This window comes from Novosphingobium gossypii (genome assembly GCF_050433305.1).
GTDB lineage: Bacteria > Pseudomonadota > Alphaproteobacteria > Sphingomonadales > Sphingomonadaceae > Novosphingobium > Novosphingobium gossypii.
Genome location: NZ_JBNPXM010000003.1, coordinates 112,814 through 170,484 on the forward strand (window position 1 = coordinate 112,814; position 57,671 = coordinate 170,484).

Annotated in this window: 43 protein-coding genes (2 of these 43 running past the window's edge); 23 read left to right on the top strand and 20 right to left on the bottom strand. The window is 65.9% G+C overall.

Annotation, left to right across the window (positions count from 1 at the left end):
• From rfbA (GGR40_RS08085) to GGR40_RS08105, 5 genes are all read right to left on the bottom strand, one after another.
• Positions 1-923, bottom strand: partial view of a glucose-1-phosphate thymidylyltransferase RfbA gene (gene rfbA, locus GGR40_RS08085; protein ID WP_429275713.1) — the 5' portion only. The gene continues 4 nt to the left of window position 1, outside the view; the window shows 923 of its 927 coding nt (coding positions 1-923); its start codon is at positions 921-923; its stop codon lies beyond the left edge, outside the window.
• A 14-nt stretch (positions 924-937) separates the two neighbouring features.
• A complete protein-coding gene (rfbC, locus tag GGR40_RS08090; RefSeq protein ID WP_429275714.1) occupies positions 938-1,528 on the bottom strand; it encodes a dTDP-4-dehydrorhamnose 3,5-epimerase in 591 nt (196 codons plus the stop codon).
• Positions 1,529-1,631: 103 nt separating this feature from the next.
• Entirely contained in the window at positions 1,632-2,702 is a 1,071-nt protein-coding gene (locus GGR40_RS08095; protein WP_429275715.1) for a LacI family DNA-binding transcriptional regulator, read from the bottom strand.
• Between the two features lie 60 nt (positions 2,703-2,762).
• Positions 2,763-3,761, bottom strand: a complete 999-nt coding sequence (locus GGR40_RS08100) for an alpha/beta hydrolase (RefSeq protein ID WP_429275716.1) — start codon at positions 3,759-3,761, stop codon at positions 2,763-2,765.
• A gap of 78 nt (positions 3,762-3,839) precedes the next feature.
• Complete coding sequence (locus GGR40_RS08105) at positions 3,840-6,740, bottom strand: TonB-dependent receptor (protein ID WP_429275717.1); 2,901 nt, start codon at positions 6,738-6,740, stop codon at positions 3,840-3,842.
• Between the two features lie 350 nt (positions 6,741-7,090).
• Between GGR40_RS08105 and GGR40_RS08110 the strand changes: the two genes are divergently transcribed.
• Positions 7,091-7,444, top strand: a complete 354-nt coding sequence (locus GGR40_RS08110; RefSeq protein ID WP_429275975.1) for a cupin domain-containing protein — start codon at positions 7,091-7,093, stop codon at positions 7,442-7,444.
• Between the two features lie 35 nt (positions 7,445-7,479).
• On the opposite strand, the gene GGR40_RS08115 is transcribed toward GGR40_RS08110, so the two are convergent.
• The 5 genes from GGR40_RS08115 to GGR40_RS08135 form a co-directional block, all read right to left on the bottom strand.
• Positions 7,480-9,033, bottom strand: coding sequence for a carboxylesterase/lipase family protein (locus GGR40_RS08115; RefSeq protein ID WP_429275718.1), 1,554 nt, complete (start codon positions 9,031-9,033; stop codon positions 7,480-7,482).
• A gap of 118 nt (positions 9,034-9,151) precedes the next feature.
• On the bottom strand, positions 9,152-10,162 hold the full coding sequence (locus tag GGR40_RS08120; RefSeq protein WP_429275719.1) for a sugar kinase: 1,011 nt from the start codon (positions 10,160-10,162) through the stop codon (positions 9,152-9,154).
• A 37-nt stretch (positions 10,163-10,199) separates the two neighbouring features.
• The gene (gene kduD / locus GGR40_RS08125) at positions 10,200-10,970 is read right to left on the bottom strand and encodes a 2-dehydro-3-deoxy-D-gluconate 5-dehydrogenase KduD (protein ID WP_429275720.1); all 771 of its coding nucleotides are present in this window, start codon (positions 10,968-10,970) and stop codon (positions 10,200-10,202) included.
• A gap of 79 nt (positions 10,971-11,049) precedes the next feature.
• Entirely contained in the window at positions 11,050-11,886 is an 837-nt protein-coding gene (gene kduI / locus GGR40_RS08130; protein WP_429275721.1) for a 5-dehydro-4-deoxy-D-glucuronate isomerase, read from the bottom strand.
• Between the two features lie 95 nt (positions 11,887-11,981).
• On the bottom strand, positions 11,982-13,001 hold the full coding sequence (locus GGR40_RS08135; protein ID WP_429275722.1) for a LacI family DNA-binding transcriptional regulator: 1,020 nt from the start codon (positions 12,999-13,001) through the stop codon (positions 11,982-11,984).
• 274 nt (positions 13,002-13,275) lie between these two features.
• Between GGR40_RS08135 and GGR40_RS08140 the strand changes: the two genes are divergently transcribed.
• Positions 13,276-14,073, top strand: a complete 798-nt coding sequence (locus GGR40_RS08140) for a 2-keto-4-pentenoate hydratase (RefSeq protein WP_429275723.1) — start codon at positions 13,276-13,278, stop codon at positions 14,071-14,073.
• Positions 14,074-14,123: 50 nt separating this feature from the next.
• On the top strand, positions 14,124-15,461 hold the full coding sequence (locus GGR40_RS08145) for an MFS transporter (protein WP_429275724.1): 1,338 nt from the start codon (positions 14,124-14,126) through the stop codon (positions 15,459-15,461).
• Between the two features lie 245 nt (positions 15,462-15,706).
• Here GGR40_RS08145 and GGR40_RS08150 read toward each other — a convergent pair whose 3' ends face one another.
• A complete protein-coding gene (locus GGR40_RS08150; protein ID WP_429275725.1) occupies positions 15,707-15,895 on the bottom strand; it encodes a hypothetical protein in 189 nt (62 codons plus the stop codon).
• On the opposite strand from GGR40_RS08150, the gene GGR40_RS08155 reads away from it, so the two are divergent.
• Both GGR40_RS08155 and GGR40_RS08160 read left to right on the top strand, forming a co-directional pair.
• The gene (locus GGR40_RS08155) at positions 15,890-16,582 is read left to right on the top strand and encodes a LuxR C-terminal-related transcriptional regulator (RefSeq protein ID WP_429275726.1); all 693 of its coding nucleotides are present in this window, start codon (positions 15,890-15,892) and stop codon (positions 16,580-16,582) included. The two genes, GGR40_RS08150 and GGR40_RS08155, sit on opposite strands and share 6 nt — an antisense overlap.
• A gap of 153 nt (positions 16,583-16,735) precedes the next feature.
• Positions 16,736-16,969 carry a response regulator transcription factor gene (locus tag GGR40_RS08160; RefSeq protein WP_429275727.1) on the top strand — a complete coding sequence of 78 codons (234 nt, stop codon included), beginning with the start codon at positions 16,736-16,738 and terminating at the stop codon, positions 16,967-16,969.
• 35 nt (positions 16,970-17,004) lie between these two features.
• Here GGR40_RS08160 and GGR40_RS08165 read toward each other — a convergent pair whose 3' ends face one another.
• The 6 genes from GGR40_RS08165 to GGR40_RS08190 form a co-directional block, all read right to left on the bottom strand.
• Positions 17,005-17,673: a 4'-phosphopantetheinyl transferase family protein gene (locus tag GGR40_RS08165; protein ID WP_429275728.1), complete on the bottom strand. Its 669-nt coding sequence runs from the start codon at positions 17,671-17,673 to the stop codon at positions 17,005-17,007.
• 26 nt (positions 17,674-17,699) lie between these two features.
• Positions 17,700-18,707 (bottom strand): glycosyltransferase family 2 protein, encoded by a 1,008-nt coding sequence (locus tag GGR40_RS08170; RefSeq protein ID WP_429275729.1) that lies wholly within the window; start codon positions 18,705-18,707, stop codon positions 17,700-17,702.
• A complete protein-coding gene (locus GGR40_RS08175; protein WP_429275730.1) occupies positions 18,704-25,153 on the bottom strand; it encodes a type I polyketide synthase in 6,450 nt (2,149 codons plus the stop codon). Before GGR40_RS08175 ends, GGR40_RS08170 begins: the two co-directional genes overlap by 4 nt.
• A 3-nt stretch (positions 25,154-25,156) precedes the next feature.
• Positions 25,157-29,818 carry a MupA/Atu3671 family FMN-dependent luciferase-like monooxygenase gene (locus GGR40_RS08180; RefSeq protein WP_429275731.1) on the bottom strand — a complete coding sequence of 1,554 codons (4,662 nt, stop codon included), beginning with the start codon at positions 29,816-29,818 and terminating at the stop codon, positions 25,157-25,159.
• A 112-nt stretch (positions 29,819-29,930) separates the two neighbouring features.
• Positions 29,931-30,854 (bottom strand): glycosyltransferase family 2 protein, encoded by a 924-nt coding sequence (locus GGR40_RS08185; RefSeq protein WP_429275976.1) that lies wholly within the window; start codon positions 30,852-30,854, stop codon positions 29,931-29,933.
• A complete protein-coding gene (locus tag GGR40_RS08190) occupies positions 30,854-31,885 on the bottom strand; it encodes a glycosyltransferase family 2 protein (RefSeq protein WP_429275732.1) in 1,032 nt (343 codons plus the stop codon). The genes GGR40_RS08185 and GGR40_RS08190 overlap by 1 nt, the downstream gene beginning before the upstream one ends.
• A gap of 384 nt (positions 31,886-32,269) precedes the next feature.
• On the opposite strand from GGR40_RS08190, the gene GGR40_RS08195 reads away from it, so the two are divergent.
• Together GGR40_RS08195 and GGR40_RS08200 are read left to right on the top strand one after the other, a co-directional pair.
• Positions 32,270-33,646, top strand: coding sequence for an oligosaccharide flippase family protein (locus GGR40_RS08195; RefSeq protein WP_429275733.1), 1,377 nt, complete (start codon positions 32,270-32,272; stop codon positions 33,644-33,646).
• Between the two features lie 40 nt (positions 33,647-33,686).
• Positions 33,687-34,928: a glycosyltransferase gene (locus tag GGR40_RS08200; protein ID WP_429275734.1), complete on the top strand. Its 1,242-nt coding sequence runs from the start codon at positions 33,687-33,689 to the stop codon at positions 34,926-34,928.
• Here the strand turns inward: GGR40_RS08200 and GGR40_RS08205 are convergent.
• From GGR40_RS08205 to GGR40_RS08215, 3 genes are read right to left on the bottom strand one after another with little or no spacing between them, the layout of a single operon-like run.
• Positions 34,925-36,493 carry an O-antigen ligase family protein gene (locus GGR40_RS08205; RefSeq protein WP_429275735.1) on the bottom strand — a complete coding sequence of 523 codons (1,569 nt, stop codon included), beginning with the start codon at positions 36,491-36,493 and terminating at the stop codon, positions 34,925-34,927. The genes GGR40_RS08200 and GGR40_RS08205 overlap by 4 nt on opposite strands.
• Positions 36,490-38,016: a hypothetical protein gene (locus GGR40_RS08210; RefSeq protein ID WP_429275736.1), complete on the bottom strand. Its 1,527-nt coding sequence runs from the start codon at positions 38,014-38,016 to the stop codon at positions 36,490-36,492. Before GGR40_RS08210 ends, GGR40_RS08205 begins: the two co-directional genes overlap by 4 nt.
• Before the next feature lie 23 nt (positions 38,017-38,039).
• The gene (locus GGR40_RS08215; RefSeq protein WP_429275737.1) at positions 38,040-38,900 is read right to left on the bottom strand and encodes a WecB/TagA/CpsF family glycosyltransferase; all 861 of its coding nucleotides are present in this window, start codon (positions 38,898-38,900) and stop codon (positions 38,040-38,042) included.
• A 231-nt stretch (positions 38,901-39,131) separates the two neighbouring features.
• Here GGR40_RS08215 and GGR40_RS08220 point away from each other — a divergent pair, with 231 nt between their 5' ends.
• The 16 genes from GGR40_RS08220 to GGR40_RS08295 all read left to right on the top strand — a co-directional run.
• Entirely contained in the window at positions 39,132-39,800 is a 669-nt protein-coding gene (locus tag GGR40_RS08220; protein ID WP_429275738.1) for a polysaccharide biosynthesis/export family protein, read from the top strand.
• A complete protein-coding gene (locus tag GGR40_RS08225; protein WP_429275739.1) occupies positions 39,797-40,945 on the top strand; it encodes a hypothetical protein in 1,149 nt (382 codons plus the stop codon). The genes GGR40_RS08220 and GGR40_RS08225 overlap by 4 nt, the downstream gene beginning before the upstream one ends.
• The gene (locus tag GGR40_RS08230) at positions 40,942-42,432 is read left to right on the top strand and encodes a GumC family protein (protein WP_429275740.1); all 1,491 of its coding nucleotides are present in this window, start codon (positions 40,942-40,944) and stop codon (positions 42,430-42,432) included. Before GGR40_RS08225 ends, GGR40_RS08230 begins: the two co-directional genes overlap by 4 nt.
• 11 nt (positions 42,433-42,443) lie before the next feature.
• The gene (locus GGR40_RS08235; RefSeq protein ID WP_429275741.1) at positions 42,444-43,202 is read left to right on the top strand and encodes a CpsD/CapB family tyrosine-protein kinase; all 759 of its coding nucleotides are present in this window, start codon (positions 42,444-42,446) and stop codon (positions 43,200-43,202) included.
• 22 nt (positions 43,203-43,224) lie between these two features.
• Positions 43,225-44,190: a phytanoyl-CoA dioxygenase family protein gene (locus GGR40_RS08240; protein ID WP_429275742.1), complete on the top strand. Its 966-nt coding sequence runs from the start codon at positions 43,225-43,227 to the stop codon at positions 44,188-44,190.
• 177 nt (positions 44,191-44,367) lie between these two features.
• A complete protein-coding gene (gene rfbC, locus GGR40_RS08245; protein WP_429275743.1) occupies positions 44,368-44,931 on the top strand; it encodes a dTDP-4-dehydrorhamnose 3,5-epimerase in 564 nt (187 codons plus the stop codon).
• 4 nt (positions 44,932-44,935) lie between these two features.
• The gene (rfbB, locus tag GGR40_RS08250) at positions 44,936-45,997 is read left to right on the top strand and encodes a dTDP-glucose 4,6-dehydratase (RefSeq protein WP_429275744.1); all 1,062 of its coding nucleotides are present in this window, start codon (positions 44,936-44,938) and stop codon (positions 45,995-45,997) included.
• A complete protein-coding gene (rfbD, locus tag GGR40_RS08255; RefSeq protein ID WP_429275745.1) occupies positions 45,994-46,884 on the top strand; it encodes a dTDP-4-dehydrorhamnose reductase in 891 nt (296 codons plus the stop codon). The genes rfbB and rfbD overlap by 4 nt, the downstream gene beginning before the upstream one ends.
• Before the next feature lie 16 nt (positions 46,885-46,900).
• Entirely contained in the window at positions 46,901-47,782 is an 882-nt protein-coding gene (gene rfbA, locus GGR40_RS08260; protein ID WP_429275746.1) for a glucose-1-phosphate thymidylyltransferase RfbA, read from the top strand.
• Between the two features lie 389 nt (positions 47,783-48,171).
• On the top strand, positions 48,172-49,482 hold the full coding sequence (locus tag GGR40_RS08265; RefSeq protein ID WP_429275747.1) for a glycosyltransferase family 4 protein: 1,311 nt from the start codon (positions 48,172-48,174) through the stop codon (positions 49,480-49,482).
• A 91-nt stretch (positions 49,483-49,573) separates the two neighbouring features.
• Positions 49,574-50,701, top strand: a complete 1,128-nt coding sequence (locus GGR40_RS08270) for a polysaccharide biosynthesis/export family protein (RefSeq protein ID WP_429275748.1) — start codon at positions 49,574-49,576, stop codon at positions 50,699-50,701.
• Positions 50,702-50,708: 7 nt separating this feature from the next.
• A complete protein-coding gene (locus GGR40_RS08275) occupies positions 50,709-51,638 on the top strand; it encodes an FkbM family methyltransferase (RefSeq protein ID WP_429275749.1) in 930 nt (309 codons plus the stop codon).
• Positions 51,635-52,792 carry a hypothetical protein gene (locus tag GGR40_RS08280; RefSeq protein ID WP_429275750.1) on the top strand — a complete coding sequence of 386 codons (1,158 nt, stop codon included), beginning with the start codon at positions 51,635-51,637 and terminating at the stop codon, positions 52,790-52,792. The genes GGR40_RS08275 and GGR40_RS08280 overlap by 4 nt, the downstream gene beginning before the upstream one ends.
• Positions 52,793-52,833: 41 nt before the next feature.
• Positions 52,834-56,499 carry a glycosyltransferase gene (locus GGR40_RS08285; RefSeq protein ID WP_429275751.1) on the top strand — a complete coding sequence of 1,222 codons (3,666 nt, stop codon included), beginning with the start codon at positions 52,834-52,836 and terminating at the stop codon, positions 56,497-56,499.
• Positions 56,500-56,501: 2 nt separating this feature from the next.
• A complete protein-coding gene (locus GGR40_RS08290; protein ID WP_429275752.1) occupies positions 56,502-57,299 on the top strand; it encodes an ABC transporter permease in 798 nt (265 codons plus the stop codon).
• Positions 57,300-57,336: 37 nt separating this feature from the next.
• Positions 57,337-57,671: the start of a lipopolysaccharide biosynthesis protein gene (locus GGR40_RS08295; RefSeq protein WP_429275753.1), read on the top strand. The gene runs 847 nt beyond the window's last position; only the first 335 of its 1,182 coding nucleotides appear in the window; it begins with the start codon at positions 57,337-57,339; the stop codon falls past the right edge of the window.

A 57,671-nucleotide genomic window follows, 5' to 3' on the forward strand; every position in this document is an offset into this window, starting at 1 on the left:
GCCACTACGCGCAGCGGCGGCACCGGCACCTCGTCCTGCGTTACCCCGTCGGCCAGCAGCCGGCGCAGGTAGCGGGCGTAGTCCGACTTGCCGAGGCGGTCGATGGCGCGCTCCAGCTCGACTAGGCCGATGAAGCCCTGCCGCAGTGCGATCTCCTCGGGGCTGGCGATCTTGAAGCCCTGCCGCTTCTCCAGCACGCGCACGAACTCCGCCGCATCGAGCAGGCTGTCCGGTGTTCCGGTATCCAGCCAGGCATAGCCCCGCCCCATGATCTCCACCGACAGCTGTCCACGCTCAAGATAGGCGCGGTTGACGTCGGTGATCTCCAGTTCGCCGCGGGGGGAAGGCTTCAGGTCGGCCGCGATGTCCACCACCTGCCCGTCGTAGAAATAGAGACCCGTGACCGCCCAGTTGGACAAGGGCTGCTCGGGTTTCTCCTCGATCGAGACTGCCTTCATCTTCTCGTTGAAGGCGACCACGCCGTACCGTTCGGGATCGGTGACGTGATAGGCAAAGACGCTGGCTCCCTGCCCGCCCCCGGCCCGCCGTGCCGAGGCGCTGGCCAGCAGCCCCGGCAGGCCCTGCCCGTGATAGATGTTGTCGCCCAGGATCAGCGCCGACGGCTCCAGCCCCACGAAGTCCGCGCCGATGACGTAGGCCTGCGCCAGCCCGTCCGGGCTGGGCTGCTCAGCATATTCAAGCGCCATCCCCCACTGCGACCCGTCGCCCAGCAATGCCCGGAAGGCAGGCAGATCGCGCGGGGTGGAGATGATCAGCACTTCGCGAATGCCCGCCAGCATCAGCGTGCTGAGCGGATAGTAGATCATCGGCTTGTCGTAGACGGGCATGAGCTGCTTGGAGGCAGGCAGCGTCATCGGGTAGAGCCGCGTGCCGCTGCCGCCGGCCAGAATGATGCCTTTCATCCTCGTATCCTTTCTCAGGCGGGGACGGTATGCAGCCGCGCCACGTCTTCCGCGGCGAAGTAAGGCGGCAGATCGGCCAGGGCGGGCTGGCGGCGGTCGCGGCCGGATAGTGTGCTGGAATCGGCCACGGCGGGCCAGGCGACGGCAATGTCAGGGTCATCCCATGCCAGCCCCTTGTCGCAGGCGGGGTCGTAAGGCGCGGTGACCTTGTAGGCGATGACGGTATCCGGTTCGAGCGAGCAGAACCCATGTGCGAAGCCGGGGGGCAGCCACAACTGGTGCCCGTTGCCGGGCGTCAGCGTGGCGGCGGTCCACTGGCCATACGTGGGCGATCCCCGGCGAATGTCGACGGCAATGTCGAACAGCGCGCCAGCGGTGCAGCGCACCAGCTTGCCTTGCGCGCGGGGCGCGCTCTGGAAATGGAGCCCTCGCACGGTGCCGGCGCGGCTGCTGCGCGATTCGTTGTCCTGCACGAACGTCCATTCCCCGCAGGCCTGCGCGAACAGGTCGGCGCGGAACGTTTCTGCAAAGTAGCCCCGCGCATCCCCGATGCGGCGTGGGACGACCAGCATGACGCCGGGGATATCCGTTTGCGTGATGTCCATCCCATGCCCCCGTCAGCCTGCCTCTTGGCCCGGAGGTATCATGGCGCCGCGACCCGCGACATTGCGTCGAACCCCCACTGACTGGAGGGGATGCTGGCGCGTTTCAGGGTACCATGGGCGATGCCGGTCCCGTGGATTCGGCGGCCACCACTCGCAGCCTGCCGTCGAAGGACAGGGTATCCGGGCGTCCCTCTATCCCCGCGATCAGCCGTTCCGCCGCCGCTGCCGCCATGTCGCCGAACGGGCGCAGGACCGATGTCAGCGCGGGGGTGAGCATGCGGGTCAGGATGCTGCCGTCGAAACCAATCACCGACAGCGCACCCGGCACGGCAATGCCCCGCGCCGCCGCCACCTTGAGGACGCCCGCCGCCATGACGTCGTTCGCGGCGAAGATCGCGGTCGGGCGGTCCGGCAGCGACAGCAGGTGCTCCGCCCCGGCCACGCCCGAGGCGAAATCGTAGTCGCCGGGTGCCTCTGCAACGTGGGCGCCCGCTTCATGCGCCGCCGCGAGGAAGCCTGCCCGTCGTTCGGTGGCGGAGGCGGTGTCAGCGGGGCCGTTGACGAGGCCCAGACGCCGGTGGCCCAGATCGAGCAGGTGGCGGGCCACTTCGGCCCCGGCGGCGCGCTCCTCGCTGATGATGACTTGCGCAAAACCCGCGATCGGCACCGAGGACAGCGCCACCGCGCGCACCTGCGCCTGTTCCAGCGCAGCGGCCAGGCCGGGAACGCCGGATACCGGCGGCAGGATCACCAACCCATCGACGCGAGACCGTTCTACGAAGGCCAGGACGTCGCCGATGGCATCTTCGGGATCCAGCGGCGTCGGGTGAACGATCAGTTCGTAGCCACGTTGGGCCGTCATCTCGACGACGCCGCGCTGGATCGCGTCCAGCACCAGCGCGTTGCGATCGTTGTGGATCAGCCCGATCAGGAAAGAGCGGCGCATGGCCAGCGCGCGGGCGCGGGCGCTGGGGCGAAAGTGCAACGCCTCTATCGCCGCCTCGATCCGCACGCGGGTTTCGGCATTCACCTTGGGAGACTTGTTGAGCACGCGCGAGACGGTGCGGATCGATACCCCCGCCACGGCGGCGACGTCTTCGATGGTGGGATCGCCCCCAGGGGATTTCCCGGCGGGGGATTTCACGGCGCGCGGGGCTGAGGAAGGCTCGTCCATCGACTGACTTCTATGCCTTGCGCCGCTGCGATCAAGCGATGAGGCGCAGGCGAGGCGAATTCAGCCCAAGCCCACGGTCCGTGCCCAAGCGCGCCAGAGGTCGGGCCACGCCTCCACCGGCTTGCCGATGGCGCGACGCAGGCCGAAGCCATGTCCGCCGTCGGCAAACAGATGTGTCTCCACCGGGATGCCCCGAGCCTTGAGAGCAGCACGCAGGCGGACGGTGTTCTCTGCAGGGACGACATCGTCATCTTCTGCATGAACCAGAAAATGCGGCGGCGCATCTGCCGGTACGGTGCGGTCGGGCGAGTGCGCGGCCTCAAGTTGCGGCGTGGGCGCGGGGCCAAGGAGCAGGCTGCGCGATCCGCCGTGCGCGATGGCGGGGTCCATGCTCACGACCGGATAGATGGGGGCGGCGCAGTGCGGGCGGGCGGACAGCCTGTCCGCCGCGTCCACCGGATCGTAGACCTTGGCCACAAAGCGCGTGGAAAGGTCGGCGCACAAGTGCCCTCCGGCGGAAAAGCCCATCGCAGCCACGCGTTCGGGATCGATGGCGAAGTCGCGGGCACGGTGGCGAATCAGCCGCACGGCGCGCTGGGCGTCGGCCAGTGCGGTGTCCGGCCCGCTCGACCAGCCCTCTCCCGGCAGGCGATAGAACAGCACGAAGGCGGTAAAGCCGCGTGCGGTCAGCCAGCGGGCGATCTCGTACCCTTCCTTGTCGACGACGATGCGGGTGTAGCCGCCCCCCGGCGTGATCATCACGGCCGCGCCGTTCGGGCGGTCCGGGCGGAAAACGACAAGGCGCGGTTGGGTGACAGCGTGCACGGCCCGGTCGGTGACGAGCGCATCGGTGGAGCGTTCCACCACCGTCTCGGTCAAAGGAGCCTTCAGCGTCGCGGGCGGGCCCTTTGGCCACAGATCGATGGTTTCGGTGGGCTGCGGAAGGCCCGGCGGTGGCGCGCCTGCAGCCTGCGGCGGCGGGGTCTGCGCCGTGGCCCGCGCGGCAAGGCCAGCCGCAGCGATGGAGCCGGCGATCAGGGTTCTGCGATCGAAATCCATGGCCGAACTCCTGAAGAAATGAGGCAAAAAAGAGCGTGGCCCACCGCTGGAGCAGCGGGCCACGCATCAGGGAGGAGATCAGATCTTCGCGCGCGCGCCGAACAGGATCGTGCGGCCGAAGTGATTGTTCTCGTAATTGCGGTTCGCGTAGACGTCGTTGAAGCGGTAGCGGTAGGTGTCAGTCAGGTTGTTGCCGTCGATCGACAGCTCCAGCCATTCGAACGCCTTGTAGCGGATCGCGGCATCGACGCTGGTGTAGGAGCCATAGCCTTCGAAGATGTTGCCGGTAGCGCTGGTCGCATCCACGAACGGCCCGCGATAGCTGACCGAGCCGCGGATGCTGAACTTGCCGTCATCGTAGTAGAGCGTCGCGTTCCAGGCCTTCTTGGACACGCCCAGCAGGGTCTGGTTATAGACCGCAGAGACACCGGTGAGCGCGCAGGCGCCGGTCGTCGCGTTGCGGGTACATGCCGAGGTTGCCGGCCCGGTGATGGTATAGTCGGCATCGCTGTCGATGAAGGTGGCGTTACCCTGGAAGCCGGTCTTGCTGAGGAAACCCGGCAGGAAGCTGAAGGGCAGCTGCAGCGCCACTTCCACGCCCTTGAGCGTCGCACCGGTGCCGTTGACCTGCGACGACACCACGTATTCTTGGTTGGGATCATAGTTGATGTAGGCAGGCGTGCTCTGCCCCAGCACGTCGCGGCCAAGGCCCAGCTGCGGCAGCGTGGCGACATAAGTGCCGGCGACCGGGAAGCTCTCGATCTTCTTGACGAAGCCGGCCACCGAGAACAGCGCCTGCGGGGCGAAGTACCACTCCACCGAAGCATCGAAGTTGGTGGCGCGATAGGGATCGAGGAACGGGTTGCCGAAGTTCACGCGGTAGTTGAACCCGTCCACCGAGCCGCCGGGGTTGAGGTTGCCCAGCGACGGGCGCGTGATGACCTTGGCGATGGCCCCGCGCACGATCACGTCGTGGCGCGGGTAGAACGCCAGGTTCATCGCCGGCAGCCAGTCATCATACGTGCGCGAAACGGTGGCCGCGACGCCTGCGGTGTACCCGGTCGACTTCTGGTCGGTGTGGGCGTAGCGCACCCCGAAGTTGCCAGCGTATTCCAGCCCAAACAGATCGCCCTTAACGTCGAACTGCAGGTATCCGCCCGAGGTCGTTTCCCGCACGCGGCGGTTGTTGCCCAGATCCTCCAGCGCAGTGCGACCATATAGGTTGGTGTAGGCCGCCGCCTTGGAGATGTCGGCCACCAGCCACTGGTTGGTGGTACCAGACGGCTGGCCCGCATCGCCCAGGTTCACCACTTGCGAGATGTCGGACGTCACCGGCAGACCATAGACGCTGGACGAACAGGTCACCGTGCCCAGAATCAGGTCGCGCGTGCCGTTGGCCCCGCACGCGGCGGTATCGCGCATAAACAGCTGGGTACGGAAATCGTAGCGCCGCCACACCGCGCCGGCCTTGACCGTGAAGCCTTCGGTCAGATCCCACTCGGTACGCAGCTGCGCGGTCTTGAAGCGGTTCTTGACGTAGGACGGACGGTCGCGGATTTCGGCGAGCTGGAAGTTAGCCGGGTTGGTGACGTCGGTGGCATAGCTGAGCACCGGCGACTTCATGTCCGAATAGTCGTAGCTGAAGCCGTTGGCGTTGCGGTTGTCATAGGCGAACGTCGTTTCCACCGGAATATCGGCGTTCGACTGCGACATGCCGCCCAGAGCGGTGAAGCGGAAGGTGTCACTGATCTCCTGATCCCACGTCGCGCCGACCTGCCAGAACTCGGTTTCCGACTTGCGCAAGTAGCTTTCGGTGCGGACATAGGCATTGTCGAACGTGGCGCTGACCATGTTGCCATTGTCGTCATACGTGGGGTTCACCACGTTGAAGCGGCGCTCGTTGGAGCGGGCCAGCACTTCGAGCCACTGCTCGGCGCGGTCTTCCTTGAACGAGGAGTAGAGGCCGTCGATGGAGAACTTGGTCTTGTCGTTCGGCTCGAACTGGATCGAGCCGGTCAAGCCCAGGCGGCGGCGGTCATGCTCCACCACGCCATAGCGCGGGATGCGCGGGTGGAAGGACAGGGAGGCCTGGTCGCACGCGGCGGAGGGGCGATAGCTGCCTCCGCTGCTGACCGGGCTGCCGCCGGTGGCGCCGGGCACCGAGTAGAAGCACGGCGTTCCGCCCACCGAATTAAAGTACGCCTGCGCCCAGCGGACAGAGTTGTTCCCGCTTTCGATCGTGTCGGTGTGCGAGTAGGCCGCCGAGATGTTGGCGCCCAGCGTTCCCGCCTCGTTGCGCCATGACAGCAGCCCGGCCACGCGCGGGCCGACGTTCTTCGACAGGTCGTTGTACGATCCCTGCACGTTGAGCACGGCGGTCAGCCCGGCCTTGCCCGCCAGCGGGTTGCCGGTGTTAAGATCGACCACGGCGCCCAGCGACCCTTCGTCGAGGCTGGCTTCAGCGGTCTTGTGGACCACCAGGCTGCTGAACAGCTCCGATGCGAAGACGTTGAAATCGAATGCGCGGTCGCGGTTGGCGGAGGCGCCGTCGGAGCTGGTGGCGATCGTCTCAAGCCCGTTGACGCGCACGCGGGTGAACTGGGCACCCAGACCGCGCACGGTGATCGCGCGGCCTTCGCCGCCATCGCGCTGGATCGAGATGCCGGGAATGCGCTGGAGCGATTCGGCCAGGTTCTGGTCGGGGAACTTGGCCATGTCTTCGGCCACGACGGCATCGACCGCCGAGATCGATTCGCGCTTCACGTTAAGCGCGGCCTCAAGCGATTTACGAAAGCCGGTGACGACGATCTCGTCCGCGACGGCCTGATCCACTGACTGGTCTGCCGTGGCGGCGTCCGCCGCCGCCTCGCCGGTTTCCTGAGCCAGTGCGGCTTGCGGCAGTACGCCTGACGCGGCAAGCGCGCTGCCAGCGAACAGGGCAGCCTTCAAAAGCGAAATTCCGGTAACATGCCTGCGCATGACATTTTCCCCTCACAGCCCCGCCAAGGGCTAAAATGATACCGGTGTCAGAAGAGAGCGCGTAGCTTTGCGACGCTTGCTTCCGGCACCTCTACTCCCGCTTCTTGCGAAGCCTTGCGGGCCATCCATGAAGAATTGCCCCACCTGTTCCGAGATCATCCTTGCGATCATTGGTAACCGGTGTCATCAGTATGTGACGCAGGGAGGCCGCCCTGTCAATACCTCGGTCGAAACGCTTTTTTGGGAGACGAATCCATGGAAAAGAGCCGTTCTACGCGCATTGTCCTGATCCTGCTGGAGCGCTTCCTGTGATCGCCGCCGCCCTTGCCCTGCTTGCAGCAGCACCGCCGATGGCCGTGATCGACGAGCGCGACACCGTGCGAGAGGAGGCCACGCCTCACGGCAAGATCGGCATGAGCACCGCCTATCGCATCTCCGACGCCGCGCCTGCCCCGCGCACGATGGAGTTTCGCCGCCGCATCCTGCACAAGGGCGCGGCCATCGGTGAACATCCCATCGCCCATGACGAGGTTTACTACGTGCTTTCGGGACAGGGCGAAGTGGTGTCCGACGGCCAGCGCGCGACGCTGCGCCCTGGCATGACAGCCTATCTCTACGACGGCGCCGTGGTGGGCATATGGCAGCGCGGCGAGGAACCGCTGTCGCTGGTCATCGCCTATCCCAACCCGCCGAAAACGAAGTGATCCGCAGGCCGCCCCGGATCAGGTTCGGGACGGCGTCAGACCCCCGGCTGCACGTAAGGCGCAGTGGCCCACAGTTCACGCTGCCAGCGGCGGGGGTCGTTCTCCAGCCGTGATGCAGCGTCGAACACCATCGTGGCGCGATCGGGCAGGCGGTAGGGCGCCCATTCGGCCAGCCCCGGCCTGCCGGTCTTCGCAAGGCCGGTGAAAGCGCGCATCATCGCTGCGCTTAACCGCCGGGCCTCGGCATCGACGCCCGAATAGCTGCCCGGCGCGTCGAGCGTACCGAAGACATAGGGAATGTCATCCGTATGCGCCGCCCCGCGCAGGGGATCGATAGGTGAGCGCCGGTCCAGCTGATAGACCCAGGTCGCCTGCGCGCCCGCAGCGGCGCGTTCGTCCGCCTCGATTACCTGTCCCGGCCAGGAGCGGCCCGCGGTCGTCGCGGCGTAGTAGACCTGCTCCGCAGTCCAGTCCGGCGCGCGCGCGCGGTACTGTTCCACCACCCAGACGGGATCGAGGTCGATCTTGATCTCGGGCTGGATGCGCGCGGCGAGGTTATCCCATGACAGACCCTGCACCTTGGCCCCGCGCGGATCGAGGAAGGCGCGGGTTTCTTCGCGCACGTTGCCCAGGATCATCGGCACGCCCAGCGACTGCGGCGCGGCATCGGGCCAGAACGGATGGCGCGGCAGGTTCGTCATGTCGAGCACCGGGCCGAAATAAACCCCGCCGCCCATCACCGGATCGACCGCCTGCAGCCCGTCCACCAGCCGCTCGACCGGCATCGTGCGCAGGCCTTCGACATCGGTAGGCGCCAGTTTCAGCGCTTTCATGAAGGCTTGCGTGCGGGCCCAGGCGTGCCCGGGGCCGCTGGCCTGCACCTGCTGGCCGCTCATCGTCGCGGCGCTGTGGAACAGGCCCTTGGCGGCGGGCATCGCCATCAGCGTCGCGATCTTGGCGCCGCCGCCGGACTGGCCGAAGACCATCACCCGCGCTGGATCGCCGCCGAAGGCGGCGATGTGCGCGCGCACCCATTGCAGCGCCAGGATCAGGTCCAACTGACCCAGATTGCCACTGTCGGCATAGCGTGCGCCGAACGGCTTGAGCCAGGCATAGCCCAGCGCGTTGAGCCGGTGGTTCACGGTTACCACCACCACATCGCCGTCCGCCGCGAGCCTGCCGCCATGCGTCAGCGGATCGGTGACGGAGCCCGTAGTGTAGGCGCCGCCGTGGAAATAGACCATCACCGCCCGCCGGGCGCGCGGGTCGGCTTCGGGCGTCCAGACATTGAGGTAGAGGCAGTCTTCCCGTTGCGCTTCGTCCGCCATGGCCCGTTGCGGGCAGAGTGGCCCGAACTTCGTCGCTGACAGGACAGGACCGTCCCACGGTTCCGCTACGGGCCGGGCAAAGCGTTCGGCACGACCATAGCGGATGCCCTTGAAGGCATGCACGCCATTCTCGACCGCCCCGGTGTAGCGGCCCGCGCGCGGCGCCCTGACCGGTCGGGCCAGCGACGGAAGCGGCGCGGCGGCCGCCAGCATCGCCGCCGATCCGGTGAAGGCACGGCGGGTGATCGTCGGTTGTGGCATCCTGTTCTCTCCCCGATCCGCCTCGTCGTCCCCGATTTGATTCGGGCGCGCTGGCTGTCCTTACACCCGCGTCATCGGCAAGGCGTCATACCGGTAGTTTGCCCGGAATAGCGGGCCCTTACCGTCGCACGTCGCCGCCGCTGGCTGAAAATGCCTCCAGCTCTGTCGGGCCGACAAGACACATATCGCCGGGGACGGTGTGCTTCAGCACGGTATAAGCCAGCCCCGCCTGTGCCGTAGCGACCAGATCTGCGCCGCCCAGCCACTTGTGCAGGACGCCGGCGGCAAAGGCGTCGCCGGTACCGATACGATCGACGATGCCGGTCACATCGACTTCGCTGGTCTGGTGCGCGCCGTCCCGCGCGTCGAGCCGCGCGGCGATACGGTGATGGCCCGAATTGACCACATGCCGCGCGGTCGAGGCGATCAACTGCAGCTTCGGAAACGCCTCGAAGGCTGCCAGCGCCGCCTCGCGCCGCCGGTCGGACCCGTCTCCGGAGAAAGCCTTGCCCAGCAGCAGCGAAATGTCGCGGTGGTTGCCGATCATGACCGTCGCCGACTGCATCAGGCCGGTCAGGATTTCACGCGGGTTGCTGTCCCAGGCATCCCACAACAGCGCGCGGTAATTGCCATCGAAGCAGATCGGCACGCCTGCGGCATCGGCAGCGGCAACCGCCGCCTGCGCCAGCGCCACGCCGCCGGGACCAAGCGCGGGGGTGATGCCCGAAAGGTGGAGCAGCCGGGCACCGTCCAGCGCAGCGGCGAAGTCGAACCGATCCGCCGTGGAGGTCGCGAACACCGAGCCTTCGCGGTCATACGTGATCGACGAAGGTCGCAGGCCCGCGCCGGTCTCCAGAAAATAGAGGCCCATACGACCGGTTTCCCGACCCACATGCGTGATGTCGACCCCGGCGGCACCCAGCGCAGCGCACGCCTTGTCGCCCAGCGGGCTGGACGGCAGGCGCGTCACCATCTTCACGTCATGGCCCAGCGACGCAAGTCCCGCCGCGACGTTGGCCTCGGCCCCGCCCACGACCATCTCCAGCGCGTCGCACTGCACCGTCAGGCGCGCAGGCGGCGTGGCGAAGCGCAGCAGCACCTCGCCGAAACACACCACATGACCCGTCATTCATCCATCCCTTTCAACGCGTTCTCCCGTCAAGGGGTTAGCGCGCGAGCCAGCCGCCGTCGACCGCAAGGATGTGGCCGGTAACGTAATCCGCCGCCGGAGACGCAAGGAACACCGCAGCGCCTGCTATATCCTCGGGCCTGCCCCAGCGCCCGGTCGGGATGCGCTCAAGGATTTGGCGGTTGCGCGTTTCATCGGCGGCAAGCGCGGCGGTATTGTTGGTGGTGATGTAGCCGGGCGCGATCGCGTTGACCTGCACACCCTTGGGCGCCAGTTCGTTGGCCATCGCCTTGGTGACGCCGCTGACGCCGGACTTCGCGGCCGCATAGCTGGGGACGCGGATACCGCCCTGAAAGGTCAGCAGCGAGGCGATGTTGACGATCTTGCCCGCGCTCGGGCCGTCCGTAGCGCGCTCCACCATGCCCTTGGCTGCCGCCTGACTGAGGAAGAACAGCGTCTTGAGGTTGGTGTCGATCACCGCGTCCCAATCCGCTTCGGAAAACTGCAGCAGGTCGTCGCGGCGGATGATCCCGGCGTTGTTGATCAGGATGTCGACCTTGCCAAGCGCGGCGACGGTTTCCGCGACGACGCGGTCCACCGGCTCGATGCTGGACAGGTCGGCCTTGATGTTCACCGCCTTGCGGCCCGTGGCGGCGATCAGGTCCAGTGTCTCCGTCGGTTCCGAGCGGCCCGCAACCGCAACGTCCGCACCCGCCTGCGCCAGGGCGACGGCGATGGCCTGCCCGATGCCGGTATTGGCGCCGGTGACGAGCGCGGCCTTGCCCGTCAGGTCGAAGGAAATTGCCATATGTCCTATCCCGTCAGAATGTGCGTCTCCCGCGCCCCGTTGCGAAGCGCGGGAGGGGTAACCCTGCAGCAGGCTGCGCTTACTGAAGCTGGCAGATGTCCAGCACGTTCATGTCGGTATAGTCGAGGTTCTCCCCGCCCATCGCCCAGATGAATGCGTACTTCTTTGTGCCCGAACCCATGTGGATGGACCACGGCGGGCTGATGACGGCCTCTTCGTTGGCGATCACGATGTGGCGCATCTGATCGGGTTCGCCCATGTAGTGGAAGATGCGGTCGTTCTCTTCCGGCAGCTCGAAGTACAGGTAGATTTCCGAGCGGCGGTCGTGGAGGTGCGGCGGCATCGTGTTCCAGACCGAGCCTTCCTCCAGCACGGTCAGGCCGAGCAGGAGCTGCGCGCTCTCGCACACGCCGGGGATCACCAGCTGGTAGATCGTGCGCTGGTTGGAATTTGCCAGGTCGCCGCGCGCCAGCGGGTTGGCCTGGTCGAGGGTGATGTGCTTGATCGGCAGCGCCTTGTGAGCGGGGACCGACGCGATGTAGAAGCGCGCGCCCTCACCTTCGAAGATCACCTCATTGCTGCCCATGGGCACGTAGAGGCATTCCTTGTTCTTCATCTCGAACCGCTGGCCGTCGACCGTGATCGCACCGGGGCCGCCGATGTTGGTGATGCCTGCCTCGCGACGTTCGAAGAACGACTTGCCCTCGGCGCTCTTGGGCACCGTCTGCAGCGGCAGCTTGAGCGGCTCCGCACCCGGAACCGCACCGCCGATGATGAAGCGCTCGTTGTGCGAGTAGTTGAGGTTGACCTCGCCTGCCTTGAACATGCCGGTGACCAGATAACGGTCGCGCAGTTCTTCGTTGGAAACACACTCCATCATGTCCGGATGGGTGGCGTGGTACGTCTTGCAGAACACTGCGAACTCTCCCGTTCAACTCTTCGCGGCGAAGCGTATCCGGTTCAGGTAACCGGTGTCAACGCCGCGATTCCAAAATAACCGTCCTGAGCCCTTCACCGTGACCGTAGCGGCACTGCGGACGCGCGCCGGATCAGATCGGACAGGAAGAACGAGGGTTCCGAAGCCGCCGTGACTGGCCGGATCAGCTTGGCCGCAGCCGTGCTTGCCATCGTGCGGATCGGCCAGCGCACGGTGGTGAGCGGCGGCCAGATGTGCGCGGCCGTGGCGGTATCGTCGAAGCCGATGATCGACAGGTCTTCGGGGACGTTCAGCCCCCGCTCGCGCGCGGCGTGGAGCACGCCGGCTGCCATCTCGTCATTGCTGGAGAAGACGGCGGTCGGGGGCACTTCAGCTGACAGGAGCTTCTCTCCGGCGGCCTTACCTGATTCGAAGCGGTAGGTGCCGCCCGCCATGATCGCAGGGTCAGCGCTTAATCCCGCGTCCGCCAGCCCCTCGAGGAAACCCTGTTCGCGCTCCTGAGCAGACCGGAAGCCGTCAGGTCCGGCGACGAAACCGATCCGCGTATGGCCCAGTTCCGCCAGCCAGCCGACCGCCTCGCGCACAGCCTGCCGGTCGTTGGATGCGACCAGATGCTCGTCATCGTCCAGTCGCGCCGAACCCATGCGGACGACCGTGCAGCCCAGATCACGACACAGTTCAGCAAGGTCGTCCCGCTCGGACAGCGGCGGCAGCAGCATGACCCCGTAAAGCCGCTGCTGTTCGATGAAGCGGCGGATGTCGTCGTTCAGCGTGGGAGAGTGGCGGTTGACCGGATGAACGACCAGCGCGAACTCGGTGCCGCGGATGGTGTCGAGGATACCCTCCTGCACCCCCAGCACCATCTGCGCGTTGGGATTGTCGTGGATCAGCCCGATCAGGAAGTTGCGCCGCAGCGCCAGCGCGCGGGCCTGCGGATTGGGGACGTAGCCCAACTCGGCGATCACCGTTTCCACCTTTTCGCGGGTGGTCTGGTTCAGCAGCGGCGACTTGTTGATGACCCGGCTTACCGTCTTCTTGGACACGCCCGAAAGGCGCGCGACGTCGTTGATCGTGGGTTTCTGGCCTTCTGCCATGCGGCGTCCTTAAATCGTCTGGCTTCGCACCGGCATACGATGCGAATTTTTCCGGCTTGCCTTCATGCAGCGTGAAAGGCAATATGACACCGGTTACCATTCACAATCCAGTATGTCGCATACGGGGCGTGAAGTCGGAAGTGCGCATTCGGGCACTTGCGCGGGGTGACCATCCCGACAGAGCGGACACTCTGGAAGAACGCGGGTCGCCGAAGCATCGATTGACACCGGTGTCGAGTGATCTGGAACACGGTACATTTGGGTGGGGATCGTTTTGACAGACACGGCTAAATCAGTCGCCGAAGCATTCGTGACGGCGCGGCGCGAAAAGCGCGCTCTGGAAACTTATCCCGGACAGGCGCCCGCCGATCTCGGCGACGGCTATGCCATCCAGGACTTCGCCATCGAGTTCGACGGGCGCGAAATTGCCGGCTGGAAGGTTGGCAAGATCAACCCGCCGCTTGACGTCCAGCTTGCCAGCAACCGGCTGGCCGGGCCGATCTTCAACGACAGCGTGGTGACGATCACCGGAGATGAATCGCCCGAGATGCCGATCTTCGCCGACGGGTTCGGCGCAGCGGAGGCAGAGTTCCTGCTGCATGTCGCGCCGGGCTGGAACGGCGTGGTGCCGAAGGACGACGACGCCACCCGTGCCATCCTGGACGCTGTCCACATCGGCATCGAAGTGGCCAGTTCGCCCTATCCGCGCATCAACGAGGACGGGCCGCCGGTGACCGTCTCCGACTATGGCAACAACTACGGCATGGTCGTGGGTCCGGTGCTGGAAGGCTGGGAGACGATCGACTTCGACGCCATCACCGTGCGCCTCGACATCGACGGGGAAACGGCGGGGCAGGCTACCACCGCGACGATGCTGGACGGCCCGCTGGGCGCGGTGCGCTTCCTGCTGGGCAACCTGTCGGCGCGCGGCATCGACTGCAGCGGCGGCACCTGGGTGTCCACCGGCGCGGTCACCGGCGTGCATCCCGTCATTCCGGGCCAACAGGTACTGGCGACTTTCGAAGGACACGGTACCATCGCGTGCGGCATAGTCGCAGCGACACCGGCCTGACAGGCATCAAAAGGCGACAGATCACAAGACGGTCGCAAGGGAGCAGGGAAATGGATGCAGAAACCCACGGCGTTGCAGGCCGGACGGCCGGCACCGCAGGCTCGACGACAGGCGCCTCGGCGCCGCCCAAAGTCGGGCGCTATCGCTGGGTAGTGGTGGCGCTGCTGTTCGCGGCGACCGCCATCAACTACGTCGATCGCCAGATGATCGGCGTGCTCAAGCCCACGCTCTCGGCAGAATTCAACTGGAGCGAGTCCGATTTTGCCGGGATCGTGTTCTGGTTCCAGATGGCCTACGCGATCGGCTATCTGTCGTTCGGCAAGATCGTCGATACGCTGGGTGCAAGGCTGGGCTACACTGTGGCCATCGTCATCTGGACGATCAGCCACATGGCGCACGGGTTCGCCACCGGCATCACGTCCTTCGCGGTCGCCCGGTTCGGCCTGGGCGTGGGTGAATCGGGCAATTTCCCAGCCGGCATCCGCGCCGTGACCGACTGGTTCCCGCAGAAGGAGCGCGCGCTGGCGATCGGCGTGTTCAATGCGGGCGCCAATGTCGGCGCCATCGTCACCCCGCTGCTGGTGCCGCTGCTGGTGCTGTGGTTCGACTGGCGCATGGCGTTCTTCGTCACCGGCCTGTTCGGGATCATCTGGCTGGCCGTATGGTGGGCCGTCTACCGCCACCCGGACGAACACCCCCGCGTCACCCCGGAGGAACTGGCCTATATCCGCCAGGATCCCGCTGACCCGGTCACCAAGATCGGCTGGGGCCGCCTGCTGGTGGTGCGCGAAACCTGGGCCTTTGCGCTGGGCAAGTTCCTGATCGACCCCATCTGGTGGTTCTTCCTGTTCTGGCTGCCCGGTTACCTGTTCGAGCGCTACGACCTCGATCTCAAGAGCTTTGGGCTGCCGCTGGCGGCGATCTACCTGATTTCCGACGTGGGCAGCATCGCCGGCGGCTGGATGTCCTCCAAACTGATCGCGGCGGGCCGCACGCCCAACTTCGCACGCAAGACGACGATGCTTATCTGCGCCCTGTGCGTGCTGCCCATCTGGTTCGTGCAGAGCGTGGACAGCGTGTGGACGGCGGTGCTGGTCATCGGCCTTGCCACGGCAGCGCACCAGGCGTTCTCCGCCAACCTCTACACCCTGCCTTCCGACGTGTTTCCGCGCGGCGCGGTCGGCTCGGTGGTGGGCATCGGAGGCACCGCAGGCGCGCTTGGCGGCATGGGCATGGCCCTGTTTGCGGGCTACATCCTCGATGCGACGCACAGCTACGAAGTGCTCTTCGCCATATGTGCCAGTGCCTACCTGCTGGCGCTGCTGGCGGTTCACCTCCTCAGCCCCCGGCTGAAGCCGGTGGCCATAGAGGACGCCGCTGCGGCCTGAGGACGCGCGCAAGATAAACGCCGGGTGTCTTCTTCACCTTCAGGGGGGCGGCGCAGGTCAGGGATGGCCCGCACCGCCGCCCTCATAGTATCCACCATCACTTGACTAAGGCGATTGACCCCTAGTTTTTAAGCGATTGTCAAAATATTAATCTTGAAGCATGCTATTCGGACGTCTCGGGGCTAACAGACAAGAAGGGCCTGCGAACCGAAATGCCCGCATCCATTTCCATCGCGATCACAAATTCAATCATTTGCGAAGGGTTGCGGCGCATTTTTACTGATGCAGGCTTTGAAGTCACCGAATGCGTCAACGCCCTTGATGAACTCGATCTTGCAGCGCACGCAGGCCACGATCCCCACCTTCTGGTGATCGAACGCGACCTGCTGCGAACGAACTGCGTTCAGGCCCTGCAGGACGTCCGGCACATGCATGCGGACCTGCGCGTGGTGGTGCTGACCGGCGCGTTCGACTTTGAGGAGATGGTCGCGCTCTACGCGGCAGGCGCCTATGCCTATTTCCCGGACCAGGTGCCTTATCGATCGCTGGTGGCGATCCTGCAGATGGTAGGCGGCGGGCAGAAGGTGGCTCCGCCCGAAGTCATCGATTTCCTGATAAGCCTGCCCGCTTCTTCGCGCCGATCAGCCCCGTCACCGATGCTGGACTCCTATGGCTTTCGGGATCGGGAACTGCGCGTTCTCGAACTGCTGGCACAAGGTCAGCCCAACAAGGCCATCGCGCGCGAGATGACCGTGAACGAGGCTTCGGTAAAGGCGGCCGTGAAGGCCATCCTGCGCAAGCTGGGCGTGGAGAACCGCACTCAGGCGGCGGTAAGGGCGGGCGAACTGCTGGCCTTGTCCAACCCCGGTTCGGGTGACGGTAGAGACGACCCGGTGCAGCCTTCCTTTCCCGGCATGATGGCCGAAGCGGCATCGCGCATGATGGCAGGAAAGCAGATTGCGAATCGCATCGAAGGATCTTCGATCTATCCCGAAAGACGGCGCGCAGAAGATCATCAGTCCACATCGCCGCAAAGACACAGTTCGTTACAAAAGCTGATTAATCGAACGTCTATTTACTTATGTTACGCCCAAGTCTTCCAGATGGCCTGCTTATCCTGATTTTTCGGAATCCCATTCAGGTACGGACACCCGCCCAAAGGGCTGGATATTAGGTATATTCCCTCAAAATATTGCGTGACTCTCCCTAAGAGCAGTGCGACATTCGGTTTATGGAGTTAGTTTACTCCATTCGAAATATTGGGGGTTATCTAGATGTACAGACTAGAGGCTAATGAAAATGTCCAGCTGACTTCACGTGAACTGGACGTTCTGCAGTATGTCGCGATGGGCCGGTCGGCCAAGGAAACGGCGATCGAACTGAAAATCGCCCCGTGCACGGTCGAGCGTCACGTCGAGAACGTGCGCCTCAAGACCCGCACGCGCAATCGCGCCCATATGATCGCCTATGTCATCCGCGAAGGTCTGCTTCAGGCGCAGGCCGGCTGACAAGTCGGCATACTCTCCAGTAACACCTGACTGTTTCAGGAACGGCTTGCAGCCCAAGAAATCAAAAAGCCGCCCTTCGGGTCGATAACATCGCACTCCACGATCCCGCCGTCGATACGCACGCTGCGCTGTCCGCAGCCTGTTCCGCACTCGAACGATGACGGTTCGATCGACAGACCTTTGCCGACCGCTTTGCAACACGCCTCTTTCCGCACCCAGACGGTCAGGAAGGCATGGTCGATCTCTCCGGCCGGACACAGGCCCAACTGCTCCATTTCCCTATCCGTGTAATACGCCGAGGCCAGGTCCATCGCGTCGTGGATGGGACGCACCTGCTCGATGTCGATGCCGATCTCGCGCTCCGGCGACAATGCGACCAGCGCCTGTCCGGCGCTGTAGCTGATGCTGCTTCGGACCTGCGGCGCATCGGGGAGGTACGGCTTGCCGTAGGCGTTGACGGCGTAGCGCTGCTGCCGGGCAGGGATGCCGAATTCCGACTCCACCAGCAGCCGCAGGGCGCCATGCGCCGCGCGGTATCGACGGGCCAGTGCATCGACTGCAAAGCGCGCCGCGCGCTGCCGCTCCCCGTCGTCCAGTAGGGCCGTCAGCGGCTCCTGCGGCCCGTCCAGCGGCTGCACCTGCCACAAGGCGAAGGGCGCCTCCAGCCGCTGTGCCGCGACGCCATGTTCGCGCAGCACCTGCATGATTCGCGCATCCACCATCCCCCGCCTCAGCCCCCGGCCCGGCGGCGTCCCGGCAGCGGCAGCACATGACGGCAGAAGTCGCTCAGCAGCCGCGGCGGATCCTCTCCCGAAGCGCGCCCCAGCGCCTTCTTCGACAGGTGCACCAGATGCCCGGCAATCCACGCACAGTCCGCCGCCAGCGCGTAAGTCCACCCGTGGTTCTTGCGGAAGTAGCGATGGCGCGACGCGAACCAGTAGCCGGGCACCCGCCGCGCGTTGGCCTGCTGGCCAGTGACGCCGGTGCTCTGCCCCGCGATATGCAGCACGACGGGGTGCGGCGCGTACCAGCACTGCCAGCCCAGCGCCTGCGCCGAGCGGCAGAAGTCCGTTTCCTCGTAATAGAGGAAATACCCCTCGTCGAACCGAAGCCCCTGTTCCAGCGCCTCGCGCCGGACGGCCACGCTGGCGCCGGAGACCCAGTCGGCCTGAGTCGCGCGCCCGTCCATCGTGCGGGCCACTGCATGGCGGGCCAGCAGCCGCGATGCCGGGCCCCAGCGCATCCCTCGCTCCAGTTCGCCCAGCACGGTCGGAAAGCGGAAGGCGTAGGGCCAAGGGGTGCCGTCCGCCAGCAGCAGCGCGGTGCCCACCACCCCGGCGCGCGGCGTTGCCGCCAGGAACGTCGCCAGCGCCTCCACCGCGCCCGGCATCACGCGGGTATCGGGGTTGAGCAGCCAGACCGCCCGCGCCCGCCGGTCGCGCAGGACGTGGCCGATCCCCATGTTGCACCCCGCCCCAAAGCCGCCGTTCGCGGGCGATCGCAGCAGCGTCACCCAGTGCCACCGGCGCGCCTCTATCGCCGCCTGCAAGGCATCGGCAGAACCATCGCCCGAGGCGTTGTCCACCACCACCACGCGCAGACCCGCTCCCACTGCGCTTCGGCGTTCCTGCTCGATGCTCTCCAGGCACTCGACCACCAGCGCCGCCGTGCGGTAATTGACGATGACGACGTCGATCGGGAACACCAGAGACGACCGGGCCGAGCGCGCGCCCATCATTCCGCCGCCTGTTCGAAGGCGTCGATCCGCTCTTCCTGCAAGGCCATGCCGGGCCACGGGCGGTACTGCGCCAGCGCATCGTCCAGCGCGCCCTGGAACAGCGGCGCCAGCGTATCGACATGCGGTTCCTGCAGGCAAGATCCGTGCCCGCCGGGCACGTCGAGGATGAGGATGTCCTCCCGCACGCGCCGGCCCCAGCCCAATGCATAGTCCCGGTAGATCATGCGATAGGCCGTATCCTCTACCACACCGGTATCGTCGGCGGCCTTGAACAGCGCCACGCTGGCCGACTGCAGGATGCCGAGCGGGCGATGTTCGCGATGCGCGACTTCGTAGAGCTTGAGGAACGGCATCGACGCGGCGCCGTCGTCCTGCGGCCCCCCCTCTCCTTCGCGCAGGGTCTGCACGGTGCGCCGGTCTTGCGCGCGGCGCAGGCGCGATTCGACTTCCCAGCGCATCAGGTTCCACCCTCGCCGGGCGATGTCGGGCACCGCCTGAAGGACATTGCCCCCCCGGACGGAGGCCAGCAGCCGGGCAAGGCGGGTGCGGCTCTCGCCGAAGCGATGCTTGCGCGCCTCGACGTCGGCAGCGTCGATGATGCCGACGAAGGCCACCTGCTCGCCCGCCGCCTGCAACTGCTGCGCCATCTCGAAGGCGATCACCCCGCCCGCGCACAGTCCCGCCAGCAGGTACGGCCCGGCAGGCTGCACCGCACGGACCTGCGTGATGTACCAGGCTGCCATCTCGTCTATGCGGGTATGGGCGTGGCCACCGTCCGCCTTGCGCAGCGGTTCGAGCCCCAGAACCGGGCGGGTACCGTCCAGCCGCAGCGCCATACCCCGATAGAGCAGCGTCTCGCCCAGCCCGTCATGGACCAGGAACAGCGGCGTCCCCTGCCCGCCCTTGCGGATGGTGACGATGCCCCTGCCCATGCCTGTGCCCCTGCCGTCCGGCTCATCGCCGCGAAGGTCCGGCGCAGCACCGTCGGGGTCGAGGGTCGCCGCCAGACCTGCCACGGTCGGTTGGCCCAGCATCGCCGCCAGCGGCAGCGTCCGCCCCGTCTTACGGCGCAGGCGATTGGTGAACTGCACGGCCAGCAGCGAATGGCCGCCAAGGTCGAAGAAGTTGTCGTGCCGCCCCACCGCGTCCACGCCCAGCAGATCGCACCACAAGTCGGCGATCACCTGTTCGGTCGCAGTGGCGGGCATATCCGCCGGGTCGCCCCCGGCCGCATCCCGGCGCACCGCACGCGGCGGCGTGCGCAGCCGCCGCAGCACCGGGCCGAGATCGCAGGGCGAGATGATCGTGTGCGGCGCATGACGACCGGAAAGCAGCCGCGCGATCACTTCCACGCCTTCGGACGGCAGGATGCCTTTGGGTTCGGCACCGGGCAGTACGGTCGGTTCGGGGGGGCGAGATGCGTCGGTCACCACGGCGGCAAGGCGCGCGGCATCGCCCACATGGATCATCGTGAATTCGCGCACTTCGGCCAGGATCAGCCCGTCGCCATCGGTGATGGTGACATCGAACACCGCCGTCTGCCCGTCGGCGGAGACAAGCCGGATGTGGCTCCACGCCAGCGCAGGCAAGGGGGCGTGCAGCGCGCACCGGCGATAGGTGAACGGCGCGTAGAAATCGCGCGCCGGATCGCGTCCGGGGATCAGCGTCTGCGCGCCCGCCGTCGCGAAATCGAGCAGCGCGGGATGCAGGGCCATCGCCTGCGCCTCGTCCCTGAAGGGCTGCGGCAGTTCAAGCTGCAGCAGCGCTTCGCCATGCGGCCCGGCCAGTGCCTGGACGATGACGTCCCAGCGCGGCCCGAACGCCATCATCGGCTGGTCCGCCGCCCCGCATCGTGCGGGGATGCAGCGTTCGGCCACGGCGCCAAGGTCCAGCGCGGGGCGAGCCGGTGCCCTTGCCCGCGCCCGTACGGCGCCGTGGGCATGCTCCACCCACTCGCCGCCCGCCGCCGGTCGGCCAAGGATGGCGACCTTCCAGCCGCCCGCCCCCTGCCGGCGAACATGGACACGCAGTGCCCGCGCCTCGCCATCAGCTACCGCAAAGGGTTTCAGGAACGTCACGTCGGAAAATTCCAGCGGCCCTTTTTCGACGAGTGCAACTGCTGCCCGAAGCATCTCAAGAAAAGATGTTCCGGGCAGCAGCGCACCGGCACCCACGACGCGATGCTCGTCGAGCACCCAATGCCGTTCGGGGGTTAGGGTGCCGGCGACTACGAATTCGTCGTCGGAAATGGTGATGCAGCGTTCCAGGAACGGGTGCTCCATCGCGCGGCCCGGCCCCAGGTTCTCGGGAAGCGCGCCGTCCCCACCGCCCCGCGCCCCCAGTGCGGCCGCCATGCCGACCTGTGCCCACTGGCTCCAGCCGACTGACAGCACCCGCGTCGCCCCATCGCCGCGGCGGGCTTGTGCGTGGGCGTCCAGAAACGCATTGGCGGCGGCATAGTCCGCCTGCCCCGGCAGCCCGGCAAAGGCGCTGACCGAAGAGAACAGCAGCAGAAAGTCCGGTGCGCGGCGCGGCTGTGCCTCATGCAATGCCGCTTCAAGCGCCAGCGTACCGGCGATCTTTGGCCGCAACACCGCTTCGACAGCCGCGCGCGTGCGCGTTTCCATCAGGCCATCGTCGAGAGTGCCGGCGGCATGGAACACGCCCTCTACCGGACCGAACCGCGCCGCCGCCCGGCGAATGCCCTTCGCCAGCGCCCGCGCGTCGGCTACGTCGGCGGCCACAAGCTCCACTTCGGCGCCGGCCTCCTCCAGCGCCAGCAGACGGTGTAGCCTGTCCGCAACGCCCAGCGGCAGATCGCCCGCCGCCAGCCGCCGCTCCCACTCCGCGCGAGGGGGCAGCGCGCCGCGCCCGACGAGCACCAGCTTCGCCGCATATCCCTGCCCCAGATGGTCCGCGATGGACAAGCCCAGCCCGCCCAGACCACCGGTGATGAGGTAAACGCCGCCGTGCCGCAGCCAGGTGTCCTGCCCCTCGGCCAGCGGCTCACGCGTGTTGCCATAAGCCAGCATCCACCGCTCCCCGGCACGCAGGGCGACGTCGCCGCCCATGCCGCGCCGATCGCGGTCCAGTGAAGCCTCGTCGATAACGGCCTCGGCAGGCGCAGCGGCGTTCAGCGGCCCAAGGTCGATATCGATGGCGCGTACCTCCAGCGCCGGATACTCCGCGCCGATGGTCCGCCCCGCGCCGATTGCCGTGGCCTTGAGCGCCACCGTGCCGGTATCCCCCGCTACCCGCTGCGCGCCGGTGGTGACCAGCGTGATGACCACCAGCCCTTCGTCGGTCTGGGCAGCCAGTTCGGGCGCCATCGCGATCAGGGCATGAAGTCCCCGGTCAAGAATGGCGGCATCGCGTCGCCGGGCGGGAGCCACCCCACCGACCAGCCAACAGTGGTGGACCTGCCGGGGCATGCGTCCGTCCCGGCTCAGACGGTCGAACAGCCGCGCCCAGTCCTCACGCACATCGGGCCGCAGCGCGAAGGCGTCGGCACTGTCGGCGCGAAAGCGGGATGCAGCGTGCACGGTGACGGTATCGACGCCGCGACCCCGCAGTTGCACGGCCAGTGCGCTGCCGAACCCGTCGTCGTCGCACAGAACCAGCGCCGGCCCCGTGGTTTCGCCGCGATCGGGCAGGTTTGCGCGGCTCCACACCGGTTCGTAAGCCCAGTCGCCCAGCGCCAGCCGGGTCTCGGCATCGCCGCCGCCGCGCGCATCCTGCAGTGTCTGCCCCGGCTCTATCCAGTGCCGTTCACGCTCGAAGCGGTAGGTCGGCAGCGGCACGCGCAGCCGCCGCTCGTCGCCCCACCACGCAGCCCAGTCCACCTCGACGCCCAGCGCCCATAGCTCGCCCAGCGCCTCTGCCAGCCGGTGGCCGTCCGCCACGTCCTCCCCCACATGGCGCATGGAAGCGACCACCGGCTGCGATGGCTGGCGCGCGGGATGGCGGCGGGCAAGGCTGGTCATCGCGCGACCGGGGCCGACTTCCAGCAGCACCTGATCGGCGGTGCCCAGCAGGCACTGCAGGCCGTCGGTATAGCGCACCGGTTCGCGCAGGTGGCGGACCCAATATTCCGGATCGGTCGCCTCCGCCGCGCTTACCCATGTTCCGGTCAGGTTCGACGCGAAGGGGATCTGCGGCGCGCTGAACGCGATCGTGCGCAACAGGGCGCGGAATTCGGGCAGGATCGGGTCGAGCATGGCGGAATGCGCCGCGACTTCGATGGGGATCGCCTGCGCCTCTACCTCACGCACGTGGAGCGTTTCGGCGAACCGGGCCACCGCGTCGGCAGCGCCGGACACCACGCACAGGTCGGGTGCATTGATCGTGGCGATGGAGAGGTCGGGCGGCAGCAGCGGGGCCAGTTCCGCCTCGGCCAGCGGGACGCTTATCATGCCGCCCTTCGCGGTCGTCTCGAACAGACGGCCACGGGCATGAACGATCCGAAGGCCCGCTTCCAGGTCGATGACGCCGGCGATGTGCGCGGCGGCGTATTCGCCGCAGCTGTGCCCGATCATCGCTGCAGGCCGGATGCCCAGCCCCATCCAGAAGCGGGCCAGCGCCGTCTGGACGATGAACAGCGCAGGCAGGGCGTTGGACGGGCGCTCAAGCTGCGTCGCGGCCTCGGCACGGTCGTTCTCCACCGGGAACAGCCAGCGCGCAAGGTCGCCCCCGGCGATGCGCGACAGCGCGGCAAGGCCTTCGTCGATCGCAGCCCGAAATACCGGCTCGCTTTCGTAAAGGCCGCGCGCCATGTCGACATGCTGCAACCCGCCGCCGCCGAACTGAAACGCGACTGGGCGACCTGCCACACAGGGCTGCTTCGCCGAGGAGTGGCGGTCGGCAGCCTGCAGCGCCGAGGCGGCGCCTTGAACGTCTTCAGCCACGGCGAACCGCCGCCACGCCAGCGCCCGGCGTCCGGTGCCGAGCGTGTAGGCGGCATCCGCCAGCGGCGCGGCGTCCGATGCCGCGAAATGCCCCGCCAGCGCCAGCGCGTTCGCGTCGGCAGCGCCTTGCGTGGCGCCCGAGGTCACCAGCAGCTGGCTGCGACGGCTCGGCCCGCCGGGCGCGCGCACGGGCGCCTCCTCCATGACGATATGCGCGTTGGTGCCCCCGACACCCAGGGAACTGACTCCGGCGCGACGGGGGCGATCGTCGCGCCGGAGCCAGGGCGCGCTGGCGGCCTGCACGCGGAACAGGCCGGTATCCAGCGCACATTCGGGATTGGGCGCCTGAAAATGGGGAACGGGGGGAAGCTCGGCGTGGCGCATCGCCAGCGCCACCTTGATGACACCTGCGGCCCCGGCAGCGGTGTCGGTATGGCCGATGTTGGCCTTGACCGAACCCAGCCCGCAGGGCGCGGGGCGCGGGGCGGACTGGCCGAACACCTGCCGCAGCGCCGCCACTTCGATGGGGTCGCCGATGGGCGTGCCGGTGCCGTGCGCCTCGACATAATCGATCGCGGCGGGATCGAGGCCCGATACCGCCAGCGCCTCGGCGATGACGGTCGCCTGCCCGTCCACGCCGGGGGCCAGATAGCCGACCTTGCCCGCGCCGTCGTTGTTGATGGCAGAGCCGCGGATCACCGCATGAATGTGGTCGCCACCGGCAATCGCGTCCTCAAGCCGCCGCAGGGCGAGCACCGCCACGCCGCTGCCGAACACGGTGCCTTTGGACCCGGCGTCGAACGGACGGCACAGGCCGTCGGGCGACAAGATCTCACCCTGTTCGTAAAGGTAGCCCTGCCGGTGCGGCAGCTCGATCGACGCGCCGCCCGCCAGCGCCATGTCGCATTCGCCCGAAAGCAGGCTCTGCGCCGCCATGTGAATGGATACGAGCGAGGTGGAGCAGGCGGTCTGCACGTTGATGCTCGGCCCCTTCAGGTCGAGCAGGTACGACACCCGCGTGGTCAGGAAGTCCTTGTCGTTGCTGGTGTGGCGCAGCAGGAACAGGCCCATGTCGCTGACCAGCTTGCCGTTGGTCATGAGGTTGTAGGGCATGTAGGCATTGTGCCCGGACCCGGCGAAGACGCCGATGACGCCCCCCGCACTTTGCGCGAACCCCTGCGGCGTGTGCCCTGCGTCCTCCAGCGCTTCCCACGCGCATTCCAGGAAGTGGCGGTGCTGCGGGTCCATGACCGCCGCATCCCGCTTCGACAGACCGAACAGCGTGGCATCGAAGCACTCCATGTCGGCCAGCGGCGCGCCACGGCGGACATAGTGCGGATTGCGCAGCAGCGCGGGGGGCACTCCGGCGGCCAGCAGCTGCTCTTCCGAATAGTCCTCGATCCCGTCGCGGCCATCGCGCAGCATCGACCAGAATTCCTCCGGTCCGCGTGCTCCGGCGAAGCGGCAGGACATGCCGACAATGGCGACGGCGTTCGACAGGTCGAGCGCGGGATCGAACGGTTCCTCGATGGGCTGGTGCATGGTTCAGACCCTCACGCCAATGCGGGCGACGCTGCGGCGCTGGCGCGCCTGGTTGCGCATGGCGGCGCGGTTCTGGCCTTCCAGCGCAGCGCCCACGTCACCCTCGCCGCCCGAAAGGTGCGCGCCAAGGCTGGCGATGGTCGGGAAGCGGAAGATATCGGTCAGCGCCACCGGCTGCGACAGTTCCGCCGACAGCCGTCGGTGGACCTGGATCGCCAGCAGCGAATGGCCGCCGATGTCGAAGAAGTTGTCGGTCGGGCGCACTTGCGGCAGCTTCAGCACGTCGCACCAGATCGCCTGGATCTGCGCTTCGACGGCGCTGGCCGGGGCTTCGGAGCCATCGGCCGAATTGTCCACCACCACGCTCACCGGATCAGGCAGCGCGTTGCGGTCGATCTTGCCGTTGGGCGTGCGCGGCAGTGCGTCCAGCAGCACGAAATTGGCGGGCACCATGAAATCGGGAAGCCCTTCGCGTAGATGCGCTCGCAGCTCCTCCACGCCCGGCGCGTTCGCGCGCGGCGCGACATAGGCGACAAGGCGGGTCGCGGCGCCCTCCCTGCGGGCGATGACCACGGCTTCGGTGACCTGCGGGTGCGCGGTCAGCGCGGCTTCGATCTCGCCCAGTTCGATGCGGTAGCCGCGAATCTTCACCTGATGATCCAGCCGCCCCAGGAACTCCAGCGTGCCGTCCGGACGCTGGCGGGCGAGATCGCCGGTGCGATAGGCGCGCTCCCCTGCGATGAAGGGATGCGCCACGAAGCGCTCCGCCGTCAGTTCGGGACGGTCGTGATAGCCCCGCACCACGCCCGCGCCGCCGATCACCAGTTCGCCCGGCATCCCCTGCCGCACCGGCTGCAGGCTGCGGTCGAGGATGTAGATCTGCTGGTTGAGCAGCGGCCTGCCCAGCGGCGGCGCGCCTTCCCCGGCTTCAAGTGCGTGGACGGCGGACCACACGGTCGTTTCCGTGGGGCCGTACATGTTCATGACCGTGCCCGAAACCAGCGCGGCCATGTCCCCCGCCAGCTGCGGCGGAAACGCCTCGCCGCCGACCATCAGGTGTTTCAGCGCGGCAAGGGCGGGCCGGGACGCCTCGTCCCCCGCCAGCACCTGCAGCAGCGAGGGCGTGCATTGCAGGTGCGTGACGCCGTGACGTGCCATCAGATCGTGCAGCGGGCGCTCCACCGCCTCGCCCTGCGCCAGTTCCTTCAGCCGGGCGATGGCGGGCAGGTGGTCGATCACCGTCTGCGCCTCCACCCCAAAGTCGACGAGGCAGCCGATCTCGTCCACGCCGATCCCGGACAGGCGGGCCACCAGCGCCACGTTGTCCTCGGGCGTGCCGAACAGGCCGCTGGTCTCGAAATACCGTTCGAACGCATGGTCGAGCAGGGCGTCGGTCTCTTCCGCGCTGAGGTCGGACAGTTCCAGCTTCGCCGCGCCCGCAGGCGTCTTGAAGGCGGGGAAGGACCAGGCGTACTGCTTGAGCAGGTTGGTCGAGGTGCGCAGGTATTCGATCAGCGGGGCGCGCACGGCTTCGCGCACCGCCTCCTCGCTTTCACCCAGGAACGTGTGGAGCATCAGCGTCACCCGGCCCTCGCCCGCATGGCCCGCCGCGCTGCGGGAGGCGCGATAGGCGGCGATCTTGGCGGCGACGTCCTCCACCGACTGGCCCAGCAGGTGCGTCAGCACGTTGGCACCGATGCGCCCCGCCTCGCGGAAGGTCTCGACGCTGCCGGCAGACGTGATCCAGACCGGCAGTTCGGGTTGGACCGGGCGCGGATAGGTCCGCACCGACACGTCATGGCCCATCGGCCCCGGCCATACCCGCGCTTCTCCCCGCCAGAGGCCGCGCACATCGTCTACGCAGCGCGCCAGCGTTCCTGCGCGGTCTGCGAAAGCGGCGGGGTTGAGCACGAAGTCGTCCGGCTGCCAGCCTGAGGCGAAGGCGATGCCCACGCGCCCGCCCGACAGGTTGTCCACCAGCGCCCACTCCTCCGCGATGCGCAAGGGGTGGTGCAGGGTGCCGACGACGCTGCCCGCGCGGATCTGCACGCGCGAGGTGATCGCGGCGATGGCAGCGGCGGCGACGGCGGGATTGGGATAAGGGCCGCCGAAATCGTGGAAGTGGCGCTCCGGCGTCCATATCGCCTCGAACCCGTGGACATCGGCAAAGCGCGCGCCCTCAAGCAGCAGGCGGTACTGCTCCGCCGCGCTGCCCGCGCTGGTACTGGCGAAGTAGAACAGGCTGAAACCGACGGCGCGCTTTTCCGCGCTCATCGCCGGGACATCGCCGCGCACTTCGCGTTCGCTGGCGATGACCACGTGGTAGCCGTGCATCAGCGGCCACATCAGTTCCAGCGTGGAGATGTCGAAGCTCAGGCTCGTGACGGCCAGCCAGGTGCCGTCGGGCGCGATGTGGCGGTCCATTCCGGCGTAGAAGTTGGCTAAGTTGCGATGCTCCACCATAACGCCCTTGGGCAGCCCGGTGGAGCCCGAGGTGTAGATCATGTACGCCAAATCGTCCCCGCCCGCGCCGCCGTCGATCGCGGTGGACGGACGGACGGCGAAGGCCTCGCGCAGGGTATCGACATGCATGATCGGCGCGGTCGTTTCCGGCAGGTCAGCCGCCAGTGCCGTCTCGCTCAGGATCAGGGCCAGACCGGAATCGGCCACCATGTGGGCGATGCGGTCGCGCGGGTATGACGGGTCCAGCGGCACATAGGCCCCGCCCGCCTTGTGGACGCCGATCAGGCAGGCGATCATCTCCACCGAGCGGGACAGGTGCAGCCCGACCAGCACGTCCGGCCCCACCCCGCGCGCGGCCAGTTCATGCGCGATGCGGTTCGACAGCGCATCCAGTTCGGCATAGGTCAGCGACGCGCCCAGCGCGGTCACGGCCGCCTTATGGGGGGTGTGGGCAGCCTGTGCGGCGAAACGGCGATGCCACGGGTCGGCAGCGGCAGGCCCGCCGGTGGCATTCCATGCGCCGAGCACGGTGGCGCGTTCTTCGCAGGTCAGCAGCGACAGGTTGCCGATGGGGGCATCGGATGCGCCTTCGCTGAACATGGCCGCGAAACCGCGTGCCAGATCCTCGGCCTCGGCGCGGGCGATGCGGGTGGCGTCCACGGTCCACCGCAGGGTGCCCTGCGCCGGGCAGATCGCGATGTCGAGCACGGCCCCCCCCGCCCGCGCCTCATCCGGGCTGTCGACGACCTGAACGCTGACGGGATGGTCGAAACCGGCTCGCCCGCGCAGTTCAGGGCTGCGGGCGATAAGGTCGGCGGCGATGGCGACGCGGCGATGCAGCCCAGCCACTTCACGCGCCACCCGATCACGGGTGACGGTCAGGGGCGCGTCGAAATCGACCTCCACGCGGAACGGCATCTCCGGTGCGAACCAGTTCGCCACATCGCCTAGCCTTGCGCGGCTGACGCGGTCGGCATAGCCGATCTCCACGCAGTTGCGATCCGCCACCCGGGCCAGCCAGGCGACTACTGCGGCCAGCGCCGTGCCGCCATCGATCCCCGGCGGCAGGGCACGGTCGAACGCGAAGGGCTGTGCCGGGCCATCGCCAAGGCGCGGGCGGAACTGCGGCAGTTGCAGGCCTTCGCGCTGACGCAGGCGGCGTCGCCACCAGCCTTCGTAACGACCGGCGGCAGCGTCCAGCACGTCCAGCTCTTCGCGGTGGGCCGGATCGAGCGAGCCGAGCGCCGGGATGCCGATCAGCAGGTCGCTCACCTGCGTGCCGGTCAGCACGTCGCCCGCCAGCGTGGCAAGGCGATCCAGCCGCACGTCGAAATCGGCGGTGGCGATGACGGGCGTCGGGCCGGACAGAATAACCGTGCCGGGCGCCCGGCCCGAAGCCGTTGCCAGCGGCGTGACTTCGTGCACCAGCAGCAGCCGGTCCCCGGCCATCGCCTTGGGCGCCCCCATCGGGTTGGCATAGAGGCCGAAATCCAGTGCCCGCACCATCCGGGCGATGGCCTGCGCGGGGCGCTTCCAGTCGATCGTGGCGGCAGCTTGGGGGCGGTCCGCACGGCCTACCATGCGATCGGGACGGCGGCTTTGCGGCACCGCTCGGGCCACTGCGCCGTCGAGATCGCCGACGATGGCAGCGAAGCTTCGCAGCCCCGCCTCGAAGCAGCGGGTGTTGAGCGACAGGGCGGTCTCCCCAGGCGCGATGGCGAACCGCTCCGCTGCAAGGATCGCGCCTTCGTCCACCGCGCCGGTCATTAGGTGCCAGGTCACACCGTGGTGCGCCGCGCCGTCCAGCAGCGCCCATACCGGGGTATTCAGGCCTGCCAGTTCCGGCAGCGGGCCATCGTGGAAGTTGACCGCGGCCCGCCGCGCCAGCGCCAGCACGTCGGCAGGCAGGACGGACAGGTTGGAGATGCTGAACAAGTAATCGACGCGATGCCCGTCACCGGCCAGCAAGTCGCGCGACTTTTCCGCCAGCGTCAGGCCGGAACGGCGTGCCCAGTCGGCGGCAGGGGACTGTGGATCGGCCACGACGGCGGCAATGCTGAAACCCTGGTCGAGCAGCAGCTTTCCGCACTCGGCAAGCAGCGTTTCGTTGCCAACCAGAATACATGAACGTTGCCCATGCAGGAATGATCTCTCGATACCGTTCGAGTCGCCCGACGTTGCCATGTAATGCCCCACACCCACTTCATTCGAAGAATGTCATGCGAGTGTATTCGGGATATTTTCGCAAAGCCATGTTGCAAACCCCGCACCTGTTTTCACTATGCAGGCTTACTTGGAAGTTTTCAGTGCAGGATTACTTATACTCTATAATCCGCATTGGGGCCGAACGGCGACCACTGCGCAGGGCATGGCGCCAGTAGTCGATCTGCCCATGCAGGTGCGGCAGCTTGCCCAGGATCAGCCATGTCGCCTGCAGCGCGTCGCGGCGCCGGCGGATCCGCAACCACAGCACCGGCCAGAGCGCCCACAGCGGCGGCAGGGACCAAGCCACGTTGCTCAGCACCTGACGCCGCAGCGCCCGCCCCGCCTGAGGATCGCGCGCACCGCGCATCGCCAGCGCCTGCGCCGTGGCATACCCGCTGCGGCGGTTGCGCTGCCACCACTGGCCCAGGCGGTGCATGCGGGCATCGTGGATGGTCATGTCGCCCTCGATGCGGCGGACCTTCCAGCCGCATTGCCGCATGCGGTGGCACATGTCCGGCTCCTCGCCCGCGATCAGGGTGTCGTCATAGCCATCGACCTGCCGCAGCGCCGCCATCCGAACCAGCGCATCGCCGCCCACTGCCTCGGCAGGGCCGACCGGCGTGTTCCATTCGTGATCGCACAGCCGGTTGTAGCGGCTGGCATCGGGTGCCATCTCGCGTCGGCGCCCGCAAACGGCGGCAAGGCGGTGATCGGCCTGAAGCGCGTCCACCGCCTTGTCCAGCCAGCCGGGCACCAGTTCGCAGTCACCGTCGATGAAGTGCACCGCCTCCATCTGCGGATCGTCCCGCAGGTGCTGCCGCCACCCGGCATTGCGCGCCCGTGCCGCCGTGAAGGGGTGCCGTGGGTCAAGCTCCAACACCGGCAATCCGCAATTGGCCGCGCGGCGCACGCTGCCGTCGGTGGAGCCGGAATCGACGTAGACCGCCGGGCGACCCGTCCGCATAACGCTGGCGATGCAGGCAGCCAGCCGCGCGCCTTCGTTGCGCCCGATGATGACGAAGCCGACGCGCATCACGGCAGCCGCTCCGTCCGGGTCCACTCGCGTTCGCGGCGGGTCAGGAACTGGGCGATAAGCGGCAATTTCCAGACGACGTAACCGGGCAGCCGACCCAGCACGGACGGTGGCAGCACCCCCCGCCCGTGATGCCACCAAGCCCGCAGAAGCCCGGCAACGGCGGCGGCCTGCACCGCGCCCAGCGCCAGCAACGGTGCCGACAGGCCGGACAGGGCCAGCACAATCGCCGAAGCCCCTGCGGAGCACAGCGCCAGCAGGACCGTGGGCGGCACCATCAGGTCCAGCGCCACCACCGCCAGTGCCGGGCGGCGGAGCGACCCGGCAAGCAGACGGGGCAGGTACCGTCCGGCGGTCTGCATCATCCCATGCTCCCATCGGCGGCGCTGCCCTGCGGTGCCGTCCTGCGAACTCGGCGCGCTGAGCACGCGGGCGTCGGGCTCCACGATCACGCGGTGGCCCGCCAGCAGCAGGTCCAGGCCCATCTCCAGATCCTCAACCAGAGAGCCGCCGGGCCAGTGCATGCCGAGGAACATCGCGCGCGGAAATGCCATGCCCGAGCCATGCAGCAGCGCCGCCCCGGACAAGCGCGCCAGTCCCTGCTGCCGCACCAGGTTCTTGACGAGAAACGCAAAGCTGGAAATCCGGACGTTCGGCCCTGCGGTGTCGGGCGGCGGGTCCAGCAGGAACACCCCCTGCACCGCAGCATCGCGCGCCTGCGCCGTCACCGCCAGTGCAGCCAGCGATCCGGGCGCGGCGCGGCAATCGGCGTCCAGCACGATCACCGTGCGCATGGCGGTCCTGTGCGCCGCGATGAACGCGCGCGCAAATTCAAGTGCATGGCCCTTGCCGCGCAAGGTCGGGTCGCAGCGCTCGATCACCGTGGCGCCCGGCGCACGCGCCCTTGCGGCGGTATCGTCGGTGCAGTTGTCGGCGACCACCAGCAGTTCGTCGCCATCGCGCAGCTGCGCACGGGCAGCGCGCACGGCGGCTTCTATCCCGCCCGCTTCGTCATGTGCGGGCATCACCACGATGAAGGGCGGCGCCGCAGACGTTCCCGGCGCCTTTGGCAGGGGCCGCCGCGCGCCGGCAAGGCACTCAACCGCGAGGACTGCCGTTGGCAATCCCGCCGCCGCCGCGACCCACCATGCCACAGCGCCCGTCAATTCCAGAAGCGCCATCCGATCCCCCGCTCAGCCGCCGTCACGCCCGCAGGCGCGCAATCGTGTGAGGCCCAAGGGTACGCGGGGCGTACGAATCGGGGCAGACGTGAAACTCCCTTGGAAGTTCTCATGATCGACACCGATCCGGCCCCGCCGTTAGATTTCGGCATCGATTTGCCGGGCGACGATGCTCGTGCATTACCCGTGCCTTCAAGGAGATTGCCGCGTGAATCCAAGGCAGCGCGCCGCGCAATGACCATGCAGGCTTCCGGCACCGGATGGCCGGCGCCCCGCCTGCGCCTTGTCGATCGCCTGCGCGATGCGGCCTTGCGCGACACCAACGTCGTGGCCGCCTCCGTCATCCTGACCAACCTGCTGCGTGCGGTCAGCAGCATGATCCTGACCCGGCTGCTGGCGCCCGAGGTGTTCGGCATCTCGGGCGTCATCACGTCGCTGCAGCTGACCGTGGTGCTGCTCAGCGATCTGGGCTTTCAGGGGTTCGTGGTGCGGCAGAAGGACGGGGACCGCAAAGGCTTCCTGGACACCGTCTGGACCGTGGCGGTGATCCGCTCCGCCATCCTGACGATGGCGCTGGCGTTGATGGCGGTACCGGTTTCCCATGCGCTGGGACGGCCCGAACTGGCGCCGCTGATCGCGGTGTCCTCGCTGATCTTCCTGCTGGACGGCACCGCCTCCACCAGCCTGCTGACCGCGCTGCGCACCCGCCGCATCCTGCGTCTGTCCGGCGTGGAGCTGGCGGCGCTGGCGGTGCAGATCGTCGCCAGCACCGCCCTTGCATGGGCCTGGCCCACGTACTGGGCGATACTGGGCGGCATGTTCATCGGCACCGCGGTGAAATCGGTGCTCAGCTATACCGTATTCCCCGACGCCCGCCGCGCGTTCGCGCTGGAACGCGAGACACTGCGCGAGTTCTGGGCCTTTTCCCGCTACATGACAGGGTCGAGCATCATCTTCCTGCTCATCACCCAGTGCGACAAGCTGGTGCTGGCCCGGTTCATGCCGCTCGACCATTTCGGGTTCTACGTGCTGGCGGGCAATCTAGCCTCGGCGCCGCTGGCCTTCGCCAGCAATTATACCAGCCGCGTGCTGCTGCCGGCCTATGCCGCGCTGTGGCGCGATGGAGCGGCGGACATGCGCGCGCGCTTCTATGCCCGGCGCCGCCTGCCTTCACTGCTCTATGCCGTGCTTACGGGCGGGATCATCGGCGGGGCGCCGCTTATCATCGGCGTGTTCTACGATCCCGCCTATGCCCAAACGGCGCTCTACATGCAGATCCTGTGCATCTCCTCGCTGCTGGCGATGCCGTCCAACGCGGCTCACGAAAGCCTGATCGCGACCGGGCGGATCAGCGCCTATCTGGAGGCGAACACCGCCAAGCTGGTCTGGCTGGCGACGATGGGTCCGCTGGGATACCTGACCGGTGGACAGCTGGGGCTGGTGCTGGCGGTCGGCACAATCGAACTGGCCGCGCTGGCCGCCAAGTGGACGCGGCTGTGGCAGGTCGGCCTGCTGGACCTGCGGCAGGAGGCGCTGTTCCTTGCGGCCGGGCTGGCCGGGATCGGATTGGGTGCGGCAGCGCATCTGCTGCTGTCGCCGTTGATCGTCTGAGGCCGGGGAAACATCACACGACATACGGGGGAGCCGATTAATGACGCCTGCGCCGGATAACGACACGTTGCTGCTTTATGCGCCCGTGCCCCTCCACCGTGGGGCGGATGGCGGGTTGCTGATCGAATCGCAGGCGATGAACGGCCTGCGGCTATGGGCGCGCAGCTTTTCGCGCGTGGTGGTGATGATGCCGCTTAGCCCCGACCCTGCTCCGCGTGGCTGGGTTCCGGTAGCGGAAGCGGCCGGAACGCTTGACCAGGTCCGCCTTGAGCCGCTGCCGATGGCCTATCGGCCCGACCAGTTCCTGCGCCAGCTTGCTCCCACCCGGCAACGTATCCGCGCCCTGATCGGCGAAGCCCGCTGGCTCAGCTTCGCGATCGGCGGGCTGTTCGGGGACTGGGGCGCGGTCGCCGGATTTGCCGCGCATGGCATGGGCCGGCCCTTTGCCGTGTGGACCGACCGGGTGGAATCCGAAGTCGTGCGCCGGTCGCTGGGCGACGGGCCTTGGCGGGCAAGGCTGCGGGCGAGGCTGACGCACCGGCCGATGGCCCGGCTGGAACGCGCGGTGATCGGGCGGGCTTCGCTGGGGCTGTTCCACGGCAGGGAAACCTACGACGCCTATGCGCCGTTCGCGTCCGGGCCGAGCGAGATCGTCCACGACATCCACCTGGCCCCCGCCGATCACATCGATCCGGCACGCCTTTCGACAAAGCTGGACGACGCCCGGCACGGCCCGCTGCGGCTGACTTACGTGGGCCGCGCAGACCCGATGAAAGGTCCGCTGGACTGGATCGAGGTGCTGGAACGGCTGGCCGCGATGGGCGTGGATTTTCGCGCGCGGTGGCTGGGCGACGGGTCCGAGCGCCCGCAGATGCTGGCGCGCATCGCCGCCGCCGGACTGCAGGACCGGGTGGAGATGCCCGGCTTCGTCACGGACCGCGCCGCGATTCTGGAGGAACTGCGCAGCGCCCACGTCTTCCAGTTCTGCCACCTGACGCCCGAATCGCCGCGATGCCTGATAGAGGCGCTGGCATCGGCCTGCCCGATCGCGGGATATGCCAGCGCCTACCCTGAGGATCTGATCGCCGCGCATGGTGGTGGCGTGCTGGTGCCGATGGGGGAAAAGGCCGCCCTTGCCCACGAAATTGCGGTGCTGGCGGGGGATCGGGAACGGCTTTCACGCCTTGTCGCAAACGCCCGCGCCGATGGCGCTCCCTTTACCGATGAGCATGTCTTCGCCCATCGCAGCGAGGTGATACGCCACCACTTGGGTGCGGTTTAGGACGCAGCAACGGCCATTGGCCCGACGAACTGCGGCGATGGCCGGGGCGGCGGCGGTGCTGCCGTCTGCCCCCGGCCCGCCGCCCGGATCGCCGCCGCAAAGCCCATGAAGCCCAGCGTCAGGAACGCCATGCGCGTGGCGAAGAACGTGAAGAACAGCGTCGCGCCAAGGGCCGCCAGACAGCCGAACACGAAGACCGCCGGTATCGCCGTCTCGGCCAGACCGCGCCGCCGCCACAGGCTGAACAGCGGCGCGCCAAGGTTCCAGAGGAATGCGACGAGGCCGATCACCCCCGCCACCAGCGCGAACCACAGGTACGTGTTCACGAAGTCGATGATGCCTTCGCCCTGTCGCATGTCGTTCAGCCGCACTTCCAGCTCATCGCGCGAGAAGCCGACGATAGGGCTGGCCCAGAATTCCTCGGTTCCGCGCCGCAGCAGGTCGCGGCGGTAATCGGCGGTGTCGCTGCCCTGCCCCGACAGGCCGAGCGATTCGGAGAAGCTGGGCCAGACTTGCGCGGCGACCAGGATCAGCGTCACCGCCGCCGCCGTCGGCACGACCTTGCGGACCAGCGCCGCCCATCGCCCGAGGAAGACGTCGCCCAGCAGCACGGCGATGCCGAAGGCGACCCAGGCGTTGCGCGATTGCGGCGTGGATGCGCCCAGGAACACCAGCAGGCACAGCAGGCCATGCCGCACGCGGGTGCGAAAATCGTCGCGGATCAGCCACAGCGCGAACAGGCACAGGACCATCACCAGCGCGATCGAGGTCGGTTCGTTGAACGGCCCCCCCGGCCGCATCATCGCGCCGCGCGACTTGACGATCAGCAGCATCTGCACGCCGTAATGCCAGTAGAGTTCGTTATACATCGGCCAGCTCTGCCAGGCTTCGAACACGAGTATCCCCGCCAGCGCCGTACCCGAACAGGCGAACCAGCGCATGGCCGAGCGCATTGCGGATGCATGGCCCAGCGCGCGGCTCAGGATGTAGTAGGGCAGCCCGAAATCGAAGGCGATGTTGATGGTGGTGCGCAGGAAATGCGTGAAGCTGGTGCTTCGCGCAGAGGCGAAGACCAGCACCAGCAGCAGCAGCGCCACCCGCAGATCGTCCTTGCCGGCAATCCTGGCGCCGCCGCCCGTCCGGCGTATCGCCACCACCGCGCCCAGCGCCAGCGCATCGTGCACGCCCACCTCGAACAGCTTGAGGCCGCCCGGCTCCACGGCAAGGTCCAGCCCCGGCAGCAGCAGCAGGCTGTGCAGATAGACGCCGGCGATCTGGTCGGGCCGGCGGGCGAATATCGGCACCCACAGCGCCATGACGAAGTATAGCAGCCAGACGCTGGGCAGCACCCAGGCGATCGCCGGCATGAAGAAGGTGATGAGCACCGCCCGCACCGCCATGTCCTGGCGCAGATCGGGCCTTAGCGACTTTACAAAGCCCAGCACGCAGGCCGTGCTGACGCAGGCGCCATAGAACCCCGGCCTTGCCACCGCGAAGAGGATCGCCGCAGCGGCCAGCATCCCGGCAATGGTCCAGGGCGTGAAACCGGATCGTCCTGCGTTCACCGGGTGGTCTCCAGAAAGTTGCGCACCGCGCGCAGCTTGGGCGCCTGGGCAAGGGGCTGGCCGCCGTGCTCGCTCAGGCCCCAGGCGCCCCACTGCGAGATCGGCGCGGTCGATGCGTAAAGGACCATGGTGTCGCCGAAGCGGCTGCGCCACTGCGTCAGATACCGGTCGTAGATCGCGCCCATCCGCGGATCGCGTTGCACCGCGCGCGCCAGCGCCAGATCCGGCGTGACGAGATGCTGCCCGCCCTCATACGCGATGTAGCGCTTGCCGTAAGTGGCCGCCACGGCCCGGTTTTCGGCGGCCTTCTCGAATGTCTCGGCAAGGGCGCCGGGCATGGCCGCAAAGACGCGATCCACGTCTCCGGGCCCGTATCCGGCAAGGTCGGTCCCCACGTAAGGCGCAGTCGCCAGCGCATCGACCCAGCGGGCCGTGTCGCGGAATCCCAGCACCGTGCGCGCAAGGTCCGGGTTGGCGTTCTGCGTGGCGCAGACCCGCACCAGCGCGCCCGGACGATCGGCATAGACCTGCGTCCACACCCGCATCGCGTCCGTCATCCGCTGGGCATAGCGCTCCATCCGGGCGCGGTGCGGATCGCCGTCGCCCAGAGATCGGGCCAGCCCTTCCTGCCCGGCATCGCGGGCTGCGGCGAACATCGTGTTCCAGACTTCGTTGCCCAGTTCGACATGGACTTTCAGGTCTGGGTCGAGCCGGTCGTGCACCAGCCGCGCGAAGCCGTGCAGGTACGCCCCGTCGGCGTGATAAGGCATGGTGAACCACGGGTCGGCGTGGACCGCGTTCGCCAGATCCACCATGTCTTCCACCGCTACGCCTGCCGCCGCCACTTGCGAGGAGGACTGCGGCAACGTGCGCCGGTCCCACGCGATGCGCGCGTTGTCGTTGGTGCGCTGCCAGTCCATGAAGCGCAGGACCGCAAAGCCCGACAGCGACTGCACGAACTCCGGATCGAACCTTGCCGCCACCGGAGTGCCGTCCGTGCGGCAGTCGATGTCGCGCAGCGGATCGCGCGGATCGGTGCGGCGCAGTTCGATCCAGCCCATCTCGCCCTCGGCACCGGTCGGGTTCAGCGTCAGCCTCACGTCCTGTCGCCCGCGTCCGCTGACTTGCGCGATGCCCCCGGCACCAAGTTCGCCGCCTCCCCGGAACGTGCAGCGCACCGCGACCTTGCGATAGGGGGCGGATGGCAGCGCCAGCAGCCGGGGCGCCACCTGCCCCGGTTCCAGCCGCTGCACCCAGCCCATCGCGTCCAGCTGGCCGGGCGGGAATGCCTTCCACCCGGCCCCGCGCGATTCCATCCACTCGCTCTGCGCGATCATGTTGGCGAAGACCTGCTGCCGGTTGTGCCACTGCGCCCCGAACAGGTTGATGCCCACCCGCGTCGGCGGACGGGCAGGCGAACGGGCCGGCGGCGCGTCGGCTGCCTGCAACCCGCCGCCCATATGCAGCAGGACAGGCAGCGAAACCGCCGCACCCACCATCGCCAGCGCCGCCCCGCGCCTCATGGTTCGCCCCCGGACCATCAGGCTCAGCCGGGCAGCGGCGTTCGCGAAGGCATCGGCAGGCGGCTGCGCCAGACCTGATGGATGCGGAATATCTGCGGCCCTTCCACAAGATAGCGCCGCCACAGCCGCTGGGGGTTGGAGCAGAGCCGGAAGAACCATTCCAGCGACAGCCGCTGCATCACCACCGGCGCGCGTTCCTGCTCTCCGGACAGGAATTCCAGACTGGCGCCGATGCAGAAGCCGATGCCCCGGCTTCCCCGCGCCCGCGCCACGCGCCGGGCGATGATCTCCTGCTGCGGCGATCCCACCGCCAGAAACGAATAGCGCGCTCCGGCATCCACCAGGAAACGCACCGCCCGGGCCACTTCGCGCGGGTCCTTGATGAAGCCCATGGGCGGGTTGTAGTGGCTGACGTTGCGTAGCCCGTACATCGCGCTGATCCGCGCCACCGTGGCCTCGCTTCCGCCCAGGATGGCGACGGCGTCGTCAGGCGCGATGCGCTGCTCGAACAGGCGCAGGGTCAGGTCGCTGCCCGTCACCACCGGCAGCTCGCGCCCTTCGCCACGCGCCAGACGGGCCAGTATGCGGCTGTCGCACAATGTCATCCAGGCGTCCCGGTACGCCGGCCACAAGTCCGACCGTCGCCGCAGCAGCCGCACGACATGGTCTACATTGGGCGTCACGATATAGCTGAACGGCGCCGAGGGCGGCCGATTGCACACCGCGTCCAGCACCGTGGGTAGATCGACCGGCGTGAAGTCGAGGTCAAGGAATTCGACATCGTGCCCGTGCGCCGGTCGTGCCGAATGCCCTGCGGCAGCGGCGATGGCGTCCAGCGGCACCGGAACTTCCGTCCCGGCAAGGTTCAGGTTTTCAAGCGACATGATCGTGCCTCCCCTCGCGCGATCATGCCCTGACGCGGCGTGGCGGTCTTGCCGGGCAACTGCGCTCCGTTACCGCCCTTGGAGAAAATCCCTCCCGATATTCTCTCGCCGAAATGATGCGGGTTTCTCACCACGGACAAGCCCGCCCCCCAATCGGATAATTTTCGGAAGCGCAAACGGAGCGTAGCCTTCTTCCATATCGTCATCCGATGGCAGCTGTGGGGGTTAGCCATGTTCCATTCGACCGATGCACGCGGCATGCAGGCACCGCTCTGCAAAGCCGCACTTATTCTTTCCGCTCTGACCCTGACCGCCCAGCCTGCGCTGGCTGCAGCACCCGCCGTGTCTGCGGCCCAGTCTGCGGCGGTGCTACCCGAAAACGCCGTCGCCGCGCGCTACACCGTGAAGGCGGGCGACCAGCTCGACGTCTTCGTCTGGGGCGAGGAGCGGATGCAGCGCCAGGTTCTGGTCCAGCCGGACGGCACCTTCGCCTTCCCGCTGGCCGGGACCATCCGCGCCGATGGCCGCAACGTCAGCGACATCGCCGACGAGATCCGGGGCCGCATCGCGCTCAACTACGTGGCCGGGCCGCCCGACGTCACTGTCACCGTGCGCGAAACGGATGGCACCCGCTTCTACGTGCTGGGCAAGGTTCGCACGCCCGGCAGCTTCACCAGCGGCTCTGCGCCCAACATCCTGCAGGCGCTGAGCATGGCGGGCGGCATCGCGGAGTTCGCCGACACCGGCGGCGCGGTCATCATGCGCCAGACGCCGACCGGGCAGGTCATGGAACGCGTCCGGCTGAGCAAGCTGCTCAAGGGCAGCCGCTCGCTTGATACCGGAGCCCTGGCCACGCCGCTGCCGACGCTTCAGAGCGGCGACGTGCTGCTGATCCCGTGACGGGCGCGCGCCGTGGTCCTCTGCTCATCCTGCCGGCCCTTGCTTCCGCCCTTGCCCCTTGGGACGCACGGGCGCAGGAGGAACCACCCCACATCGAGTTCGACATGACCGTGCTGGGGGGCCGCAACCCGTTCCTCGTGACCGACGACCGGAACATGAACGCCGCCACCGAAATCTCGGCCACCGGCGGGGCGGTGCTTGGCGTGGGCCCGAAGACCACGCTGGACCTCGACGGCAGGCTGGCGCATCGCCGCTATGCCCGGCGCTACGGCAGCTTCGTCACCGGCAACGCCGACATCGCGCTGGATCACCGCAGCAGCGAGCATCTGGCCCTGCACAGCGGCCTGTCCTACGCCCGCGTCCTGCCGCTGGAGGCGCAGGTCGCCAGCATCGACGCAGCGATCGATCCGGTCAGCCTGCAGGAGCGGTACCAGGCCCGGCAGGACGTGCGGTGGCGCCCGGATGCCCTTACGACGGTCATCGGCCGCGTGACATGGGACCGGATCGCGCCGCGCAATTCGCAGCTGCTCAGCCAGATCGACGCCACCAGCTTCGCGCTGAGCTACGAACGGCGCCTTTCGTCCACATCGTGGATCGGCCTGAGCGGCCTTGGCACCTTCAGCGACTCCACCGACGGATCAAGCTCGGACTCGGCGATCCTCGTACTCAAGGCAGGCACGCGTCTGGCCCAGCACCTTTCTGTGGAGACGGAGGCCGGCCTGTCCCGGATCGACCGGCGCGAGACGGACGGGCGGCGCAACAACACGCCCGCCCAGCCCACCGCGACGGTGATCCTGTGCTACGACCCGCGTCGCCTGCGCGTGTGCCTGTCGGGGCGGGTGTCGCCGGTCGTCACCAGCTTCGGCGGTATCCGCCGCGAAAAGGCGCTCAACGCCACGTTCAGCCTGCAGACCGGCGAAAGCGGCTCCCTCAGCGCAGCGGCGGACTATCGCCGCGCGCCCGGCCCCACGTTCGGCCGGGAGGCCAGCGTGCTGCGCCTTTCGTCCGCCTACGAGCACCGGCTCGACCGCCGGTTCACCCTTCATGCCGGGGTCGATTTCGACCGCCGCACCGGCATGTCCCGTCAGCCGCTGGACGCCTGGACCGTGCGCGTCGGCGTCTCCTTCCGGATACCCAGCCGATGACCCGAACCGCTTCGACACCCGTCCCGCCCATCACCGAACCTGACGCGTTGGGCATCTATCCCGCAGAGATTCTGGCGATGATCCGTCGTCGCTGGCGCTGGCTGATCGTGCCGACCCTGCTGGGCACCGCCGCTGCCGGGGCAACCGTTGCCCTGCGTGAACCGGTCTATCGTTCCAGCGCATCGCTGCTGATCGATTCCCCGCAGATCCCGCCCAGCCTCATCGCCTCGCCCATCACCGAAGTCGCCGACGAGCGCATCGCCAAGATCCGCCAGCAAATCCTCAGCCGCGAAAGCCTGACCCGCCTCATCGCCCGCAACCGGCTCTATCCGAAGGAGCGCGCGACGATGGAATATCCCAAGCTTCTCGACCTGATGCGCACCCGGATCGGCGTCAATCTCGTCGCGGCAAACCAGGCCCAGGGACGCAACAGCACGATCGCGTTCAACCTCTCGTTCGATTATCGCGATCCCCACGCCGCACAGGCCGTGACCGGGCAATTGACCCGGCAGTTCCTAGTGGAGGACAAACGCTTTCGCACCGAGCAGGCGACCGGCACCGCCGCATTCCTGGCCCGCAGATCGGACGAACTGCGCCGCCAGCTGCGCGAACTGGCGGAAAAGCGCCGGAGCGTCGAGGCGCGCTATGCTGGTTCGCTGCCCACCGACGTATCGCTCAGTTCGCAGTCGAGTTCGGCGATGCGCGCCGAAATTTCGCGCACCGATGCCGAGACGCAGGGCCTTATCCAGCAGTCCGCCCTGCTTGCCGCGCGCCAGCAGGAAATCACGCAGGCCCCCTCCGGCGTGGAGAACCTGCACCATGCCGAGGAAAGGCTGGTCCGCCTGCTGTCCACCCATTCCGAGGCTTTCCCCGACGTCATCGCGGCGCGCGCCGAAGTGGAACGCCAGCGCACCATCATGCGCCAGCAGCCCGGACGCGGGGAAACCCTGATCGAGGCCGAGATCGCCGCCGGGCGCGAACGCATCGCCACGCTGGCGGCCCGCCGCGCCGAGCTTGTCGGGACGATGGCGGACCTCGACCGGCGCGTGGCGCAGGCCCCGCAGTCCGCCTACGAACTGAACACGATCGAGCGCGAATACGACAACATCAAGCGCCAGTACGATTCGCTGCGCGAAAAGCAGCTGGATGCGCAAGTGGCCGCAAACCTCCAGTCGGAGGACAAAGGCGAACGCTTCACCGTGGTCGATCCCCCCAGCCTGCCGCTGCATCCGCTGGGCGAAAAGGCCTGGATGGTACTGCTGATGGGGATCGCCGCCGGATTCATGGCGGGCCTGTGCCTGATCGTCGCGCGCGAGATGTTCAACGGCACCATCCACGGCACGCAAAGCCTTCGCCGTGCGGTCGCCGCGCCGGTGTTCGGTGCCGTTTCGGACAGAGCACGCGCCGCATCCTCTCGCCGGGCCGGGTTTGCGTGGCCCCGCTTCGGCAAGCCCGCCTATTCGCCCGCCATGCAGGGAGCAGGATGATGAACGCTGAAATGCCATTCCTTCCGCAGGGCGGCCTTGAAGTGCCCGCCGCTGCCGGGATCACCTTCGCGCCGGATCCGGATCATCTGGCCGCCAGCCACATCGTCGGCCTCGCGCCTCCGGGCAGCGAACTGCATCCCTTCACCATGATCCGCTCTGCCCTGCTCGACCATGCGCGTGCCAGCGGCGACCGGATCTTTGCAGTGACCTCGGCAGAGCCGGGCAACGGCAAGACGCACATCGCCGCCAACCTTGCGCTGGTTCTGGCCCGCATCCACCCGACCGCGTTGATCGAACTGGACCTGCGCCGTCCGGCGCTGGGTGCGCGGCTGGGCCTGCCGGACGATTATGCGGGCGTGGACGACTACCTTGCCGGCGAATGCCCGTGGAGCGCCACCCAGGCCCGGATTCAGGGGCTGGACCTGACAGTCCACCGCGTCCGCCGCCAGCGTGACACGGCGGAAGCGCTGCTGGCGTCCAATGCGCTGGGCCTGGCGCTGCACAACCGGCAGGCCGTGGACACCGGCACCATCCGCATCGTCGATACGCCCCCGGCGATCCTCAGCGACGATCTGGCGTTGATCGCCCGCCATGTCGACGGCATGCTGATCGTCGCCGAGGAAGGCCGCACCACCGGCGATGCCCTTCGCGAGATCGTCCGTACCATAAGCCCGGTGCCGATCGTCGGCACCATCCTCAATCGCTCGATCTCGGCCCCGGTGCGCGATGCTGACTACGGCTACTACCGCAACGGCTCCGGACCGGCCTGAGCCCCCCTCGGCGGAGAATACGATGCCAAGCCTGATGCTCAAGGGACGCGCCAAATGGCTGCGCGATCTCCCCTCCCGCGTCGCTTTCGACGTGCTGAACGAACCGCGCGTGCGCCTGTGGCTGGGCCAGCGGCACGCCGCCGCGCTGGACCGCCATACCCGCAGCCTGCCGGCCGTGGACGCCACCGGCATCCGCATCGTCGACGTGCTGGAACGGCAGGGCGTCTGCGTGACCTCGCTGGACGCGCTGGGCATCAGCGGTTCGGACGCGCTGGTCGATACCGCGTGGCCGCTGGCCCGCGACTTCGCCGCCCGCGCACAGGCGAAGAGCCGCGCCGGGCAGCAGTTCATCATCGTCCCTCCCGCCGACATCGTGCGCAATCCGCAGATCTTCCTGTGGGGCCTGAACGACCGCCTGCTCGACATCGCAGAGCGCTACATCGGCCTTCCCGTCGCCTACGACGGTGTTGCGATCAACTATACGGTGGCCGACGGGCAGGCCATCGCCACCCGCCAGTGGCACCGCGACCGGGAAGACCGCCGGATGCTGAAAGTCGCGGTCTACCTGCATGACGTCGATGCAGAGGGCGGCCCCTTCGAGTGCATCACCCTGCCCGACACCGTGCGCGGCGACGACGAAGGCTACCGCTACGAATTCGGCGACGAGGCATCCCTGCGCGAACGGCTGGGCGCCGATTTCTCACGCGACCTGACAAGCTGCACCGGGTTGAAGGGCACGGTCGTGTTCTGCGACACCGCGCGGTTCTTCCACCGCGGCAAGCCGGCCACCGCAAGGGACCGTGCAGCGCTGTTCTACAGCTACTTCGCCAATCCGCCGCGCCATCCGTTCCTGTGCGAACGCAGCGGCATATCACGCGCCGAGGTCCGCCGCATGGTGCGCGGCCTGCCCGACCGCCAGCGCCGCGCAGCCTTGTGGCCCCAGAACCTGCCGCCAGTCCTGCGACTGATCCCGCCGCAAAGCCTGTAGGAGCGCGGGCGCACGAACCGTTGAAAGCCAATGCTTTCGCTGCGGATCGGCGCTCTTCATCATCGCCGTTAAAAATCCGTAACCGCGACCGCCAATGCGTAATCCAAGGCGATGGGCGTTTGTGTCCGTCTGTGTGAGGGCTGTTATGCGCCATCAAAGATCGTTAAAGGCAGAGTCATGGAGATCATCCCCCTAAGCCTTCCGGGCGTCATGCTGCTTGTCCCCCGCCATATCGGGGATGAGCGGGGCTATTTCGCGGAAACCTTCCGCGCCGACCGGTTCCAGCAGTCGGTCGGAGACTGGACATTCGTTCAAGACAACGAATCGCGCAGTGCCAAGGCGGGCACCGTTCGCGGCTTGCACTTCCAGAGCGAGCCACAGGCGCAAGGTAAGCTGGTACGCTGCACCGCAGGCGCGCTGTTCGACGTAGCCGTGGACATCCGTGCCGGGTCGCCAACCTACGGCCATTGGCTAGGCGAGACGCTGACGCCCGAAAACGGCCGGCAGCTCTGGGTTCCTCCCGGCTTTGCCCACGGGTTTTGCTCTCTCGAACCGGATACCGTCATCTGCTACAAGGTCACGGACTATTACAGCGCCGAATGCGACAAGGGTCTGGCCTGGGACGACCCGGCGATAGGGATCGACTGGCCCGACATCGCCGACCCCGAAACGCTTTCCGGCAAGGATCGCGTGCAGCCACGCCTCGCCGACCTTCCCGAATATTTCAGTTGGAGCAAGTGACTTCATGCGCGTGATCGTTACCGGCGGGGCCGGATTCATCGGCTCGGCTCTCGTGCGTTACCTGGTTCTCGACAAGGGATACGACGTCCTGACCATCGATGCCCTGACTTACGCGGGTTGCGAAGCGTCACTGCGCGCGGTCGAGGGGCGCGACAGCCATCGTTTCCTCAAGGCGGACATCTGCGACCGCGCGGCCATGGATACCGCGATCGCCGATTTCCAGCCCGATCGCATCATGCACCTGGCGGCGGAAAGCCACGTCGACCGTTCCATCACCGGCGCTGCGGATTTCGTACAGACCAACGTAATCGGCACCTTCACACTGCTCGAAGCCGCGCGGGGGTACTGGAACGACCTTGATCAGGCGGCAAAGGCGGCCTTCCGCTTTCTTCATGTATCGACGGACGAGGTCTACGGTTCGCTGGGCGACGATGGGCTATTCGCCGAAACGACGCCTTACGACCCCAGTTCACCCTATTCGGCGTCCAAAGCCGCATCCGACCACCTCGCCAAAGCTTGGGAGCGGACTTACGGATTGCCGGTGGTGGTCTCCAACTGCTCGAACAATTACGGCCCTTACCACTTTCCCGAAAAGCTGATCCCGCTGACGATCCTCAATGCCCTCGAAGGGAAACCGCTGCCGGTGTACGGCAAGGGTGAGAACGTGCGCGACTGGCTGTACGTCGACGATCACGCGCGTGCCCTCGACACCATCGCCGAAAAGGGGCAAGTCGGCGAGACCTACAACGTGGGCGGCCGCAACGAGCGCCGCAACATCGACGTGGTGCGCCGTATCTGCGCCGTGCTCGACGAACTCGTTCCTGCGGAGGCGCCGCGCGATACGCTGATCGAATTCGTCACCGACAGGCCGGGTCACGATGCCCGCTACGCCATCGACGCCACCAAGCTGGAAGAGGAACTGGGTTGGCGTGCGGCCGAGAACTTCGATTCCGGCATCGAGAAAACCGTGCGCTGGTATCTGGAAAACCGGTGGTGGTGGCAGCCCTTGCGCGAGCGTTACGACGGAGAGCGGCTGGGCCTCGACGCGGCGAACGTTCCGGCATGAGGATCGCCGTTACCGGCAAGTCCGGACAGATCGTTTCGGCACTGCTGGAACGCGGTCGCGCCGCCGGGCATGAAGTGCTGGCTTTGGGCCGACCCGAACTGGACCTTGCCGATCCGGATTCGGTCGTGGCTGCATTGAAGGCGTCCGCGCCGGACGTGATCGTGTCGGCAGCAGCCTATACGGCAGTAGACAAAGCCGAGGTCGAGGCCGGTCTGGCTCATGCCGTGAACGGCGCGGGCGCAGGTGCCGTAGCCAGCGCAGCAAAGTCGCTGGGCGTGCCACTCGTTCACGTATCCACCGACTATGTGTTCGACGGGGGCCTTGATCGTCCGTACCGCGAAGACGATGCAACCGGCCCGACCGGGGCCTACGGCGCATCCAAGCTGGCGGGGGAACGGGCAGTGCTCGAAACCTACCCAGAAAACAGCGCGGTCCTGCGCGTGGCATGGGTTTACAGTCCCTTCGGCACGAACTTCGTGAAGACAATGCTGCGGCTGGCGCAGGATCGTGAAGAAGTCTCGGTGGTGGCGGATCAGTGGGGCAATCCCACCAGCGCGCTTGATATCGCGGACGGCATCGCCAAAGTGGCCGCAAAGCTGGTCGAAAGCGACGATGCCGCCTTGCGCGGAATCTTCCATATGACTTCAAGTGGAAAGGCCAGCTGGGCCGATTTCGCGAATGAGATATTCGCCGCGTCCGCCACTCATGACGGCCCTTGCGCCCGCGTGAAGCGGATCGCCACTGCAGACTATCCGACCCCCGCCACAAGGCCGGCCAATTCGCGGCTGAACTGCAACAGGATCGCGGAAATCCATGGCGTCGTCCTGCCCGACTGGCGAGGAGCGGTGAAAACCGTCGTCGCCCGCCTGCACACCGCTTCGGCCTGATTTTAGGAGTACGACCATGAAGGGCATTATCCTCGCTGGTGGCAGCGGTACCCGTCTTTATCCGATGACGCTTCCCACGTCCAAACAACTGATGCCGGTTTATGACAAGCCGATGATCTACTACCCGCTCAGCACGTTGATGCTGGCCGGTATTCGCGAAGTTCTCATCATTTCCACTCCGCGCGACCTGCCGGCGTTCCGGTCGCTTCTGGGCGATGGATCGCAGTGGGGCATGACGTTCGAATATGCCGAGCAGCCGAGTCCTGACGGGTTGGCACAGGCCTATGTCATCGGCGCCGATTTCGTCGATGGGCAGCCTTCTGCATTGATCCTGGGCGACAATATCTATCATGGCCACGGGTTGCCCGAGCTGCTGACCAACGCCTCTGCCCGCCAGTCTGCAGGCGCCGGGGGGGCCAGTGTTTTCGCGTACCATGTCAACGATCCCGAACGATACGGCGTCGTCGCCTTCGACGAGGCAATGAAGGCGCTTTCGATCGAGGAAAAGCCGGTGGCGCCACAGTCCAACTGGGCAGTGACCGGCCTGTACTTCTACGACGCGCAGGTAGTGGACATCGCCGCGAACCTGAAGCCATCGCCCCGCGGCGAACTTGAAATCACCGACGTCAATCGCGTTTATCTGGAACGCGGCCAGCTTTCAGTGGAAATCATGGGCCGCGGTTATGCCTGGCTCGATACCGGGACGCCCGACAGCCTGCTGGACGCTGCAGAATTCGTGCGAGTCCTGGAAAAACGCCAAGGCTTCAAGATCGCCAGCCCGGAAGAAGTCGCATTTCGCCAAGGCTTCATCGATGCAAACGGCCTTGAACAAGCGATCGGCAAGCTGGGCAAGTCCGACTACGGTCGATATCTGCGGGGAATCCTGGTGCAAGGATGAAACAGGGCTTCTGGGCGGGTGCATTGGGCGAAATTCGGGCTGCACTTTCGCGCTCGGGCAGGCGCAAGAGAAAATGCCGCCAATGTAACGCGTTAAGTGATTTCACGTATCTTTAGCAGAAATACTTTGAAATTTATCCCCAGAGACGTTAAGTAGTTAGGCAATAAATCCTTGATTAAATCAGAGTTTGTTTGAAACAATTTTCTATTTTCAGTCAGTAATAGCTTCCTGTCTCTAGGGATCTATTGCAGAGATTTTTCACTGTATTGGCAGGCGCGCTTGCTGCGAGAGGGCTTTAAATTGAGGTGAATGGCCGTTGCCGGACGCCTGATTATTGACTAGAGCCTGCCGTCCAATACGATTCCGCGTGCGTGAGGTTTTAAGTTCGAGTGTTCAATCCGACCGAAATCCGCATCGGAATCGATGGGTACAATCTGGCCATGCCCAAAGGAACGGGCGTCGCCAACTATGGCATGAACCTGGCGCGGGCGATCAAGGCAAGCGGCCACATGCTGGACGGCGTCTTTGGCCTGAACGTGGACACGCCCGACGACGAGCGCGAGGTGGCGTTCTTCAACCTGCTGGGCCGAGACGTCAAATTCCGTCGCGGACACATGATCAGGCGCGCCGCTCAGACCGCCTTCGGGGCAAAGCTGCAGGAAGTGCCGCTTACCGACCGCGTGGAAAAACAGGTCTTTGCAGACCGGATGCCAGACTTTGACCGGGTGTTCAACGCATCGCTCCTGTTCAACGTGGCGCGGACCCATTTTCAGTTGACCGGCTCTTTCCTGACGGTATCGACTCCCAATCCGCCGCAGATCATGCACTGGACCTATCCGGTCCCGGTGCGGATGGCTGGTGCGCGCAACATCTACACGCTGCACGACCTGGTGCCCTTGCGGATGCCGTACCTGACGCTGGACCACAAGGACGTATACCGCAAGATCATTCTTGGATGCATAAAGGCCAGCGACCGCATCTGCACGGTTTCCGAAGCCAGCCGCCGGGACATCCTCGAAACGTTTGACGTGCCCGAAGAAAAAGTCATCAACACCTATCAGTCCAGCCCTCCACCGGCCGAAGTGATCGACAGCGATCCTTCCGAGGATGCGCGGATGATCGAAGGCCTGTTTTCGCTCGAACCCAAAAGCTATTTTCTGTTCTTCGGCGCGCTCGATCCGAAAAAGAACCTGCCGCGCATCATCGAAGCATATCTGACCAGCCATTCGCAATCGCCGCTGGTCATCGTGGCGGGCCGAGACTGGGGCCTTTCCGGAGAGCGCGACGCCCTCGGTTCGGGCGCGCGGGTGTACGGACACCAGGCTAAGGGCCGCATCCTGCACCTGGACTACATGCCCCGCGCGCTGCTGTGCCGGATGATCCGCAACGCCAAGGCAGTGATTTTCCCCTCGCTTTACGAAGGCTTCGGCCTGCCTGTCCTGGAAGCTATACAACTGGGCACGCCCGTCATCACTTCCGATGTGAGCTCGCTGCCCGAAGTGGCTGGCGATGCGGGCCTTCTGGTGGATCCCTACGACGTACGCTCCATCGCCGCAGCGATCGAGCGTATCGACGGCGATGCCGAACTCGTAGAAAAGTTGCGGGAAGCGGGTCCGGCCCAGGCTGCAATCTTCTCCGAACAGCAGTATCGTCAGCGTCTTCGGCATCTTTATGCAACCACGCTTGGCATTCAAGAGTAAGGTACGTCCTACCATGCAATCGAAATCGCAGCCGTCAGGCGGTCGTCATAAGGCGATCGGCGTGCTCTCTGCCGCAGGGAATCGCCGGGTGATGAAGGTCAGGAACTGTTTGTCGCTGGCTGCCGCGCTATGGGTTGCGGGCTGCGGAACGCTGCCCGCCACAGGGCCAACGGTAGGCCAGTTGAAAAGCTCGGTCCGCAAGGACAGCGAGGGCTTGAAAGTGGAACTGGTTCCGATCGATGGCGTAACCGTCGAGGCCCTGCGCGAGGCAGATGCTCGCCGCGTCAGCGCCTTTACGCCGATGCAGACCGACTCCGGTGCCTATGGCCCCGAATTGGCGCGACCCAGCGACGTGCTGACGATCAGTATCTATGAAGTCGGCGTGTCGCTCTTTGGATCGCAATCGCCCGCTTCAGCGCAAAGCGGCATGCCCACGGCGGCGGCGCAGACCATTACCGGCATCAAGGTCGATGAGAACGGACTGATCGACCTGCCTTACGTCGGATCGATGTCGGTGGCGGGGCTTTCCCCGCGACAGATCGGCAAGACCATCGAGTCCAGGATGCGCGGCCTGTCGCAAAGCCCGCAAGTGATCGTGGCCATCACCGACAGCGCCGAAAGTTCGGTGAACCTGAGCGGCGCTGTGAACCGCAACGGCCGGTATCGCCTGACGGTGGCCCGCCAAAGGCTGCGCGACCTGATCGCCGAGGCCGGCGGTGCGCCTGCCGATCCCGAAGACATCATGGTGCGCCTGACCCGTGGAGCGACGGTCGCCGACATGCGCCTCAGCGACATTCAGGTCGGGTCGCAGGACGATGTCTATCTGGCACCCGGCGATCGCGTGGAATTGCTGCGTCGCCCCCGCACCTTCACGGTGTTCGGCGCTTCGGATCATGTATCGCAGATCAGCCTGGGTCCGGACCGGCTGAACCTGCTCGAAGCTGTGGCTAAGGCGGGAGGGCCTTCGGACCAGCGCGCCAATCCGCGCGGGGTCTTCCTGTTCCGCTGGGAGCCTGTAGAAGGCGGAGAGCCGAAGCCGGTGATCTACCAGCTGGATATGATGCAGGCAGGAAGCTACTTCCTTGCCGGCCAGTTCGCCATGCACGACAAAGATGTGCTATACTTTGCCAATTCTGCGTCCAACCCGCCCACCAAGTTCATCGCCATCCTCAACCAGCTGTTTTCGCCGATACTGACCGTCAAAGCCCTGACCGAATGACGCTGTCATGGGAAAGCTGCCGTCGATGACCTGGCTGCGCGGAATTTTCGCGAACAAAAGGCGGAAGGTTGAAGCTGCGAAGCCGACATTCGCAGAGCCGTTCGCCTTGGACGAATTGCGTCCGCTGTTGCGGCGGCGTAACGAACACATTGCACGTGCAATGTGTGCGACTACGTATTTGGGCGAATATTACGGCATACTGCGGGTTCTGTGCCGGGTACTGGGCCGCTACAAGATGTACGTCGATCCCAATGACCACGGGCTGTCGCCGCATCTGATGCTCGACGGCTATTGGGAAATGTCGACCACCGAGGCGATCGCGCAACTCGTCGAACCAGGGATGATCGTCGGCGACGTGGGGGCCAATCTCGGCTATTTCACCATGCTGATGGCGGATCTCGTCGGACCTGAGGGCAAGGTCTTCGCTTTCGAGCCCAACCCGCAGATGGCATTTCGGGCCGAGCGAAGCGCGCGGCTAAACGGGTTCTCCGAAAGAGTAGCAGTCTGCCAGACAGTGCTTTACGGAGAAAATGGCCGTACCGTCAGCTTCCTGATGCCCAGTGACGAGCCGAAGAACGCCTACGCGCGGCCTTACGACGGTGAAGAGTTGACAGGCGCGGTACTGCTCGATGCATGTCGGCTGGACAGCCGGCCTGAATGGCTCGACTTCGACATGCTGAAAATCGATGCGGAAGGATCGGAGCAAAGCATCTGGCAAGGCATGAGCGGTCTGCTGGCCCGTGACCGGCTGCGCATCATCGTGATGGAAGTGCGTCTCTCGCGGTATGACGGGGATACGGCCTTTTTGCGGGACATCATGGCGCATGGCTTCTCGATGGAGCGGATCGACGATACCGCCGGCATCGTGGCTACGTCGTTGCAAGTGTTGCAGGCTGATTGGGCGAACGAGGACGTCATGCTGGTATTCCGGCGATGAGTGATACCGAGACCCCGGCGCAGCAGGATGCGCCCGTTCGCCGCGTCGTCGAACCCTTCGTGTATTTCCGCGAACATGCCTCGGCGATTCCGGGACTAGGCGGTCGTTCGCGCAGTCCCAATCCCAACTACTGCTTCCATACGAACTACTTCGAATACCTCTCGGGCGTGGTGGTGTTCCATGTGTTCATTCGCAACGCGCGGGCCACACGCGGCGAAATGGAAATCCGCGTTCACGGATACCGCCCCGACAATCCGGACCTTGGAATCAAGCTTGTGACCGGCGCGCGGATACCGCTGGCCGAAATCGACGAGAACACGCTGACAGTCCAACTGCGCATCTCCGCCATCCCCGGCGTTCATTATGCGCTGTTCGCCCATTATACGGACCCTGCCGACCTGCAGGCTTCCGCCATCGACATCGAGGCCGAAGAGTGGGGCGGAGAGACGGCCGAGGATTATAACGAAGGCGTGGCGCCCGACAGCGTGCTGGGTATGCTCGCGCCCGAGGCGGCGGGGTCGCTGGTGGCCCGCCGGCAGGCGACGCTGACAATGCCCGGTTCCCAGCCCTGCACGCAGGCCCAACTGGACAGCGACATCTTCAGGACTTCCTGGCCGCAGGTCGGACCGGCTGCAGATGCCTTGAGCCGCTGGCGCCAGGTCTATGCACTAGAGATGCTGCGACACTTCGGGTTCCTTAACGGCGGCGGGTCGGTGCTGCTCCTGGGCGAGGCGCCTGCCGCCTTCGAGGATGCACTGCATGCACAGGATTGCCTCATCGCATTGCGCAGCCCTGCAGAAGTGGCAAACCCGGACCTGGCGTTGAAAGGAGCGGGGTATTTTGACATCGTCGTGTGCCTCGACGTCAGCAGTCATTGCCGAAGCCGCGAAGATATCGCCACGTTCATCAAGTTGGCCCTGCGCCGACTGATGCGCGGTGGGATGGCCGTGCTGATATTCGATTATACCGATTTGCCGATGGCAGGCGGCTCAGACGATGACGCACCGGTGTTGAAGCGGGAGCACATCGAACAGATCGCCTTGCGCGTGATAGGCCATGGTTCGACACTGGTTCAGCTTGCTTTTCCCAGTGGGACCAAGTCGGATATCTTGCCGGCGGACCGTGTAGCATTCGGTTTCGCAGTTCGTCGCTGATCCTTCAAGGATCGAGTGTTTTTGTAAGAGCAGGCTGACTTATGTTGAATACCCTGAGAGGCAAGCCGAACGCGGCGCGTCGCCAAGCGGCTGAGGCTGCGCGCGAACGAGGCGACAAAGCGCGAGAAATCAGGGACTGGGAAGCCGCCGGCGATGCCTATCAGGCTTACCTGCAGGTCTTCCCCAAGGATTTCGGCATGTGGGTTCAACTGGGCCACATGCGCAAGGATGCTCACGCGTTCGAAGCGGCAGAAATAGCCTATCAAGAGGCCCGGCGCCTGCGCCCGGACGATGCAGACCTGCTGCTCAACCTAGGCCATTTGAACAAGCTGCAGGGCCGGCAGGAACAGGCCGCTGAGTATTACGCCGCCAGTGCACGGTTGATGCCGCAGGGCCCGGCCCTCGCAGAGCTGGCTGGAGGATGGCTGGCACCCGATCTGCGTTACCGCGTGCTCACGAAGCTGGAAAAGAAGAACCCTGCAGCGAAAAAGGCCATACAGCGCGTTACCCGCGGGGCTGCGGTACTTTCGGCACAGGGCCTTGATCTGGCGAAAGCCGGCGGGCATCTCGCCTTCGGCTTCGATCCGCAGGTGGTTCTGGAACTCGATCGCACGGTGCGCGCGGCACCGGTGGCGGTGATCGAGATCGAATATGAACTGATCGGTGACTTCGCTTCCGAAGAGGGCCTCCTGTACCTCGATTTCGGGCACGGATACCATGATGAGGACAGCATCCCCATCCGCTATGTGGGGAACAGAGGACAGTTGACCATTTTCCTGTCGGCTCCTGCGGCGCTCAGAGCGATCGCGTGGCACCCGACGGAAATCATCGCGGGCGGCTTGAAGATCGAGAGCATCCTTGCCATCGGCTATACCGATCTGGACGCGTTAGTCAGCCGGGCGACTGCTGAGGATGTCGTCTGGGTCCACGATTACAACCGCATCCCGGCGGAAGAGATGCGCGCAGGAATCGGCGCCCTGTTCACCGGGCGTCACCTGGCGGTCGGAGACCACCGGGCCATGCAGGCCTTCCTGCCGACTTCGCGTGATCGCGGTACGGACTACGCCCATTGGCGATATCGTTATGCCAATCCGGGTCCGGAGGAATACGCCCGCATGGCGGCGATGACCAACCAGATGGCGTGGCGTCCCCGCTTCTCCTTCGTGATGCCGGTGTACAATACTGATCCGGTGTTGTTGCGTGCGGTCCTCGACGCCATGCTGGGACAGACTTATCCCGACTTCGAAGTCTGTATCGCCGACGATTGCAGTAAAAATCCCGAAGTCGTCCGCATTCTGGAAGAATTTGCAGCTCGCGACCTGCGCGTGAAGTGGGTTCGTCGATCACTGAACGGGCATATTTCAGCTGCATCGAATTCCGCGATGGCGATCGCCAGTGGAGACTTTGTAGTCCTTGTCGATCATGACGACCTAATCCCGCCTTACGCGCTGTTCGTGGCGGCATCGTACCTGAACCGCTTTCCCGATGCGCGAATCCTGTTCAGCGATGAAGACAAGATCAGCCTGAACGGCGAATTCTTCGATCCCTATTTCAAGGGCGTCTACAATGAATTCCTGATGTTCGGCCACAATATGGTCAGCCATCTGGGGATATACGATCGCCACCTTCTGAAGGAGATCGGCGGCTTTCGCATAGGGCTCGAAGGCAGCCAGGATTACGACCTGTTCCTGCGCGCCAGCGAACGGATCGATCCCAGCCAGATCATCCACATCCCTCACGTGCTGTATCACTGGAGGCAGGTGCCGGGTTCGACTGCTATTTCCGCCGATCAGAAGGACTATGCCGAACTGGCCGCACGGACCGCCATCAACGGTCATGTCGAGCGGACGGACAAGCCTATCCAGTCGATCGCCGGACATGCGCCTGGAAACAGCGCCATCACGCCCCGGCAAGAGTATGACACGCGAGTCAGTATCATCATTCCCACCCGCAACGGAATCGATCTGTTGCGGCCTTGTCTGGATTCGATCCAAGCCTGCGGAACGCAGAACCTGGAAGTGATCATTGCCGACAACGACAGCGATGACGCGACTGCCCTGCGCTTTCTCGAACAGGCGCCGAGGCGCTATCCCGGCCTCAGCCTGCGCGTGGTGAAGGTACCGGGACCGTTCAATTTCTCGACGATCAACAATCAGGCCGCCGCCCATGCGACGGGCGATATTCTGTGTTTCCTCAACAACGACACGGAAGTGCTGTCGCCGCGATGGATCGAACGCGCACGCGGTCTGCTGGTGATGGACGATATCGGCGCGGTGGGGGCCAAGCTGCTCTATCCCGACGACACGGTTCAGCATTTCGGTCTGGTCACCGGCTTGTACGGCCACCGTGTCGCGGGCGGAGTTCATCTGTTCCTGCCGGACAAGGCTTATGGCTATTTCAGCAAGCCCTGCATGATACAGGAGTTTTCTGCCGCCACTGCAGCCTGCCTGTTCGTGCGCAAGGCCCTGTTCGAGCAGATCGGCGGATTCGATGCCGACCTCGCCGTCGCCTATAATGACGTCGATCTGTGCCTCAGACTGCGCCGCGAAGGGAAACGCGTGCTGTGCGATCCCGCGATCCTGCTGACGCACAAGGAATCGAAGTCGCGCGGGAGCGACGCGACACCGGAACGCGCGGCCCGCCTGGACCGCGAGGCGCAAAAGATGCACGACCGGTGGGGCGATCTGCTGGCGAAGGATCCCTTCTTTTCGCCCAACCATTCGCTTGACCGACCGGACTTCGCACTGGCTTACCCGCCGCGCCAGAAGTGGCCTTGGGAATATGCCGCGCGGGAGGGCGAGACGTCCCTGACGCGCACGATTGCGCGCGCGCCGCGCTATGTCACTTCGCCGATTCAGCCGGATCGCGGCTTCCTGGCCGTATGTGGAATCATGAAGGACGAAGCCATCAACATCGTTGAATGGCTGGCGTATCACCGCGCCATAGGGGTCGAGAAGTTCTACCTGTACGACAACAACAGCAGCGATCATACCGTGGAACTGCTGCAGCCTCTGGTCGAACGGGGGATCGTTGACATCATCCCCTGGCGCATCAATCCCGGCCAGTTGGAAGCCTACAACGATTTCGCCGAGCGGCACCGGGACCACTGGACCTGGGCCGCGTTCATCGACATGGACGAATTCATCAATCCCTACGGCCTGGATTCCTTCACGGCCTGGCTGGCAGGTTTGGAAGACAGTTCTGCCGTTGCTTTGCAATGGATGAATTACGGCCCCAATGGCCATGACGCCCCCCCGCCCGGGCTGCTGATCGAAGCTTATGCAAAGCGTCTGGAGGCGACCAATCCGGTGCATCAGCATGTCAAGTCGGTGGTCCGGTTGCGGGATTACGATCGCGCCCGCTCGCCCCACAGTTTCTGGGTGAATGGCCGCGTTACGGATGAGCATGGCGCCGAAATCGACCAGCAGGCTGGTGATTATGCAATCATGCCAATCAGAACGCACACGGGAATTTGCATCAATCACTACTACACCCGCTCGCGCAGCGAATGGATGGCCAAAGTAACGCGGGGTATGGCCGATTCCGCGGCCAATGCGCCAAATCGCCGCGACATGTCGTGGTTCGAAGGCTATGTTCGCGACGCTCAGACACATGACGACAGCATCGCCAAATTCGCGCAGGCGACCAGAGCCACAATGGCAGATTGGGGATACCCAGTCGGTCCGTCGCTTTGCGGGGAGGATTGATCATGGCGGATCAAAGCCAACCTCGTTCTTCGTCGTTGAGCATGCAGGGCGCAGTGCTGAAGGCGCTGATTCTGCGTGAGTTGCATGTCCGGTTCGGTCGCGACAACATCGGTTATCTCTGGCTGGTCGGAGAGCCGATGATGCTGGCGATCGTGATCAGTTCGGTCCACTACGTCGCCGATGCAGGTCATACCAAGACCTCCATGGCACCCTTTCCGTTCACGCTGGTCGGCTATTGCCTGTTCATCATCTTCCGCGGCATCTTCAACCGTGCCGAAGGGGCGATCGAAGGCACCAGCGCCCTGTTCCATCACAAGATGATCAAACCGCTGGACATCATGATCGCGAAAGCGGTGATCGAGTGCCTGGGTTGCGTATCCTCGCTGGCCATCCTCTTGGCGATCGGGATCGTGCTGGGCATTGCGGAGCCGCCCGCACGGCCGCTATATCTGATGGCCGGTGCAGCGCTGATAACCTGGTGGTCTTTCGCGTTGTCGCTGATCATCGCCGGACTGACTTACGGTAGCCATGCGCTAGGGCGTTTCGTTCATCCGATCTCCTATTTCATGGTGCCCTTGAGCGGAGCGTTCTGGACCATGAGTTTCCTGCCGTCGAAATTTCGCGATTTCATGGCTTGGAATCCGATGGTCACCATGTTCGAAATCGCGCGTTACGGGCAGTTCCGCTGGGCATCCGAAAAATACATGTTCATAGAATATGCTGTGTCCGTTTGCGCTGGCTTGACCTACATCGGCCTGATTTTGATCAGAAGACTAAAGTACAAAATCCAAGTGAACTAAATCTGATTTATCAGGTTTTATAGGGCTCTTTATTGTTATGACGTTAGGTATCGTTCGACCTGCAGGTGCGTCGATTCACGATGCGCAGCTGTCAGCCAAGGGTCGTTGGGCAGCTGCCTTTTACGGTTATCGCTGGTTTATTGCGCTTGTTCTAATGCCTACGCTGATCGTTGCCGGATATTACTATCTTGTGGCCTCTGACCAGTATGAGTCCAAGGCCGTGTTCGTCGTGCGACGGGCAGGTTCCGGGCTTTCCGGAGGCTCCGGCGTAGGCCAGGTTCTTGGTTTCAGCTTCGGTGCCAGTGATTCGCAATCCGAAGCCCGGATCGTCGAGGAATATCTGCTAAGTCAGGATGCCGTTGAACGCCTGCG

Bases quoted from the DNA above. Each gene is read 5' to 3' on its own strand.
- rfbC (WP_429275714.1), bottom strand. From the start codon at position 1,528: ATGGACATCACGCAAACGGATATCCCCGGCGTCATGCTGGTCGTCCCA.
- GGR40_RS08095 (WP_429275715.1), bottom strand. From the start codon at position 2,702: ATGGACGAGCCTTCCTCAGCCCCGCGCGCCGTGAAATCCCCCGCCGGG.
- GGR40_RS08100 (WP_429275716.1), bottom strand. From the start codon at position 3,761: ATGGATTTCGATCGCAGAACCCTGATCGCCGGCTCCATCGCTGCGGCT.
- GGR40_RS08105 (WP_429275717.1), bottom strand. From the start codon at position 6,740: ATGCGCAGGCATGTTACCGGAATTTCGCTTTTGAAGGCTGCCCTGTTC.
- GGR40_RS08110 (WP_429275975.1), top strand. From the start codon at position 7,091: ATGGCCGTGATCGACGAGCGCGACACCGTGCGAGAGGAGGCCACGCCT.
- GGR40_RS08115 (WP_429275718.1), bottom strand. From the start codon at position 9,033: ATGCCACAACCGACGATCACCCGCCGTGCCTTCACCGGATCGGCGGCG.
- GGR40_RS08120 (WP_429275719.1), bottom strand. From the start codon at position 10,162: ATGACGGGTCATGTGGTGTGTTTCGGCGAGGTGCTGCTGCGCTTCGCC.
- kduD (WP_429275720.1), bottom strand. From the start codon at position 10,970: ATGGCAATTTCCTTCGACCTGACGGGCAAGGCCGCGCTCGTCACCGGC.
- GGR40_RS08135 (WP_429275722.1), bottom strand. From the start codon at position 13,001: ATGGCAGAAGGCCAGAAACCCACGATCAACGACGTCGCGCGCCTTTCG.
- GGR40_RS08145 (WP_429275724.1), top strand. From the start codon at position 14,124: ATGGATGCAGAAACCCACGGCGTTGCAGGCCGGACGGCCGGCACCGCA.
- GGR40_RS08155 (WP_429275726.1), top strand. From the start codon at position 15,890: ATGCATGCGGACCTGCGCGTGGTGGTGCTGACCGGCGCGTTCGACTTT.
- GGR40_RS08150 (WP_429275725.1), bottom strand. From the start codon at position 15,895: ATGCATGTGCCGGACGTCCTGCAGGGCCTGAACGCAGTTCGTTCGCAG.
- GGR40_RS08160 (WP_429275727.1), top strand. From the start codon at position 16,736: ATGTACAGACTAGAGGCTAATGAAAATGTCCAGCTGACTTCACGTGAA.
- GGR40_RS08165 (WP_429275728.1), bottom strand. From the start codon at position 17,673: ATGCAGGTGCTGCGCGAACATGGCGTCGCGGCACAGCGGCTGGAGGCG.
- GGR40_RS08170 (WP_429275729.1), bottom strand. From the start codon at position 18,707: ATGATGGGCGCGCGCTCGGCCCGGTCGTCTCTGGTGTTCCCGATCGAC.
- GGR40_RS08175 (WP_429275730.1), bottom strand. From the start codon at position 25,153: ATGCACCAGCCCATCGAGGAACCGTTCGATCCCGCGCTCGACCTGTCG.
- GGR40_RS08185 (WP_429275976.1), bottom strand. From the start codon at position 30,854: ATGCGCGTCGGCTTCGTCATCATCGGGCGCAACGAAGGCGCGCGGCTG.
- GGR40_RS08195 (WP_429275733.1), top strand. From the start codon at position 32,270: ATGACCATGCAGGCTTCCGGCACCGGATGGCCGGCGCCCCGCCTGCGC.
- GGR40_RS08200 (WP_429275734.1), top strand. From the start codon at position 33,687: ATGACGCCTGCGCCGGATAACGACACGTTGCTGCTTTATGCGCCCGTG.
- GGR40_RS08210 (WP_429275736.1), bottom strand. From the start codon at position 38,016: ATGAGGCGCGGGGCGGCGCTGGCGATGGTGGGTGCGGCGGTTTCGCTG.
- GGR40_RS08215 (WP_429275737.1), bottom strand. From the start codon at position 38,900: ATGTCGCTTGAAAACCTGAACCTTGCCGGGACGGAAGTTCCGGTGCCG.
- GGR40_RS08220 (WP_429275738.1), top strand. From the start codon at position 39,132: ATGTTCCATTCGACCGATGCACGCGGCATGCAGGCACCGCTCTGCAAA.
- GGR40_RS08230 (WP_429275740.1), top strand. From the start codon at position 40,942: ATGACCCGAACCGCTTCGACACCCGTCCCGCCCATCACCGAACCTGAC.
- GGR40_RS08235 (WP_429275741.1), top strand. From the start codon at position 42,444: ATGCCATTCCTTCCGCAGGGCGGCCTTGAAGTGCCCGCCGCTGCCGGG.
- GGR40_RS08240 (WP_429275742.1), top strand. From the start codon at position 43,225: ATGCCAAGCCTGATGCTCAAGGGACGCGCCAAATGGCTGCGCGATCTC.
- rfbC (WP_429275743.1), top strand. From the start codon at position 44,368: ATGGAGATCATCCCCCTAAGCCTTCCGGGCGTCATGCTGCTTGTCCCC.
- rfbB (WP_429275744.1), top strand. From the start codon at position 44,936: ATGCGCGTGATCGTTACCGGCGGGGCCGGATTCATCGGCTCGGCTCTC.
- rfbD (WP_429275745.1), top strand. From the start codon at position 45,994: ATGAGGATCGCCGTTACCGGCAAGTCCGGACAGATCGTTTCGGCACTG.
- rfbA (WP_429275746.1), top strand. From the start codon at position 46,901: ATGAAGGGCATTATCCTCGCTGGTGGCAGCGGTACCCGTCTTTATCCG.
- GGR40_RS08270 (WP_429275748.1), top strand. From the start codon at position 49,574: ATGAAGGTCAGGAACTGTTTGTCGCTGGCTGCCGCGCTATGGGTTGCG.
- GGR40_RS08275 (WP_429275749.1), top strand. From the start codon at position 50,709: ATGGGAAAGCTGCCGTCGATGACCTGGCTGCGCGGAATTTTCGCGAAC.
- GGR40_RS08280 (WP_429275750.1), top strand. From the start codon at position 51,635: ATGAGTGATACCGAGACCCCGGCGCAGCAGGATGCGCCCGTTCGCCGC.
- GGR40_RS08285 (WP_429275751.1), top strand. From the start codon at position 52,834: ATGTTGAATACCCTGAGAGGCAAGCCGAACGCGGCGCGTCGCCAAGCG.
- GGR40_RS08290 (WP_429275752.1), top strand. From the start codon at position 56,502: ATGGCGGATCAAAGCCAACCTCGTTCTTCGTCGTTGAGCATGCAGGGC.